General features: G+C 62.3%; 57 protein-coding genes (1 of these 57 cut by a window edge). 27 read left to right on the forward strand and 30 right to left on the reverse strand.

Annotated features, from left to right (window positions below):
- On the reverse strand, nt 1-1,226 hold the 5' portion of the coding sequence (locus BWP39_RS24635) for a M20 aminoacylase family protein (RefSeq protein WP_096726151.1). The gene continues 1 nt to the left of window position 1, outside the view; only the first 1,226 of its 1,227 coding nucleotides appear in the window; its start codon is at nt 1,224-1,226; its stop codon straddles the left edge of the window (only 2 of its three bases are visible, at nt 1-2).
- Between the two features lie 152 nt (nt 1,227-1,378).
- Between BWP39_RS24635 and BWP39_RS24640 the strand changes: the two genes are divergently transcribed.
- The 3 genes from BWP39_RS24640 to BWP39_RS24650 all read left to right on the forward strand — a co-directional run bounded on the left by BWP39_RS24640 (nt 1,379) and on the right by BWP39_RS24650 (nt 5,821).
- Nucleotides 1,379-2,290, forward strand: a complete 912-nt coding sequence (locus BWP39_RS24640) for a LysR family transcriptional regulator (protein ID WP_096724885.1) — start codon at nt 1,379-1,381, stop codon at nt 2,288-2,290.
- Nucleotides 2,291-2,575: 285 nt separating this feature from the next.
- Nucleotides 2,576-2,791 (forward strand): hypothetical protein, encoded by a 216-nt coding sequence (locus tag BWP39_RS24645; protein ID WP_096724886.1) that lies wholly within the window; start codon nt 2,576-2,578, stop codon nt 2,789-2,791.
- 330 nt (nt 2,792-3,121) lie between these two features.
- The gene (locus BWP39_RS24650; RefSeq protein WP_096724887.1) at nt 3,122-5,821 is read left to right on the forward strand and encodes a TonB-dependent receptor; all 2,700 of its coding nucleotides are present in this window, start codon (nt 3,122-3,124) and stop codon (nt 5,819-5,821) included.
- 118 nt (nt 5,822-5,939) lie between these two features.
- On the opposite strand, the gene phnN is transcribed toward BWP39_RS24650, so the two are convergent.
- Genes phnN through phnF form a run of 3 tightly spaced genes read right to left on the reverse strand, consistent with a single transcriptional unit; the run spans nt 5,940 to nt 8,011 of the window.
- Nucleotides 5,940-6,512 (reverse strand): phosphonate metabolism protein/1,5-bisphosphokinase (PRPP-forming) PhnN, encoded by a 573-nt coding sequence (gene phnN, locus BWP39_RS24655; RefSeq protein ID WP_096724888.1) that lies wholly within the window; start codon nt 6,510-6,512, stop codon nt 5,940-5,942.
- 12 nt (nt 6,513-6,524) lie between these two features.
- A complete protein-coding gene (locus BWP39_RS24660; RefSeq protein ID WP_096724889.1) occupies nt 6,525-7,256 on the reverse strand; it encodes a DUF1045 domain-containing protein in 732 nt (243 codons plus the stop codon).
- Entirely contained in the window at nt 7,253-8,011 is a 759-nt protein-coding gene (phnF, locus tag BWP39_RS24665; protein WP_096724890.1) for a phosphonate metabolism transcriptional regulator PhnF, read from the reverse strand. The genes BWP39_RS24660 and phnF overlap by 4 nt, the downstream gene beginning before the upstream one ends.
- 174 nt (nt 8,012-8,185) lie before the next feature.
- Between phnF and phnG the strand changes: the two genes are divergently transcribed.
- The 9 genes from phnG to BWP39_RS24710 all read left to right on the forward strand — a co-directional run bounded on the left by phnG (nt 8,186) and on the right by BWP39_RS24710 (nt 16,550).
- Nucleotides 8,186-8,683: a phosphonate C-P lyase system protein PhnG gene (phnG, locus tag BWP39_RS24670; RefSeq protein ID WP_096726152.1), complete on the forward strand. Its 498-nt coding sequence runs from the start codon at nt 8,186-8,188 to the stop codon at nt 8,681-8,683.
- The gene (gene phnH, locus BWP39_RS24675; protein WP_096724891.1) at nt 8,683-9,330 is read left to right on the forward strand and encodes a phosphonate C-P lyase system protein PhnH; all 648 of its coding nucleotides are present in this window, start codon (nt 8,683-8,685) and stop codon (nt 9,328-9,330) included. The genes phnG and phnH overlap by 1 nt, the downstream gene beginning before the upstream one ends.
- On the forward strand, nt 9,321-10,451 hold the full coding sequence (locus BWP39_RS24680) for a carbon-phosphorus lyase complex subunit PhnI (protein WP_096724892.1): 1,131 nt from the start codon (nt 9,321-9,323) through the stop codon (nt 10,449-10,451). Before phnH ends, BWP39_RS24680 begins: the two co-directional genes overlap by 10 nt.
- The gene (locus tag BWP39_RS24685) at nt 10,448-11,389 is read left to right on the forward strand and encodes an alpha-D-ribose 1-methylphosphonate 5-phosphate C-P-lyase PhnJ (RefSeq protein ID WP_096724893.1); all 942 of its coding nucleotides are present in this window, start codon (nt 10,448-10,450) and stop codon (nt 11,387-11,389) included. The genes BWP39_RS24680 and BWP39_RS24685 overlap by 4 nt, the downstream gene beginning before the upstream one ends.
- On the forward strand, nt 11,386-12,156 hold the full coding sequence (gene phnK / locus BWP39_RS24690; protein ID WP_096724894.1) for a phosphonate C-P lyase system protein PhnK: 771 nt from the start codon (nt 11,386-11,388) through the stop codon (nt 12,154-12,156). Before BWP39_RS24685 ends, phnK begins: the two co-directional genes overlap by 4 nt.
- Nucleotides 12,157-12,177: 21 nt before the next feature.
- Nucleotides 12,178-12,945 (forward strand): phosphonate C-P lyase system protein PhnL, encoded by a 768-nt coding sequence (gene phnL, locus BWP39_RS24695; protein WP_096724895.1) that lies wholly within the window; start codon nt 12,178-12,180, stop codon nt 12,943-12,945.
- Between the two features lie 36 nt (nt 12,946-12,981).
- Nucleotides 12,982-14,115 (forward strand): alpha-D-ribose 1-methylphosphonate 5-triphosphate diphosphatase, encoded by a 1,134-nt coding sequence (locus BWP39_RS24700; protein WP_096724896.1) that lies wholly within the window; start codon nt 12,982-12,984, stop codon nt 14,113-14,115.
- Between the two features lie 293 nt (nt 14,116-14,408).
- A complete protein-coding gene (locus BWP39_RS24705) occupies nt 14,409-15,191 on the forward strand; it encodes an ABC transporter substrate-binding protein (RefSeq protein WP_096724897.1) in 783 nt (260 codons plus the stop codon).
- A 243-nt stretch (nt 15,192-15,434) separates the two neighbouring features.
- Nucleotides 15,435-16,550, forward strand: a complete 1,116-nt coding sequence (locus BWP39_RS24710) for a M14 family metallopeptidase (protein ID WP_096724898.1) — start codon at nt 15,435-15,437, stop codon at nt 16,548-16,550.
- Between the two features lie 8 nt (nt 16,551-16,558).
- On the opposite strand, the gene BWP39_RS24715 is transcribed toward BWP39_RS24710, so the two are convergent.
- The gene (locus BWP39_RS24715; RefSeq protein WP_096724899.1) at nt 16,559-17,380 is read right to left on the reverse strand and encodes a MetQ/NlpA family ABC transporter substrate-binding protein; all 822 of its coding nucleotides are present in this window, start codon (nt 17,378-17,380) and stop codon (nt 16,559-16,561) included.
- A 294-nt stretch (nt 17,381-17,674) separates the two neighbouring features.
- Between BWP39_RS24715 and BWP39_RS24720 the strand changes: the two genes are divergently transcribed.
- The 3 genes from BWP39_RS24720 (at nt 17,675) to BWP39_RS24730 (ending at nt 19,957) form a co-directional block, all read left to right on the forward strand.
- Nucleotides 17,675-18,841 carry a porin gene (locus BWP39_RS24720; protein ID WP_096724900.1) on the forward strand — a complete coding sequence of 389 codons (1,167 nt, stop codon included), beginning with the start codon at nt 17,675-17,677 and terminating at the stop codon, nt 18,839-18,841.
- A 209-nt stretch (nt 18,842-19,050) separates the two neighbouring features.
- Nucleotides 19,051-19,455 (forward strand): DUF6232 family protein, encoded by a 405-nt coding sequence (locus BWP39_RS24725; RefSeq protein WP_096724901.1) that lies wholly within the window; start codon nt 19,051-19,053, stop codon nt 19,453-19,455.
- Nucleotides 19,456-19,669: 214 nt separating this feature from the next.
- Nucleotides 19,670-19,957, forward strand: a complete 288-nt coding sequence (locus BWP39_RS24730; protein WP_207557081.1) for a hypothetical protein — start codon at nt 19,670-19,672, stop codon at nt 19,955-19,957.
- Nucleotides 19,958-20,011: 54 nt separating this feature from the next.
- Here the strand turns inward: BWP39_RS24730 and BWP39_RS24735 are convergent, their stop codons facing one another.
- Entirely contained in the window at nt 20,012-22,465 is a 2,454-nt protein-coding gene (locus BWP39_RS24735) for a glycogen/starch/alpha-glucan phosphorylase (protein WP_096724902.1), read from the reverse strand.
- A 340-nt stretch (nt 22,466-22,805) separates the two neighbouring features.
- On the opposite strand from BWP39_RS24735, the gene BWP39_RS24740 reads away from it, so the two are divergent.
- Nucleotides 22,806-23,033: a hypothetical protein gene (locus BWP39_RS24740; RefSeq protein WP_096726153.1), complete on the forward strand. Its 228-nt coding sequence runs from the start codon at nt 22,806-22,808 to the stop codon at nt 23,031-23,033.
- Between the two features lie 264 nt (nt 23,034-23,297).
- Here BWP39_RS24740 and BWP39_RS31575 read toward each other — a convergent pair whose 3' ends face one another.
- Complete coding sequence (locus BWP39_RS31575) at nt 23,298-23,921, reverse strand: hypothetical protein (protein ID WP_133116927.1); 624 nt, start codon at nt 23,919-23,921, stop codon at nt 23,298-23,300.
- Nucleotides 23,922-24,180: 259 nt separating this feature from the next.
- Between BWP39_RS31575 and BWP39_RS24745 the strand changes: the two genes are divergently transcribed.
- A complete protein-coding gene (locus tag BWP39_RS24745; RefSeq protein ID WP_096724903.1) occupies nt 24,181-25,167 on the forward strand; it encodes a helix-turn-helix domain-containing protein in 987 nt (328 codons plus the stop codon).
- Between the two features lie 455 nt (nt 25,168-25,622).
- Nucleotides 25,623-26,990: an MFS transporter gene (locus BWP39_RS24750; RefSeq protein ID WP_096724904.1), complete on the forward strand. Its 1,368-nt coding sequence runs from the start codon at nt 25,623-25,625 to the stop codon at nt 26,988-26,990.
- 45 nt (nt 26,991-27,035) lie between these two features.
- On the opposite strand, the gene ltaE is transcribed toward BWP39_RS24750, so the two are convergent.
- A complete protein-coding gene (gene ltaE, locus BWP39_RS24755; RefSeq protein ID WP_096724905.1) occupies nt 27,036-28,040 on the reverse strand; it encodes a low-specificity L-threonine aldolase in 1,005 nt (334 codons plus the stop codon).
- A 312-nt stretch (nt 28,041-28,352) separates the two neighbouring features.
- Complete coding sequence (locus BWP39_RS24760; RefSeq protein WP_096724906.1) at nt 28,353-29,102, reverse strand: peptidoglycan DD-metalloendopeptidase family protein; 750 nt, start codon at nt 29,100-29,102, stop codon at nt 28,353-28,355.
- 491 nt (nt 29,103-29,593) lie between these two features.
- Here BWP39_RS24760 and BWP39_RS24765 point away from each other — a divergent pair, with 491 nt between their 5' ends.
- A complete protein-coding gene (locus BWP39_RS24765; RefSeq protein WP_096724907.1) occupies nt 29,594-29,914 on the forward strand; it encodes a hypothetical protein in 321 nt (106 codons plus the stop codon).
- Nucleotides 29,915-30,037: 123 nt separating this feature from the next.
- Entirely contained in the window at nt 30,038-30,775 is a 738-nt protein-coding gene (locus tag BWP39_RS24770) for a DUF2968 domain-containing protein (protein ID WP_096724908.1), read from the forward strand.
- A gap of 379 nt (nt 30,776-31,154) precedes the next feature.
- Here BWP39_RS24770 and BWP39_RS24775 read toward each other — a convergent pair whose 3' ends face one another.
- From BWP39_RS24775 to BWP39_RS24810, 8 genes are all read right to left on the reverse strand, one after another.
- A complete protein-coding gene (locus BWP39_RS24775; RefSeq protein WP_096724909.1) occupies nt 31,155-31,484 on the reverse strand; it encodes a DUF4148 domain-containing protein in 330 nt (109 codons plus the stop codon).
- Nucleotides 31,485-31,745: 261 nt separating this feature from the next.
- Complete coding sequence (gene gndA, locus BWP39_RS24780; RefSeq protein WP_096724910.1) at nt 31,746-33,155, reverse strand: NADP-dependent phosphogluconate dehydrogenase; 1,410 nt, start codon at nt 33,153-33,155, stop codon at nt 31,746-31,748.
- 208 nt (nt 33,156-33,363) lie between these two features.
- Complete coding sequence (locus BWP39_RS24785) at nt 33,364-33,978, reverse strand: DUF938 domain-containing protein (protein WP_096724911.1); 615 nt, start codon at nt 33,976-33,978, stop codon at nt 33,364-33,366.
- 9 nt (nt 33,979-33,987) lie between these two features.
- Complete coding sequence (locus BWP39_RS24790; RefSeq protein ID WP_096724912.1) at nt 33,988-34,593, reverse strand: pyridoxamine 5'-phosphate oxidase family protein; 606 nt, start codon at nt 34,591-34,593, stop codon at nt 33,988-33,990.
- Between the two features lie 130 nt (nt 34,594-34,723).
- A complete protein-coding gene (locus BWP39_RS24795) occupies nt 34,724-35,581 on the reverse strand; it encodes an NAD-dependent protein deacetylase (protein WP_096724913.1) in 858 nt (285 codons plus the stop codon).
- Between the two features lie 52 nt (nt 35,582-35,633).
- Complete coding sequence (locus BWP39_RS24800; protein ID WP_207557082.1) at nt 35,634-35,876, reverse strand: oxidoreductase-like domain-containing protein; 243 nt, start codon at nt 35,874-35,876, stop codon at nt 35,634-35,636.
- 66 nt (nt 35,877-35,942) lie between these two features.
- Nucleotides 35,943-36,728, reverse strand: a complete 786-nt coding sequence (locus BWP39_RS24805; protein ID WP_096724914.1) for an SDR family oxidoreductase — start codon at nt 36,726-36,728, stop codon at nt 35,943-35,945.
- 195 nt (nt 36,729-36,923) lie between these two features.
- The gene (locus BWP39_RS24810) at nt 36,924-37,865 is read right to left on the reverse strand and encodes an aromatic alcohol reductase (protein WP_096724915.1); all 942 of its coding nucleotides are present in this window, start codon (nt 37,863-37,865) and stop codon (nt 36,924-36,926) included.
- Nucleotides 37,866-38,159: 294 nt separating this feature from the next.
- On the opposite strand from BWP39_RS24810, the gene BWP39_RS24815 reads away from it, so the two are divergent.
- A complete protein-coding gene (locus BWP39_RS24815) occupies nt 38,160-39,062 on the forward strand; it encodes a LysR family transcriptional regulator (protein WP_096724916.1) in 903 nt (300 codons plus the stop codon).
- Nucleotides 39,063-39,080: 18 nt separating this feature from the next.
- Here the strand turns inward: BWP39_RS24815 and BWP39_RS24820 are convergent, their stop codons facing one another.
- Nucleotides 39,081-39,524, reverse strand: coding sequence for a hypothetical protein (locus BWP39_RS24820; protein ID WP_096724917.1), 444 nt, complete (start codon nt 39,522-39,524; stop codon nt 39,081-39,083).
- Here BWP39_RS24820 and BWP39_RS31580 point away from each other — a divergent pair.
- The gene (locus BWP39_RS31580) at nt 39,523-39,927 is read left to right on the forward strand and encodes a hypothetical protein (RefSeq protein ID WP_133116928.1); all 405 of its coding nucleotides are present in this window, start codon (nt 39,523-39,525) and stop codon (nt 39,925-39,927) included. The genes BWP39_RS24820 and BWP39_RS31580 overlap by 2 nt on opposite strands.
- A 115-nt stretch (nt 39,928-40,042) precedes the next feature.
- Here BWP39_RS31580 and BWP39_RS24830 read toward each other — a convergent pair whose 3' ends face one another.
- The 4 genes from BWP39_RS24830 to BWP39_RS24845 all read right to left on the reverse strand — a co-directional run bounded on the left by BWP39_RS24830 (nt 40,043) and on the right by BWP39_RS24845 (nt 43,206).
- Nucleotides 40,043-40,459: a MarR family winged helix-turn-helix transcriptional regulator gene (locus tag BWP39_RS24830; protein WP_096724919.1), complete on the reverse strand. Its 417-nt coding sequence runs from the start codon at nt 40,457-40,459 to the stop codon at nt 40,043-40,045.
- A gap of 109 nt (nt 40,460-40,568) precedes the next feature.
- Entirely contained in the window at nt 40,569-41,978 is a 1,410-nt protein-coding gene (locus tag BWP39_RS24835; RefSeq protein ID WP_096724920.1) for a DUF2252 domain-containing protein, read from the reverse strand.
- Nucleotides 41,979-42,237: 259 nt separating this feature from the next.
- Entirely contained in the window at nt 42,238-42,693 is a 456-nt protein-coding gene (locus tag BWP39_RS24840) for a copper chaperone PCu(A)C (RefSeq protein WP_096726155.1), read from the reverse strand.
- A 129-nt stretch (nt 42,694-42,822) separates the two neighbouring features.
- A complete protein-coding gene (locus BWP39_RS24845; RefSeq protein WP_096724921.1) occupies nt 42,823-43,206 on the reverse strand; it encodes a DUF2946 domain-containing protein in 384 nt (127 codons plus the stop codon).
- Nucleotides 43,207-43,474: 268 nt separating this feature from the next.
- Between BWP39_RS24845 and BWP39_RS24850 the strand changes: the two genes are divergently transcribed.
- From BWP39_RS24850 to BWP39_RS24860, 3 genes are all read left to right on the forward strand, one after another.
- On the forward strand, nt 43,475-44,032 hold the full coding sequence (locus BWP39_RS24850; RefSeq protein WP_207557083.1) for a hypothetical protein: 558 nt from the start codon (nt 43,475-43,477) through the stop codon (nt 44,030-44,032).
- A 93-nt stretch (nt 44,033-44,125) separates the two neighbouring features.
- A complete protein-coding gene (locus tag BWP39_RS24855; protein WP_096724923.1) occupies nt 44,126-44,746 on the forward strand; it encodes a LysE family translocator in 621 nt (206 codons plus the stop codon).
- Between the two features lie 212 nt (nt 44,747-44,958).
- Entirely contained in the window at nt 44,959-45,936 is a 978-nt protein-coding gene (locus BWP39_RS24860) for a 2-dehydropantoate 2-reductase (protein ID WP_096724924.1), read from the forward strand.
- A gap of 97 nt (nt 45,937-46,033) precedes the next feature.
- Here the strand turns inward: BWP39_RS24860 and BWP39_RS24865 are convergent, their stop codons facing one another.
- From BWP39_RS24865 to oxlT, 3 genes are read right to left on the reverse strand one after another with little or no spacing between them, the layout of a single operon-like run.
- Nucleotides 46,034-47,485: an aldehyde dehydrogenase family protein gene (locus tag BWP39_RS24865; protein WP_096724925.1), complete on the reverse strand. Its 1,452-nt coding sequence runs from the start codon at nt 47,483-47,485 to the stop codon at nt 46,034-46,036.
- 50 nt (nt 47,486-47,535) lie between these two features.
- On the reverse strand, nt 47,536-48,501 hold the full coding sequence (locus tag BWP39_RS24870; RefSeq protein WP_096724926.1) for a LysR family transcriptional regulator: 966 nt from the start codon (nt 48,499-48,501) through the stop codon (nt 47,536-47,538).
- A 33-nt stretch (nt 48,502-48,534) separates the two neighbouring features.
- The gene (gene oxlT, locus BWP39_RS24875; RefSeq protein WP_096724927.1) at nt 48,535-49,878 is read right to left on the reverse strand and encodes an oxalate/formate MFS antiporter; all 1,344 of its coding nucleotides are present in this window, start codon (nt 49,876-49,878) and stop codon (nt 48,535-48,537) included.
- Nucleotides 49,879-50,087: 209 nt separating this feature from the next.
- Between oxlT and BWP39_RS24880 the strand changes: the two genes are divergently transcribed.
- Both BWP39_RS24880 and BWP39_RS24885 read left to right on the forward strand, forming a co-directional pair.
- On the forward strand, nt 50,088-51,035 hold the full coding sequence (locus tag BWP39_RS24880; protein ID WP_096726156.1) for a LysR family transcriptional regulator: 948 nt from the start codon (nt 50,088-50,090) through the stop codon (nt 51,033-51,035).
- A gap of 96 nt (nt 51,036-51,131) precedes the next feature.
- On the forward strand, nt 51,132-51,434 hold the full coding sequence (locus BWP39_RS24885; protein ID WP_096724928.1) for a hypothetical protein: 303 nt from the start codon (nt 51,132-51,134) through the stop codon (nt 51,432-51,434).
- 135 nt (nt 51,435-51,569) lie between these two features.
- On the opposite strand, the gene BWP39_RS24890 is transcribed toward BWP39_RS24885, so the two are convergent.
- The 5 genes from BWP39_RS24890 to BWP39_RS24910 all read right to left on the reverse strand — a co-directional run bounded on the left by BWP39_RS24890 (nt 51,570) and on the right by BWP39_RS24910 (nt 55,701).
- Entirely contained in the window at nt 51,570-52,169 is a 600-nt protein-coding gene (locus tag BWP39_RS24890; protein WP_157915179.1) for an NAD(P)(+) transhydrogenase (Re/Si-specific) subunit beta, read from the reverse strand.
- A gap of 12 nt (nt 52,170-52,181) precedes the next feature.
- Nucleotides 52,182-52,994 (reverse strand): fumarylacetoacetate hydrolase family protein, encoded by an 813-nt coding sequence (locus BWP39_RS24895; RefSeq protein ID WP_096724930.1) that lies wholly within the window; start codon nt 52,992-52,994, stop codon nt 52,182-52,184.
- Nucleotides 52,995-53,019: 25 nt separating this feature from the next.
- Nucleotides 53,020-54,267: a formyl-CoA transferase gene (gene frc / locus BWP39_RS24900; protein WP_096724931.1), complete on the reverse strand. Its 1,248-nt coding sequence runs from the start codon at nt 54,265-54,267 to the stop codon at nt 53,020-53,022.
- Between the two features lie 509 nt (nt 54,268-54,776).
- Entirely contained in the window at nt 54,777-55,496 is a 720-nt protein-coding gene (locus BWP39_RS24905; protein WP_096724932.1) for a GntR family transcriptional regulator, read from the reverse strand.
- On the reverse strand, nt 55,474-55,701 hold the full coding sequence (locus tag BWP39_RS24910) for a hypothetical protein (protein ID WP_096724933.1): 228 nt from the start codon (nt 55,699-55,701) through the stop codon (nt 55,474-55,476). The genes BWP39_RS24905 and BWP39_RS24910 overlap by 23 nt, the downstream gene beginning before the upstream one ends.
- Between the last annotated feature and the right edge of the window lie 65 nt (nt 55,702-55,766).

Consider the following 55,766-nt stretch of genomic DNA (forward strand, 5'->3'; position numbering starts at 1 on the left):
CAGTGACTCAGATAACGCTCGACGAGTCGCGTCCAGAATGCCGCGCCGATCGGCAGGTTGTGATCGTTGAAGTCGTAGTGCGGGTTGTGCACCATGCAGCCGTCTTCGCCCACGCCGTTGCCGATGCGCAGGAACGTGCCCGGCCGTTTCTGCAGCATGAACGCGAAATCTTCACTGCCCATCAGGATGTCGGTCTGCGCGACGACCTTGTCGTCGCCGACCAGTTCGCGTGCGACGTCGATCGCGAACTGCGTCTCCTCATCCGAATTGACGACGACCGGATAGCCTTCGATGTAATCGACCACCGCTTCGCCGCCATAGCTCTGCGCCTGGCTCTGGGCGATCTCGACGATGCGCTTTTTCAGCAGCGCGCGCACTTCGGGGCTGAACGACCGCACGCTCAGTTCAAGCTTTGCGGTACTCGCGATCACGTTGTTCGCCGTGCCCGCATGCAGCGAGCCGACCGTCACCACCGACGGTTGCGACGGATCGACGTTGCGTGCCACGACGGTCTGCAGCGCCATGACGATGCTCGATGCGATCACCACCGGGTCCACCGTCAGATGCGGCCGCGCCGCGTGGCCGCCCACGCCCTTGACCGTGATGAACACCTTGTCGCCCGCGGACATGAACGGTCCCTTGCGGAACAGCAGCATGCCCGGCTCGGCACCCGGATGGTTGTGCAGGCCGAACACGGCATCGCATGGAAAACGTTCGAAGAGACCATCATCGATCATCTTCTTCGCGCCGCTATCCACGCCGCTTTCTTCGGCGGGCTGGAAGTACAGATGCACGATGCCCGAGAAACGGCGCGTCGCGGCGAGATGTTGTGCGGCGCCGAGCAGCATCGTCGTGTGGCCGTCGTGGCCGCATGCGTGCATCTTGCCGTGCGTCTCGCTCGCATACGGCAGGCCGGTTTCCTCGATGATCGGCAGCGCGTCCATGTCGGCGCGAATGCCGATGCGACGTGTGCCGTCGCCCACCTTCAGCGTACCGACCAGACCGGTGCGGCCCACGCCGCGCGTCACCTGCCAGCCCCACTGTTCGAGTTTCTCCGCGACGAACTTCGCGGTCTCCACTTCCTCGTAGGCGAGTTCCGGATGACGGTGGATGTGATGGCGGATCTCGCGCAGCCCTTCTGCGGCGGGCGCCAGATCGGCGATTTCGGTCAAACCGGCCGCAGAACCTGCGGTAACCGGGGCAGCGGCGTGGGGTGCTTCGCTCATCAGGAACTCCATGGATAGGTTCGGATATCTCGCGTGCCGCGGCCAGCGTAAGGGCCCGGCAAACTCGCCAGCACTATATCGGCGCCGTTTTGTTCGAATAAGATGCTGTTTTTTTCACCGTGATTAACGGTGTTTATCTCGGGGAATACCCTATGAAATTCCAGCACCTGCAGGCGTTCGTCGCGGCCGCCCACCATCGCAGTCTGCGCGCCGCCGCGCGGGAGTTGGGTATCACGCAGCCGGCCGTGACGCATACGATCCGCGAACTGGAAACCACGCTGAACGCGGAACTGATGATCCGCAGCGTGCGCGGCATCGAACTGACCGCATGCGGGCTCGCACTGCTGCCGCGCGCCGAACAGCTGCTCGGCGACATGCAGCGCACTGTCGAAGCGGTCGAGCAGGTGAAGGGTGAACTGGCCGGGAAGGTCAGTCTCGGCACGACACCGTCGATCGCACTGACGATGTTGCCGCAAGCGGTATCGACGTTTCGTCGCGCGATGCCGCTCGTGAGCCTGCATCTGGAGGAAGTGACCTTGCCCGAGGCGCTCGCGAAACTGCGCAACGGCACGCTCGATATCGCGACGACTCACCACGTACAGGCGCTCGATGCGGACCTTGTGCAGACGCCGTTGTTCTCGACGCAGTTCGTGGTGGCGATGCGGACCGGCCATCCGCTTGCTAACGCGCGACGGCTACACGAACTGCTCGATAGCGAATGGATCGTTACCGTCGGTACGGACGACGTGCCGCACAGCGTAGTGCACGCGATGTTCGATGGGCACGGGTTACCCGTGCCGAAGCGTGTGTTGCGTGCGCCGTCGTCGTTCGCCGTGACGCTCGGGCTCATATCGCAGACCGACGTGATTGCCTGCTTCACGCGACCGCTCGCGGCGGCGGTCGCGCCGCTCGGCGTGCGTGTTGTGGAGATCGAAGAGGCGTTGCCGGGTTATGACATCAGCGTGCTGTCACGCCGTGACTTACTGCCTACGCCGGCGGCATTGCAATTCGTGTCGTGTCTGCAGGATGCGGCGCGCGAGCGGATCGGCGGGTTGACCCGCTAAGAACATCAATTCACCGCTACAGAGAAAAACGACTTGCGAAGTCGTTTGGTGATTCGCTAGAAGCGCGATGCCGCTCGATGTGATTCCAGAGCCGCTTCGCGTGATTCAGCATCAGCACGTCAATCCACGCCGTAACCGCATGCGCGCTCAGAGAGGCGCTGTTGATAGACCCCATACCGCTGGTAAGACACGGTAAGGATCCCGATCCTTCCATCTCCTCACATAGAGCCCCGCACGACGTGCGAAGCTTCAATCACCACGCCGTATCGCTCTCTCGCTCATGCGATGGCCCTCCGTAGCCTGGGTGTTGTCGAACGGCAGGCGCTTTCACTGTTGCGTAGCGCAGACGGTTTACCGGGCAAAAAGTTTTTGATGTTGATCAAACAAATTTTGATCAATGTATTGTTGCCGCGTGATGACGAGTCACTCTTAGTAGCAAGCATCCTGGTCATGGACCTAACCGGCGTTGCCCGCTGGAACTCATGGCCTGGTGTTGCTTGACGCGCAATCCAACTTCTCTCGAATGATGCACAAGGTGCCGGCTACGCTTGCGCCGGCCTCGTCACATGTAGTTGAGCTAAAGAGTCATTACAAAAAACATTATTTGGTAATTGATAGAAACGAACCTTAGTAGTCTGTAATAAAAATAAATATTAAACAGAACTGTCGATTCTTTGAGCGTGTACTGGCTTGTACCAGAACACTCGCCAGAACAACGCTTGCCGGGACACGGCGTCGCGATGTTGCGACGCCGTGAATCGCGGAGAGAGGTCCAAAAAATATCTCTCCGCATAACAACGTATGACCTTACTGACAAGTGTGAGGAGCGAGATGAAAAAACGGGCATTGGCAATCACCATTAGAAAGACAATCTGGGCCGAACTGGCACTATCGACAGCGATCGCTGTTCCAGCATTCGCGCAAAGTCAACCTGTTGCGCCTGTCGCTGCGGCTTCGGGCACGGCTGCAGTTGCCGCACCTGCTGCGGCTTCGGACACAGCGGCAACCTCGACGAGCACGAGCAGCGACAAGAACGTCCAGCAGATGAAAACGTTCGAAGTGACAGGCTCGCTGATCCGTCAGGCGGACAAGACCGGCTTCAACCAGGTTCAGGTGATTTCGAACAAGGATATCCAGAACTCGGGGGAGCAGAGCGTGGCCAATTACATGCGCTCGATCTCGGCCAACTCCGCTGATAGTTGGGGGGAAGCGACCTCCAACAGCTTTGCCGCCGGCGGTTCCGGTATCGCACTGCGCGGTCTGAGCGAAAAGTACACGCTGGTGCTTGTCGACGGTCAGCGCGTTGCGCCGTTTGCATTCGCCGTCAACGGCTCGGACCAGTTCTTCGACCTGAATACACTCCCGCTCAGTTCGATCGATCGCATCGAAGTCGTCAAAACGGGGGCGGTGTCGCAATACGGCTCGGACGCGATTGCGGGTGTCGTGAACATCATCACGAAGCATGATTATCAGGGTCTGGAAGTCGACGGCAGCTATGGCGGCGCCACCCAGGGCGGCGCCGGTACCACCAAGTTCAGTGTCCTCGGGGGCTTCGGCAACCTGACGTCCGATCGCTACAACATCACTGCGACCGCCAGTTACTACAAAGACAACGGCTTTACGCTTGCCGATCGCGACACGACTGCGAACCAGAACTTCAGCAACTCGCCGTATGGCGGCAGTGTGCAGACACCGACGTATCTCCTGAACCCCAACACGGGTGTCGCATCGGTGCCAGGCAATTGCGCCGGCGGCTCGGTCGTGCCGTCGTCCAGCAGCCTGATCGCATCGCAAACCGGAGCGATAAACTCCGGTAACGTTTGCCTGAAGAATACGGCTCAAGACTATTCGATTCAGCCGATGACCGAGCGTTTTAACGTCAAGGTTCACGGGGACTTCAAGATCAACGACCAGACGACGGCATATGCCGACTTATGGGAAAGTAACAACACGACGACCACGAACGATGGGCCCACACTCGTCGGTAACGGCCTCGTGTACAACCCGGTCACCAAGACCGTCAGCCCGTATTCGGCCATCGTTCCGGCCAGCAATCCGTACAACACGACGGGCGCCGCGCAAGAGCTTTTTGGCTACCTGCCGACGACGTATAACTCAGTGACCCATTCGAACTTCTATCGTGTGGGAACAGGGGTGAAGGGGACTTTTTCGGTGGGCCAGGAAGACTGGGACTGGAATTTGGGGTACACCCACTCGCAGAGCACGGTCAGCAACACGCTCAACGGTGTGGTCAATCCGACCGCTCTGACCAGCGCGCTCCAGAACGGTACGTATGACTTTGCGAATCCGTCGCTGACACCGAACGGTCTGAACGGTGTGTTGACTACAGCAAGCAACCTCGGCATTTCCAAGCTTGATGCTATCGACGGCACCCTGTCGACACCGAACCTGTTCCACATTCCGACCGGTGATGTCGGCCTGGGTCTGGGTACGCAGTTCCTGCACGAAAGCGAACTGATCGAAGAAGGCGGCAACACGATGAGCGGCGACGTGCTGAACCCCAACCTCCAGCAGGTTTCGGGCGAGCGCAACGTTGCTGCCGTGTACTATCAGATCGATATTCCGCTGATCAACAAGATGCTAACGTTCAGCCAGTCGGGCCGCTATGATCACTACAGCGACTTCGGTGGCGCATTCTCGCCGCGTTTCGCGTTGCGGTTCCAGCCGATCCAGCAGTTGACTACGTACGCTTCGTATAACCGTGGTTTCCGCGCACCGGAATTCCTCGAAAATACGAACTCGTCCAACATCGGCATCATGCCGGTTGGTCCGAATGGTCAGGACGAAAACGTCATCACCGAAGGAAACCCGAGTCTGCAGCCGGAACGTACCAAGAACTACAACATCGGCTTCGAACTGTCGCCGACCCGTACGACCGACGTGGGTGTCGACTGGTACAGGATTCACGTCGACAACGCGATCGGTACTGTGATCAATCCTTCGGCCACGGTCTACAACCCGGATGGTTCGATCGCGTACATGGTCAACCAGTACGAAAACCTGGGGTCGTTCGATACGGATGGCTTCGAAACGACGTTCTCGCAGTCGATACCGACCAGGATCGGTACGTTCAGGTTCTCGGCTGACTGGGCCTATGTGTGGCACTTTACGATGAACGGGATCGGCGGCGTGACGTCGGTCGACGGCGCGGGTAATGATCTGACGCTCGCACAGCCGTTTGGCGGTTCGTTCCCGCGCTGGAAGGGCAACACGGACCTGTCGTGGTCGTACCACAAGTGGACCGCCGATCTGGCATGGCAGTACACGGGTCCGTACTCCGATGCGCTGGGTCTCGACTACTCCACCGCGTCGTATAGCCAGTTCAACCTGAACGTGACGTACGCGGGCTTCAAGCACTGGACGATCTACGGCGGCATCAACAACATCTTCAACAAGGCGCCTCCGTACGATCCGCTGTGGCTCAACCAGACCGACCTGACCGGTTACGATCAGTCGCTGTACACGTACACGGGCCGTTACCTGCAAATCGGCGCAAGGTACAAGTTCTAACGCGCAGCAGCTTCCCCTCTCGCGGTCGCTCCGGTTTGCATGGTCCTGAGCGGCCGCTTTTTTGCGCTTTTTCCTTTTATGTATCGCGGCGCGGGCGAGTTGACCTGAGGTGGAAAGTTCAGCCGGTGCGCTGCACGCGCTCGCTTTCGAGCGCACCGCACAGCACATTCACGAACGCGTCGCCCGCTTCTTCGAGTGCGCCGGAGTTATCGATGGTCGTCACGCGTACGTTGTCCGGTACCGCGAACGGTGCCTGACGCGCGAGGCGCGCCGCGACTTCGTCCGTTGTTTCGCGCGCACGTGCACCGAGTCGTGCGGCAAGAATATGCGGCTCGGCAATCACGTGAACCAGCTGCGTGTGCGGATAACGCGCCAGCGCATGCGGCACATGCTGCCGTGATCCATTGATGACGACCGCGCAGCCGCGCGCCAGCCATGCGTCGAGTTCGACGCCGATGCCGTAGCGCAATGTGTGGCTCGACCACTCGAGCGCGAAGAGACCCAGTGCGGAACGCACGTCGAATTCGTCGGCGGACAACGCAATGTGATTCTCGCCGCTACCGGCGGCCCGCGTGATGTAGCGATGCGCGAACAATATCGATTCGCCTGCAAGACGGCTGCGCGCAAAACCGAGCAGCGCATCCTTGCCCGCACCCGAAGGCCCCATCACATAGATCAAACGACCTTGCATCGATGCTCCGTATTACCTGTCGCGAGTATGAGAAAACGTCAGCCGCTGCCAGAGCACGAATGGCTCGCCAGCCGCGGGCTCGACAAACAGCGCCGCGCCTTCCACGGGTAGCGGCCCCAGATGCGGCGCCCGTCCATGCCACCACGCGAGCAATGCATCGCGCTCACTGGCTAGATCGAGCGAATTCGACAACGTCATATGAAAGCGGAATTCGTCGAACACATACGGATAGCCCCACTCGATCAGCAACGCGCGCTGACGTTCGGTCAATGGGGCTTCGAGGCGGCGCGCGAGATCGGCGGGGGTCGATGCAGCACGTAGCGCAGCGAGCGCGTGCAAGGCGGTGGCGGCGAGGTCGCGCATCTGTTCCTCGGCCGTGGATGTCGCCGGTCGCAACGCCACGAAATCGCCGAGCCGGGCCGCCTCGACAGGCAAGGCAAAACCGCTGCATGTTTGCGCCCAATGACGCGCGCTCGCGAGCACGTCGTGCTGCGTCACACCGTCGGCAAGGCGAAACGGCGCGACGAGCGTACCGTGCCAGCCGTAGCGCCGCGGCGCCTGCGTCAGATCGGCTAGCGGCCGCTGCAGCCCCTCAGGTTGTGGCGCCGCGCACGACACGCCGCTTTCCGCATCGCGCCCCAGCCAGTCGCACCCCGCGTGCCACCAGGCGGAATCACGAGGCGGCGCGTAGTAAAGCGCGAAACGCGCGGTGGCTGGCCAGTCCACATCGACCGCTGCACTCATACGTCGTGTTCCACCATCAGTTGCACGCGGTCCGCGGCAAAGTGCGTAAAGCCATACTTGATCGCGACACCATTGAGGTCGACGTCGACGTTCTCGACCCACAGCACCGGCTGCTGGCGATTGATGTTGAGACGCCGCGCCACCTCTGCGTCGGGCAACACACTACCGATACGGCTCCACTTGCGCAGATAATCCGCGATGCCGTATTCCGCCATCGCCTTCGTCATGCCGCCGGCGCGTTCGAGTACGGCCGGCAGATTCGCGAAGCGCGCAGCCGGAAACCAGTTGCGCGCGTACGTGAGCGGCACACCATCCATTTCGCTGAGCGCCTCGATCCGGTACACAAGTGCCCCGGCGCGCAACCCGAGCGCCTTCGCAACACCCGGTTCTGCTTTCACCCGTACCGCCGACAACATCGTGCCGCCCGCTGCGTGATGCTGCCGGCGCAGGTTCTCGGTGAAGCGGGTACGCCGGCCGATCGAGTAATCGATCGCGCCGGGCTGCACGAAGGTGCCACGCCCCTGCTCGACCGTCACGAGTCCGAGCGCTGCAAGACCGAGCATCGCGCGTCGCACCGTGTGGCGGTTCACGTCGAAACGCTTCGCGAGTTCGCCTTCGCTCGGCAGACGGCCATCTTCGCCAAAACCACTGGCCGCGATCTCGGCCGCGAGTATCTGTTCGATCTGCCGCCACACGGCAACGCCGCCGCCTCGTTCCACCGTCGTGCCCGGCGTTGCGCCGTCATTCGATGTCATGGTGCTGTCATTCCTTTCGGTTCCAATATCACTGGATGCATTGTAGTGCGCAAGCCGTGATGGAATTATGAAATGTCCATCACGCGAGACAGGGTGCATTTTACCTCTAAACGTCTAGACGTTTAGATGAATAAATGGTCAAATGGCGGTACGCTGGATCGACAGGACATCTTCATGAGCGTTGCCTCCCCCTCTTCCGTTTCACCACCTGCATCGGGCGCCGCCCGGCGCGCATGGATGGCGGTGTTCGCCCGCACGCCGCGCGCCGCACTCGAAGCTGCGTTCGAACGCGCGCTGGAAGGTACCCCGGCACCTGCATTCGACTGGCTGCGGCCGCCGGAAATCGGCCTTGCGATGGTGCGCGGGCGCATCGGCGGTAGTGGCGATCCGTTCAATCTCGGCGAGGCCACCGTGACGCGCGCCACGCTGCGTCTGCGCGAACCGGAAGGCCATGCGCCGGTCGGCGTTGCGTGTCATCTCGGTCGTGACCGACGGCGCGCCGAACTGGCTGCGCTGGCCGATGCACTGCTGCAACTGCCCGAACATCATGCGCGGTTGCACGCGCAACTGGTCGCTCCGCTCGCCGCACAACTGGTGGCGGCACGCGCGGCAAAACAGGAAGACGTCGCGTCGACGCGCGTCGAATTTTTCACGATGGTTCGAGGCGACTGATGAACGCTACATCAACCGATGCGCACATTGCACTCTCCACACTGACACCAGGGTTTGCCGATCCGGTGCATGACACGCAAGCGGTATTTCGCACGCTGCTCGATGTGTTGTCGCGTCCCGGCACCGTCGGCACGATCGACCATGTGCTGCCTGCAGCCCGTGCGTCGGGCAGTTCGCACACGCGCGCCGATCTTGCCGCCTTCGCCGCCCTGCTCACACTGTGCGATTACTCGACACCTGTCTGGCTCGCGCAGCCGGATGCGGCGCTCGGTTCTGCACTGCGCTTTCATACCGGCGCCCCGCTTGTCGACGAACCGCACGAAGCGGCGTTCGCCTACGTGCACGATGCGGACGCGCTGCCAGCGCTCGCCAGCTTTGCGCTCGGCGAACCAGAAACACCGGAGCAATCTGTCACGCTGCTGGTGCGTGTCGATGCATTGAGAGGCGGCTCACCCGTGGTGTTGAGCGGCCCCGGCATCAAGACGACCGCGACCATTGCGCCACTCGGTTTACCCGAACGCTTCTGGCAAGAACGCGCGGCGCTTGCCCCGCTCTTTCCGTGCGGTATCGATTGCTATCTGGTGTGCGGCGATGCTGTAATCGGCCTGGCGCGCACGACCCGTGTGGAGGTCAGCCCATGTATGTAGCCGTCAAAGGTGGCGAGCGCGCGATCGAGGCATCGTGGCGTTTGCTCGACAAGGAGCGCCGCGGCGACACGCAGTTTGCCGCGCTGACTGTCACGCAGATCCGCGAACAGTTGCGGCTCGCGGTCGCGCGCGTGATGACCGAGGGCTCGGTGTACGACGAAGAGCTGGCCGCGCTCGCGATCAAGCAGGCCGCCGGCGATCTCGTCGAAGCAATCTTCCTGCTGCGCGCGTATCGCACGACGTTGCCGCGTTTCGGCTATACATGTGCGGTCGAAACGGAGCACATGCAGATTGCACGGCGCATCTCCGCGACCTTCAAGGATGTACCCGGCGGCCAGTTGCTCGGTGCAACCTACGATTACACGCAACGGCTGCTCGATTTCGCATTGCTTGCGGACAGCGACGCGGCATCATCCGACCCGGCAATCGCACCACGCACTTCCGCCCACGCACCATCCGAACCGATGCCGCGCGTCGTCACACTACTCGACCGCGAAGGACTGATCGAACAGGAAACACCGTCGCCCGATGCTCCCGAACCCGGCGATCTATCGCGCGAACCGCTCGCGTTTCCGGCGAGCCGCGCCACGCGCCTGCAAAATCTCGCGCGCGGCGACGAAGGTTTTCTGCTCGCGATGGGTTACGCGACGCAACGCGGCTACGCGCATTCGCACCCGTTCGCGGGCGAAATCCGCTTCGGCACGATCGCAGTCGAAATGGAACTCGACGAACTCGGCGAAGCGGTCGAGATCGGCGAGATCGATGTCACCGAATGCCAGATGATCAATCAGTTCGCCGGTAGTTCGAGTGTGCCGCCCGCGTTCACGCAGGGCTACGGTCTCGCGTTCGGGCATTCTGAGCGCAAGGCAATGGCGATGGCACTCGTCGATCGCGCGCTGCGTGCCGACGAACTCGGCGAAACGCTCGCGTCCCCCACGCAGGACATCGAATTCATGCTTTCGCACAGCGATAACGTCGAAGCGTCGGGTTTTGTGCAGCATCTGAAGCTGCCGCATTACGTGGACTTTCAATCCGAACTCGAACTCGTGCGGCGTCTGCGGGCGCAGCATGAGGCGGACGACAAGCGCGACGAATCGATCAACGAGGACCAAGCCGCATGAACGCGACCGACACCCCGTCTACTGCACACGCTCTCGCTACACCGGCAGCAAGCGACTACGACCGTGCCGCCGAGGGCTACAACTTCGCCTACCTCGACGAACAGACCAAGCGGATGATCCGCCGCGCGCTGCTGAAAGCCGTCGCGGTGCCTGGCTATCAGGTGCCGTTTGCAGCACGCGAAATGCCGCTACCGTTCGGCTGGGGCACCGGCGGCATTCAGGTGACCGCCGCGATCATCGGCCGCACCGACACACTGAAGGTGATCGACCAGGGTTCCGACGAAACGACCAACGCGGTCAACATCCGCCGCTTCTTTGCGCGCACAACGGGCGTCGCGACGACACAGCGCACGGTGGACGCCACCATCGTGCAGACCCGTCACCGGATCCCCGAAGCGCCGCTCACCGACAAGCAGATTCTCGTCTACCAGGTGCCGATGCCCGAGCCGTTGTACAAGCTCGAACCACGCGCCACCGAATGCAAGAAACTGCATGCGCTCGCCGACTACGGTCTGATCAGCGTGAAGCTCTACGAGGACATCGTGCGCCACGGCAGCATCGCGACGACCTACGACTACCCGGTGATCGTCAATGGCCGCTACCTCGCATCGCCATCGCCGATTCCGAAGTTCGACAACCCGAAGATGCATATGAACCCCGCATTGCAACTGTTCGGCGCGGGCCGCGAACGTCGCATCCACGCGATTCCGCCGTACACGCCGGTGCGCAGCCTCGACTTCGACGACCACCCGTTCGAGATACAGCACTGGGACCATGCGTGCGCGCTGTGTGGATCGAAGGAAAGCTTTCTCGACGAGATGATCGTCGACGATGCGGGCACGCGCATGTTCGTCTGCTCCGATAGCGACTACTGCCATCAGCGGCGCGATGCGGAAGCCCCCAACTCCGATGAAGTTCACCACGGAGACACCGCATGAAACCGCTGCTGAGCGCCCGTGGCATCACCAAACAGTTTGGCGGCCGCAACGGTTGCACTAACGTCAGCTTCGATCTGTATCCTGGCGAAGTGTTGTGTATCGTCGGTGAATCGGGTTCGGGCAAGACGACCTTGCTCAACACGCTCGCGCTGCGCACTGAAGCCGACCGCGGCACGCTGCACTACGCGGCCTCGCATGGCGACACGCTCGATCTGTTCGCACTGTCCGAGCCGCGCCGCCGTCTGTTGATGCGCACCGAGTGGGGCTTCGTCCAGCAGAATCCGCGCGACGGATTGCGCGTCGGCGTGTCGGCCGGTGCGAACATCGGCGAGCCGTTGATGGCGGTCGGCGCGCGCCACTACGGCCGGATTCGCGACACCGCAACGCAGTGGATGCAGCGTGTCGAACTCGACGCGACGCGCATCGACGAACTGCCCGCCGCGTTTTCGGGCGGCATGCAACAGCGTCTGCAGATCGCGCGCAACCTGGTGACCGGTCCACGTCTCGTGTTCATGGACGAACCCACGGCCGGGCTCGACGTGTCGGTGCAGGCGCGCCTGCTCGATCTGCTGCGCACGCTGACAGCGACGCTGCATCTGTCGGTGCTGATCGTCACGCACGATATCGGTGTGGCCCGCCTGCTCGCGCACCGGTTGATGGTGATGCAAGGCGGCGAGGTAGTCGAAGCCGGTCTCACCGACCAGGTACTCGACGACCCGCAGCATCCCTATACGCAAACGCTGGTGTCGTCGGTTCTGCCGGTCTGACGTCCGCACTCGAGACAAACCATGTCCTCCATCGAATTTCGCAACCCCACGCGCGCATTCGCTGACAACGCCGCGTTGATGCTGCGCGCCGTCGATCTCGGCAAGACCTTCACGCTGCACGGCCAGGGCGGCGTGCGCATCGATGCGCTAGCGGGTGTATCGCTCGATGTCGAACGCGGCGAATGCGTGGTACTGGTCGGACCATCCGGTGCCGGCAAGAGCACGCTGTTGCGCTGCCTGTACGGCAACTATCTGGCGAGCCGCGGCACGATTGCGATTCGCGACGACTCGCAGGCAGCGCAGCACATCACGATCACCACCGCGGAACCGCACGACGTGCTGCACTTACGGCGCAGCGTAGTCGGCTACGTGAGCCAGTTTCTGCGCGTGATTCCGCGCGTGCCGACGCTCACGCTCGTCGCCGAACCGCTGGTGTCGCGCGGTGTCGAACCCGCCGAAGCCGAGGCGCGCGCCAGCGCATTGCTGGCGCGATTGAATGTGCCGCAGCGACTGTGGCTGCTTGCGCCCGCAACGTTCTCTGGTGGCGAACAGCAGCGCGTGAATATCGCGCGCGGACTGATCGCGGGACATCCGCTGTTGCTGCTCGACGAACCGACTGCATCGCTCGATGCGGAAAACCGCGCTATCGTGGCCGAACTGATCGTTGAAGCGCGTGAACGCGGCGCGGCGATCGTCGGCATTTTCCACGACGAGGACACGCGTGCGCAGGTCGCGACGCGCCGCCTCGAACTGCAGCCGCCGCTGCGCGACGCGGCCGCGCTGCACTGAATACGCTGCATACACTGAACACCACGGAGCCTGTCGATGTTGATCAAGAACGCTCGCATCGTGACGCGAGATGAAGTATTCACCGGCACGGTACGGATCGAGAACGGCACGATCCGCGACCTCGAACGCGGCACGACGTCCGCCCCTGAAGCTGAAGACTGGAACGGCGACTATCTGCTGCCTGGTCTGATCGAGCTGCATACGGACAATCTCGAGAAGCACCTCGCGCCCCGTCCGGGCGTGCAATGGAACACCGACGCCGCGTTCGTGATCCACGACGCGCAGGTCGCCGCGGCCGGTATCACGACGGTGTTCGACGCACTCGTGATTGGCTCGCGCCCAGGTGCCGAAATCCGCGGACGCGATGTGCAGACTCAATGTGCGCAGGCGCTGAGCCGCTTTTCCGGACGCGACCTGCTGCGAGCCGAACACTTCCTGCATCTGCGCTGCGAGATTGCGACTGCCGATGTCGTCGAGGTATTCGAATCGCTGTGCGACCATCCGCTGCTGCGCCTCGCCTCGGTGATGGATCACACGCCGGGCCAGCGCCAGTGGCACAACCGCGACCAGTGGCGCCGCTTCCAGGAACGCGACGGTAAATGGACCGACGAGCAGGCCGCAACGTTGCTCGGCGAACTCGCGAACGACCAGCAACGCTTCGCCGATGCACACCGCCGCGAAATCGTCGCGCGCTGCGCGGCGCTTGGCCTGCCGGTGGCAAGCCATGACGACACCCTCGTCGAGCACGTCGAACAGGCGGCCGCCGAAGGCATCGTGCTCGCCGAATTCCCCACCACGCGCATCGCGGCCGAAGCCGCGCACGCACACGGCATCGCGACGATCATGGGCGCACCGAACATCGTGCGCGGCGGCTCGCACTCGGGCAACGTGTCCGCACTCGAACTCGCGAAGTCGGAACTGCTCGACATCCTGTCGTCTGATTACGTGCCGTCGAGCCTGCTCACCGCAGCCTTCGAACTCGTCGACAAGGCCGGCTGGACCTTGCCGCGCGCCATCGCGACGGTATCCGCGGAACCGGCTCGCACGGCCGGTCTGCACGACCGCGGCATGATCGCACCTGGCCTGCGCGCGGATTTCGTGCGGGTCACGATGCTCGATACGCTGCCGGTGCCGCGCGCGACTTACCGTGCGGGCGCACGCATCGTCTGACGCAACATTCGGGCGAACTGGCAGCGCCCACACCGCACGCAGTGCCTGTGGCCAGGTTACGTTCAGCTTACGGAAAACCGGCTTTCGTTGCGGCGCACCACGCAATTAGAGCCCGATTCCCCCACCATCCGGTGTTTCACCGACTCCAGGCGCATTTTGAACTGGTAAGCTTGGCGCGCGCTGCCGGCCGCCGGTCGGCGGCCTTAAACCAAGCCCGGTCCTCGCGCCGGGCAATGTCGCGCAGCGGCACAAGCGCATGCGCGACCACCTGACCACTCCGAGGAGTAAAAACAGTGAAAAAACTGCTAGCGGCTTTGACGGTTGCCCTGCTCGCCACCGTCTCGATCGGCGCACACGCGAAAGACTGGACCACGATCCGCTTCGGCGTCGACGCCAGCTACCCGCCGTTTGAATCGAAGGGCTCGGACGGCAAGCTCGTCGGTTTCGATATCGATCTCGGCAACGAAATCTGCAAGCGCCTGGCGGCAAAGTGCGTGTGGGTGGAAAACGACTTTGACGGCATGATCCCCGCGCTGAAGGCGAAGAAGTTCGACGGCGTGCTGTCGTCGATGTCGATCACGCCGCAACGCGCCGAACAGATCGGCTTCTCGGCGAAGCTGTTCAACACGCCGACGCGCCTCGTCGCCAAGAAAGGTTCGGGCATCCTGCCGACCGCCGATTCGCTGAAGGGCAAGTCGGTTGGTGTCGAACAGGGCACGATCCAGGAAACGTTTGCGAAGGCTTACTGGGAACCGAAGGGCACGAAGGTCGTGCCGTATCAGAACCAGGATCAGGTCTATGCCGACTTGCTGTCGGGCCGTCTTGACGCCACGCTGCAAGACGCCGTGCAAGCCGACATCGGCTTCCTGAAGACGCCGCGCGGTGCTGGCTTCGAATTCGTCGGCAAGGATCTCGACGATCCGAAGACGCTTGGCACGGGCGCCGGCGTTGGCCTGCGCAAGGAAGACACGGATCTGAAGGCGAAGATGGACAAGGCAATCGCCGACATGATCAAGGACGGTACGTACAAGAAGCTCGAACAGAAGTACTTCACGTTCGACGTGTACGGCAGCTGATCCTTTGACCGGCGCGGTCCTCCGCGCCGTGCAGGCAAACCGGACGGGCTCCGCTACACGCGGGGCCCGTTTCGTTTTGGCGCCGTGATCCGGCGATGTGCAGATCGGTCGCACGCCGTCCATCGGCGGGATCGGCTAAGATCGTTCCGTTCCGCATGCGCGGAACGGCCACCGTGCCGCTGCTTTCCATTTCTGTAACCGCTCATTTGTGCGGCCCGCTGTCAGCGCCGCGCACCCGATACCATGCAAACCCAGAACCATCCGCTGATTTCCCCGACGCTCGGCACCGCACGCCAACTGACGAGCTTCCACTACGGTCCCGGCGGCGGACAGAAGATCTACATCCAGTCGTCGCTGCACGCCGACGAACTGCCTGGCATGCTGGTCTCCTGGGCGCTACGCCGCAAACTCGCCGCGCTCGAAAGCGCCGGCAAACTGCAAGGCGAAGTGATCGTCGTGCCCGTCGCCAATTCGATCGGCCTGAACCAGCATTTCCTCGGGCATATGATGGGTCGCTTCGAATCGAACTCCGCGACGAACTTCAACCGCAACTTCTACGATCTGTCCGCACTGGTGCTGCCGGTCATCGAAGAACGGCTATCCGCCGACATCGACCGCAACCGCACCGCCATCCGTGCCGCGATGCGCGAAGCGCTCGACGCGCAGAAGCCCGTCAACGAACTCGAATCGCAACGCCTCGCGCTGCAGCGCCTGTCGTACGACGCCGACGTCGTGCTCGACCTGCACTGTGACTGGGACGCGGCGATGCACATCTACACCAACCCGGACCTGTGGCCCGAAGTCGAGCCGCTCGCGCGCTACGTCGAGGCGAAGGCGTCGCTGCTGGCGCTGAACTCGGTGGGCAATCCGTTCGATGAGATCCACAGCTTCTGCTGGTCCGATCTGCGCAACCGCTTCGGCAACCGCTTCCCGATTCCGAACGGTTCGATCTCCGTGACCGTGGAACTGCGCGGCCAGGCCGACGTTTCGTACGAGTTCGCCGAACACGATGCGCAGGCGATCATCGAATACCTGACGCATCGCGGGGTCGTCGCCGGAACAGCCGCGCCGCAGCCTGCGCTCGAATTCGCCGCGACGCCGCTTGCGGGCACCGAGCCGATCGTTGCGCCGGTCAGCGGCGTGGTGGTGTTTCGCAGCGAAGTGGGCCGCTGGGTCGAGGCCGGCCAGCCGATCGCCGATATCGTCGATCCGCTCACCGACACCGTCGTCACGCTGCCGTGTACGGTGGCCGGCGTGCTGTACGCGCGGCATCTGTCGCGCTTCGCCACGGCCGGCATGGAAGTGGCCCGCGTTGCGGGAGCCAAGGCGTTTCGCACTGGCTCGCTGCTGTCGCAGTAACTGCAGCGTCAGAACGCCGGCACGATCGCGCCTTTGAACTCCGAATCGATGTAGCGGCGCACCTCATCCGATTCATACGCCGCGACGAGCTTCTTCACCCAGGGCTTGCCGCGGTCTGCGGCGCGCACGGCGATCAGGTTCGCGTACGGGCCCTTCAGGTCCTCGATGGCGATGGCGTCGCGGGTCGGCTGCAGGCCGGCCTTCACGGCATAGTCGGTATTGATCGATGCGGCGTCGAGGTCGTCGAGTGCACGCGGCAACTGCGCGGCATCGAGTTCCACCAGCCGGATCTTCTTCGGATTCTCTGCGACGTCGAGCGGTGTCGCGTTCACGCCGTTCGTACCGGCGCCCGCCTTCAGCTTGATCACACCGTACTTCTGCAGCAGCAATAGCGCTCGGTTGCCGTTCGACGGATCGTTCTGGATGCCCACCTTCGCGCCCTCAGGCAAATCCTTCAGCGACTTGATTTTCTTCGAATAGAAGCCCATCGGCGACGTATAGGTCAGACCGACATTGACGATCTTGTAACCGCGCTGGCGGATCTGGCTGTCGAGAAACGGCTGATGCTGGAAACCGTTCGCATCGAGATCGCCGGCGTCGAGCGCGGCGTTCGGCTGGACGTAGTCGTTGAACTCGATGACCTTCACGTTCAGCCCTTCGCGCGCCGCGACCTTCGTCACGACCGACCAGATCTGCGCGTCCGGACCGCTCATCGTGCCGACTTTCAGGGTTGGGTCGGCGGCATGCGCGGCTGTAACCGCAAAAGAGGCGGTAAGCACCGTGCCCGCGGCGGTAAGAAAAAGACGTCCAAGGATGGTTCTGCGCTGCATGCGGCCCCCGTTATGGCTCGATATGAATGGACGCGCATCGTCGCATGCACCGCGAGCGGGCATAACCAATCGTTTCTGCTACGCATATGGGCACCAGGCTACCAAGCATATGCAGCGGGCGCTTGCGATATTTCCCCGGTTTTCGCCAGACCGATGTCGCGCCCAAACGACACATGGCGCATATAACTTACCTGTCACATTCCTTTCGCTTGTTTTCCCTTACATTTCGGCCAGTCGCCCGACCGGCCACAGAGCCTGGCGTCGCGATCGCATCCTTTCAATCGGAGAAACGCCTTGAACAAGAAAGTATTGACCACCGCTATCCTCGCTACCCTCGCGGGAACCGCGCACGCACAAAGCAGCGTGACGCTCTACGGGCTGATCGACGCGGGTATCAGCTACGTGAACAACGCCAAGGCTGGCAACAGCCACGACAAGCTCGTCAAGTTCGACGACGGCGTCGCCCAGGGCAGCCGTTGGGGCCTGCGCGGCACCGAAGACCTCGGTGGCGGCCTGAAAGCGATCTTCGTGCTCGAAAACGGCTTCAACAGCGGCAACGGCACGCTGGGCCAGGGCGGCGCAATGTTCGGCCGCCAGGCTTACGTCGGGCTGTCGAAGGACGGCGTCGGCTCGCTGACGTTCGGTCGCCAGTACTCGTTCTCGACCGACTACCTCGGCGGCAACTACTCGACCGGCGGTCAGACGGTCGCCGGTAACTACGGTTACCACATCAACGACGTCGACCAGCTCACGTCGAGCCGGATCAACAATGCGGTCAAGTACAGCAGCGCCAACTTCTCGGGCTTCACGTTCGGCGCGTTGTACGGTTTCTCGAACCAGGCAGGCGCTTTCGCCGGCGCACCGGCAAGCGGTACGTCGACGAGCCCGGTTGCAGGTTCGTCGCGCGCATACAGCGTCGGCGCGAACTACGCGAACGGCCCGTTCAGCATCGGCGCTGCGTTCACCGATATCCGCTACCCGAGCCAGTCGGCACCGGCGTTCACGACCGCGATCTCCAACGTCAGCACCGGCACGATTCGCGATCTGCGCACGTACGGCGTCGGCGGCCGTTATCTGATCGGACCGGCAACGCTGTGGGCGTTGTGGACGAACACGCGTCTCGAAGCACTGACGGGCGCGGCAACGTCGTTCAACGCATATGAAGCGGGCGGCAAGTACGCATTCACGCCGGCACTGACGGCAGGTCTCGGCTACACGTACATGCGTCTGTCGAATGCGAACCACGGCCACTTCAACCAGGTCGATGCAAGCGTCGATTACGCGCTCAGCAAGCGCACCGACGTTTACCTGCTCGGTGTCTATCAAGGCGCGTCTGGCAGCAACAAGGGCGTGGACCTGCAGGCGCAGATCGGTTCGAGCCCGACGTCGTACTTCGGTACGTCGGGTAACGGCGCGGACAATCAGGTCGCCGTGCGCGTCGGTATTCGCCACAAGTTCTGATCGTTGCGATGTGCTCATGACGGCAGCGGGCTACGCGCCTGCTGCCGCTGTCGTGAACCGGAAAACGCCCTGCGGGGCGTTTTTTGCGTTTACACGCGCTGCCGGCTTGCATGGTGCCCGGCGCATGGCACTGCGTCGTAGGGCCTCTTCCAGCGCGGGTGCCGCTTCTGTTACGCTGCGGCCTTTACACCGTCTGCATATCCGAATCGATGGAAATTCCGTTCAACGAACGCGGGGTCTCGGTGACGCGCAATGCGCTGTCCGCCGCCGGCCAGGTTTTTCAGCTGCGCGACATCCAGGATGTGCGTGTCGTCACCATCCCCAAGAACAAGGTCGTTCCGATCAGTATTTCCGTGCTGGGTTTGATCGGCGCGATTGTCGGCGGCGTGCTCGGCTCGGGCGGCGGTCTGGTGTGCGGCATCATGGTGACCGTGGTCGGCGGGCTCGCGTGGACGACTCAGGATGTCACGCACCGGTTGATGGTCGACAGCAATGGGCAAACGCGCGAAGTGCTGTCGAGCCTCGAACGCGCATTCGTCGAAAAGGTCGAGCAAACCGTGCGTGCAGCGATGTCCGAGAACGCCGCAGCGCCAAAAGTGCAAAAAGCGTTGTAATACCCACGCGGGAACATCGGGTATGCCGGGTATGCGGGCCGCCGCGTTAACACAATGTTAATACCCCGCCCGTGAGCTTTTGCAGTGGCTTGATACGCGCGGCTATAGAGTGAAGTCATCTCAACAACGCGCCGCCATCCTCGATGCCGACGCTCCCATGATGCTCCACCAGTCAGTCCTCGCTCGAGAGAGCGCCGTCCCGCGCACCTTGCGCATGCCCGATGCACAACCCACCCAGGTTTCTTTCGTCACACTCGACGTCACGGTGCCCGGCACATCGTCGGCAGATGCGCGGCGGGCGTTGCACGCTGCACTCGGCGACGATCTGCGGCTCTTTATCGTGACGATCGACAAACGCAACGAGTACACCACCTTTCGCGTCGAAGTGACCTCGCACACGCTTGACGAGGTGATCGTCGCCCTCACGCGCACGCTGTCGCAGGCGACGCTCGGCCGTGCCGCGGCTTCGGTCGAGCGGCGCCCGGCATTGCACGACGACTGACGTTCCGTACGTGTTAGTCACGCATGAACCCGCGATAAGCCGCCCGCAGCCCACTCAGCTCATGTCGAGCGGCTTCACGTGCCAGATACCGCGCGCGTACTCGCCGATCGTGCGATCCGCGGAGAATTGCCCCATACCCGCCACGTTGGCAATCGCGCTCCGTGTCCACGCATGCGGATCGCGAAAGCGCGCATCGACGTCGTTCTGGGCCTGCGCAAACGCTGCGAAATCGGCCAGCACCATGTACTGATCACCCCAGTCGACGAGCGTGTGGAAGATGTCCGCGAAACGCAGCGGGTCGTCGGGAGAAAAGAAACCGGTGCGGATCTGGTCGAGCGCGACGCGCAGTTCGGGGTTTTCCTCGTACAGCTGGCGCGGACGGTAGCCCGCCGAGCGCAGTGCATCCACTTCATCCGCGGTATGGCCGAAGATGAACATGTTCTCGCGCCCCACCGCATCGCAGATTTCGATGTTCGCACCGTCAAGCGTGCCGATGGTCAGCGCGCCGTTCAGCGCGAGCTTCATGTTGCCGGTGCCCGACGCTTCGGTACCCGCCGTCGAAATCTGTTCGGACAGATCGGCGGCCGGAATGATCAGCTCCGCGACGCTCACGCCATAGTTCGGCACGAACACCACTTTCAGCCGGTCGCCGACGAGCGGATCGTGATTGACCTTCGCGCTCACGTCGCCGATCAGGCGGATGATCGTCTTCGCCATCCGGTACGCTGACGCCGCCTTGCCCGCGAACATTACGACGCGCGGCACCCAGTCCTTCTCCGGTTCTGCACGAATCTGGTTGTAGCGGACGATCACGTGCAGCACGTTCAACAATTGCCGCTTGTACTCGTGAATCCGCTTAACTTGCAGATCGAACAGCGCATCGGGATCGACGGTTACCTTGAGTTGCTGCGCGAGGCGTTGCGTAAGCCGGATCTTGTTCTGCCGCTTGGCTTCGCGGAACGCTTCGGCAAACGAGGCATCGTCGGCCAGATCGCGCAGCTTCGCGAGTTCGAACAGATCGCTGCGCCAGTGCGTGCCGATCCGTTCGTCGATCAGCGCGGAGAGCGGCCGGCTCGCCTGCGCGAGCCAGCGTCGCGGCGTGATGCCGTTCGTCACGTTCGTGAAGCGCTCGGGGAACAGACGCGCGAAGTCGGCGAAGATGTCGCGTGTCATCAGTTGCGAATGCAGCTTCGACACACCGTTCACCTTGTGACTCGCGACAATCGCAAGATGCGCCATGCGCACGCGGCGCTGACCATACTCATCGATCAGCGAGATGCGGCGGATCATTTCCGTGTCGTGGCCCGACTGCTCGCCGACGCGCTTGAGGAACTGCGCATTGATCTCGAAGATGATTTCGAGGTGGCGCGGCAGCAGCCGCGCGAGCATCTCGACGTCCCATGTTTCGAGCGCTTCGGGCATCAGCGTGTGGTTCGTGTACGAGAACATCTGCTCAATGGACTGCCACGCCCGCTCCCACGGCACGTGATGCACATCGACGAGAAGCCGCATCAGTTCGGGAATCGCGAGCACCGGGTGCGTGTCGTTCAGATGCACGGCCACTTTTTCGTGGAAGCGGCCGAACGTGCTGTGCGTGCGCATGTAGCGGCGTATCAGATCCTGCATCGTCGCCGACACGAAGAAGTATTCCTGGCGCAACCGCAGTTCGCGACCGGCCGGTGTCGAGTCGTCGGGATACAGCAGACGTGACACGTTTTCCGACATGTTCTTCGCATCGACGGCGCGGCGGTAGTCGCCCCGATTGAACGCTGACAGATCGAGTTCTTCGGTGGCGCGCGCGGACCATAGCCGCAGCGTGTTCGTTGCGCTCGTCGCGTAGCCGGGAATCACCGTGTCGTAGGCCATCGCGTTGACGTGTTCGGTATCGATCCACTCGACATGTTCGTCGCGCTGCACCGTGCGCCCACCGAAGTGCACGAGATACTGGATCTCCGGCCGCGGAAATTCCCACGGGTTGCCGGCGCGCAGCCAGTAGTCCGGCGTCTCGACCTGTTCGCCCTTGACGATCTGTTGACGAAACATCCCGTACTCATAGCGGATGCCGTAACCGAAACCCGGAATACCAAGCGTCGCCATCGCATCGAGAAAGCACGCAGCAAGCCGTCCCAGACCGCCGTTACCGAGCGCGGCGTCGGGCTCGAGTTCGGTCAGCACGTCCATATCGACGCCGAGACTGGCGAGCGCCTCTTTCATCTGGTCGTGAATACCGAGCGCGAGCAATGCATTCGTGAACGTGCGGCCGATCAGGAATTCCATCGACAGGTAGTACACGCGCTTCACGTCCTGCTCGTATTGCAGGCGCGTGGTCTTCATCCAGCGTGCGACGAGCCGGTCGCGCACCGCAAGGGCCGCTGCATGCAACCAGTCGTGCGGGTGCGCCGTGACAGCGTCCTTACCGACGCCGTACATCATGCGATTGGAAATGGAGCGCCGTAGCGCGTCGACGGTACTGTTGAGCTGGTCGAACTCCAGGTCCACGGTTGTCATCGAAGCCTCCGGGTTGTGCGATGCGACGTGATGTGGCTGTCGACCGCTGATAAATACGCAGGGTAGGACATCTGCTGGCCTCCCGTCCTGAACGCACATACGACACTTGCTGTGCGCCTGTCGGCAATGCAATCGCCCCGCCACTGTACCGCACGATGTCGGTGCGGCCGGGTTCGATCGCGGGTCACCGGTTCCTGATGGACGCGCGGCGACGGTGCAAGGTTCCATGCGTCATCGCGTGAACTACTATGAGAGAGGAACAAGGCAGAGCCGCGACAGCATCCTGTGGCCTGCGCTTTCCCGATGGGCTATCCGCTTCGTCGCGCCGATGGAGGTCGACATGAACGCACAAACCATGCTCGGAATGATGCATGCCCAGGAACTGCTGATGGTGTCGATGATTCGCGCGCTGCCGCCCGAGACCCGGCGCCGCATCTCCGACGAGTTCCAGGATCAGGTGGAACTGGCCGAAGCGCCGCATCTGGGCGCAGGTCACGATCGTGAAACCGCCGAGGCATTCAAGGCGCACATCCGCAAACTGTCAATTTTGCTCGCGACCTGCAGTTGAATCTGGCGGGTTGGCACGGGCCGTACGCGCCATGTCCAGATTACGGACATGGTGCGGTTCGTGACAATCAGGTTACCAGGCGCTCTTCATATTTTTTTAATAACGTCGAAAATCCGCTTTTGCAGGAGCTGTGTGACAAAGTCCCTCGCGAACCAGCGTGGAAAGAAATTAATATAGAGACGCGCTCACGCGTATTGCTGCGCAAGCGCGTCCCTCATCAACAATCCTGAAGGTTTAATTTCGAGGAAATTCCCGGAGCGTGGTTTACTGGGAAATACCTACGACCGTTGTCTGGGCGAACTTGATCAGATTAGCGATCGGTACGGTAGCAGGGCCGCCTTTCGGATTACCCAGCGCGACCCAGAATGTGTACGTGACAGGGGCGATCCACGAGACATTCACCGTGTAATTGTTACCCGGATGTTCGCAATCCACCATATGAGCATTTTGCTCGCCGGCAGCGCTCACCCAAAGGCAGGCATATTCGCCAATCGGTGCCGCGCGAGATTCATCCCACGTCCAGTGTAGTGAGGTACTCCCCGTGCCATTTTTCGGAACACTGACCTGTTGGGGAGAGGCCGATACACTGCCGACCGGCGGGGGACAGTTAAAGAGGCAGAAAGGACCGCCACCCGGGTTCCAGTTGGGCGTTACGCCGCCGTAAGAACCCTTAAAATCCTGCCGTGGATAGGACTCAAGCGCCTGATTAAGCTCGGCTTGCTGTGCCGGATCCAGCTTGAAGTTTCCTTCGGTATTGTTCGCACCTGAAATGCTACTCGCGGCAACATCGCCCCCTTGAGATATCTCGGCCGCGATCGACGAACTGCTGGTTATATTAATACCGCATATCAACATCGAAACAATGAAGGCTGCACGCAGCGATTTCATAAACGATCCTTTTGGTTAAATTTTTTCACCTGAAACTGATCATCCGATCTGATTGTAATCGGACGGAATCTAGTGTACTGATCTTGTAATAAACAGAAAGTGGATATACGTCTATATTTGACAGGACCAGCGTTTATGCTGAATCGCATAAAATAATGTGCCAAATGTGATTTAAAACAATCCGCGTTTTATTCGCTCGGACAATCGCAGCCGGAGTATGTGATAGTTCAAAGCGGGGTAATGCACAATTGAGCCAATAATGAACGAGACTCTCATCGACATCGAACGATTTTCAACGATGGATGTACCAGAGCACGAGCGCTTCAATTTCTGGTCGGACGGTGGACACTGTAGTTATTCGCTGGAAAATCACGCGGGCGTGTCGTTCGACTGGAACTATGCGGGGGCGACAGTCGGTTCGCTCAGCGTGGGCGAACATACCTGGCTTCACGGCATGCATCGCCCCGCATTTACCGCGACACGCGACAGTGCGCGCATCCGGAAGGACGGACTGGATGTCTATCAGCTCACCTTCCACCTGAGCGGTGAACTATCGTTGCAAAGTGCGGCCGGATCCGGTCTCAAGCAAGCTGACGAGCTTTATCTGCTCGATTCCAGTCAGCCGTTCGACGCGAGAATTGTGGCAGGCGATATGCTGTGGCTCGCCATTCCTCGCACAGACCTGCCTTCTGAAGTAGAGAAGTTGCACGGGCGCTCGTTAGTCACGGGCACAGGTCGACTGCTCGCCGACCATATCAGGTCACTGGTTCGTAACCTGCCGCTCCTGACAACCGCCGAAATTCCGGATGTCGCTCAAGCGACCATGCGCCTGGTCAATGCCTGCGTATCTGCAACCCCCGCCGCCTTGATCGAGGCGCGACAGGAAATCGGCACGCTCCTCAGACAGCGGGTCCAATGCTATATCGATGCACACCTCTCATCGTCCGAACTGGCGCCTGGTCGAATTTGCAAAGAGATCGGTATTTCCCGGGCCAAGCTGTATCAACTCTTCGAACACACGGGCGGGATCATGCGTCAGATCCAGCGCAAACGTCTCGAACGCGTGCGAGCCATCCTCGCGAATCCCGACAGGTCGCGGGAATCGATCGCGTCCATTGCCGAGCGTCATGGGTTCGTCGACGTCAAGTATTTCAATCGGGTCTTTAAGGCCGCGTTCGGTCATACGCCAGGCGAGACGCTCGAGGCTCAATTTGATCGGGAAAATGGCTGGACGACGCGGGGATAGCACCCGTTGCGGCGTTGAGCATCGAGTTCTGAAGTTGATTGTTGCGTACCACCATTTGCACCGTCCCACGTATAGCGTCGCTGTGGCATGCTCCGCCGCCTTCTTCTGCAAGCGGGTTTAACTACCCGCCCGTGAAGGTCCGCTGCGCGATGTGTTTGTGGGCGCTTGCCGAGGCAGACAGTTAGTTGCATCTTCAGATCGCATTGCGGACAACACATCGCGCCGCTGCCTGCAGGATTTCTCCGGCTCTGCAACAATCGCGAGGTTCGCCGTGAAGCGGCCCGCGTTGTCAGCGCATCGAAAGCATACGGCCCGAGATATCCCTGCATCTCCTTGCGATTGCCCGGCCCGCTGCGCTTTCGCAACCCCGATACACCCGCTACGCAACCCCGACGAGTCCCACCTTGTCCGACCCCACCACCGCCTCCGGCAATCCCCGCACCTTCGACGAACCGATGTCCGCGAGCAGTCGTCGCGCGATGGCCGCAATCATGCTCGCCGTCGCCCTCGCGACACTCGATACCGCGATCGCCAATACGGCGCTGCCCACCATCGCCGGCGATCTGCATGCGGCGCCGGCCGCGTCGGTCTGGATCATCAACGCGTATCAACTCGCGATGGTCGCGACGCTGTTGCCGCTTGCGGCACTCGGCGACATCGTCGGACACCGGCGCATTTATATCGCCGGCATCGCACTCTTCACGCTGGCATCGCTCGCGTGTTCGCTTGCGGACACCCTGCCGCTACTCGCCGCCGCGCGCGTGCTGCAAGGACTCGGCGCGAGCGCGATCATGAGCGTCAACACGGCGCTGATCCGTTTTCTCTATCCGCCGCATCGGCTCGGCCGCGGCGTGGGTCTGAATGCGTTGATCGTCGGAGTATCGTTTGCTGTGGGTCCGACTGTGGCATCGCTGATTCTGTCGGTGGCGACATGGCCGTGGCTCTTCGCAGTCAACGTGCCGCTCGGTGTGCTCGCACTCGCCTTCGCGCTGCCCGCGCTGCCGCACACGACGCGCGGCACGCATCATTTCGATCGCGTCGCGGCGCTGCTCAACGTGATCACGTTTGCCGCGTTGATCTTCGCGCTCGGCGAAGCGGCCCAGCGTGCCCCGGCGCATGTCGTGCTGATCGCGGCAGCGGTCGCGATCGTCTTCGGCTTGTTGCTGATGCGTCGCGAAGCCGGTCATCCCGCGCCGATGCTGCCCGTCGATCTGTTCAAGCTGCCTGTGTTCGCGCTATCGGCGGTGACTGCGGTCTGTTCGTTTGCGACGCAAGGTCTCGCGTTCGTCTCGCTGCCGTTCTATTTCGAAGATGTCCTGCATCGCAGCCAGGTGGAAACCGGCTTCCTGATGACGCCGTGGCCAGTCGTCGTGGCGCTGGCCGCGCCCATCGCCGGGCGGCTGTCGGATCGCTATCCGCCGGGTTTGCTCGGTGCAATCGGACTCGCGGTGCTGTGTGGCGGGATGGTGTCGCTGGCATCGCTGCCGCCGCATCCGCATGTGCTCGACATCGCAATACGGATGTCGATCTGCGGCGCGGGTTTTGGTTTCTTCCAGTCGCCGAACCTGAAAGCGTTGATGGCGAGTGCGCCGCCAGAACGTAGCGGCGGCGCTAGCGGCATCATCGCGACAGCGCGTCTGCTTGGGCAAACCACCGGTGCTGCGCTGGTCGCATTGAGCTTCAGCATCGCAGGACGGCATGGTCCGACGCTGGCACTTTCCGCGGGCGCGGTTTTCGCCGGGGCGGCGAGCATCGCGAGCGGCTTGCGGCTGTTTGCGCCGTCGCATCGCGCGGGCACAGTGCCAAAGACATCGCGCAGCTAATTGCGCTGCGCGAACCCCACGTGAAGTACTAAACGTGAAGAAGCATCAGCGCGCGAAGTAGCCTCTGACAGCAGCGACGAACGTATCGATGTCGGCACGCGACACATCCTTATGCGTGACGAAACGCGACGTGTACAGCATCGTCACAAGGATGCCGCGCTCCTTGAGCCACGCCTGGAGCGGTACGCAGTCTTGCTGCGGCAGTTGCACGAACACCATGTTGGTCGCGTGCGACTGCACCTTCACCTGATCGATCTGCGCGAGCCCTGCGGCAAGATGCGCGGCGTTCTCGTGATCTTCCGCAAGCCGTTCGATATTGTGTTCGAGCGCATACAGACACGCCGCGGCCAGCACACCGGCCTGGCGCATTCCACCGCCCAGCACCTTGCGCCAGCGATGCGCACTCTCGAGCAGCGCCTTGCTGCCGACCAGCACCGAGCCCACCGGCGCGCCGAGCCCCTTCGAAAAACAGATCGACACTGAATCGAACGGTGCGCACAACGCGGACACCGGCCGGCCCGATGCGACCGCGGCATTGCAGACCCGCGCCCCGTCGAGGTGCGCGGACAACCCGTGCTGACGCGCGAGCTGCACAGCCTCGTCGACATAACCCGCCAGCAACACCTTCCCACCGATCGTATTTTCGAGGGCGAGCAACCGTGTGCGTGCGAAGTGGTCGTCGATCGGTTTGATCGCGGCGGTGATCTTGTCGAGCGGCAGCGAACCGTCGAGCGCGTTTTCGATCGGCTGCGGCTGGATGCTGCCAAGCACCGCCGCGCCGCCGCCTTCGTATTTGTACGTGTGCGCGGCCTGCCCGCAGATGTACTCGTCGCCGCGCGCGCAATGCGCGATCAGCGCCGCCAGATTGCTCTGCGTGCCGCTCGGGAAGAACAGGCCCGCTTCCTTGCCCGCGCGTTCCGCAACCGCCGCCTGCAGGCGCAGCACGGTCGGATCATCGCCGAGCACGTCGTCGCCGACTTCGGCGGTGGCCATCGCGGCGAGCATCGATTGAGAGGGGCGAGTAACGGTATCGCTGCGCAGGTCGATCATCAGGTGTTCCTGTGGGAGTGGGCGCGCGGCGTGCGCGCATCGTCATGTATCGCGATGCGAGCAGGCCGCTAGGAAGTCGAAAAGAGGCACAAGGGGAAAGTGTATGCGATACGCAAATGCGGCGCCCGACGCTGCGGCGGCGTCGGTGCATGACTTGATGGGCGACGGCGCACTACCGCCGACAGACAGACTCGTTTGCGCCAGTCGTCCACTAGCCACCCGCTAAGCACGCGGCACGTCGATCGGCCACACTGTCCGACCACCGACGGACGGGCTCGTCACCGCCCGTCCACCGCACATCCCGAACATCCGTTAGCCGCCCGCCTTCGGCAGCCACGCCAGCGGATCGACCGGATGACCATCGCGCCGCACTTCGAACTGGATCGACGCGACGCCGCGTGCATCGACGCCAACCTCGCCGATCGGCTGTCCTTGCGTGACCACGTCGCCTTCCTTCACGAGCAGCTGGCTGTTCTGTCCATACGCGGTGATCACGGTCGCATCGTGCTTGATGATGACGAGCGGCCCGTACGCCGGAATCCCGGTGCCCGCATACACCACGCGGCCGCCGGCCGCAGCCTTCACCTGATCACCTGGCTTGCCGCCGATCACGATGCCATTGTTCTTGCCGGCTACGAACGACCGCAGGATCGGGCCGCGCAACGGCCATGAGAGGTGCACGGTCGACGCCTCGGCGGTACCCGAACCCGCCGCTGACCCGGGCGTCGCACCCGGCGCTGCGTACGGCGTGCCATATGCGCCTGGCGCCGGCGGCGCAACCCGCAGCACCTGGCCGACGATCAGCACTGCGTTCGTGGGCAACACGTTCCAGCTGGCGATGTCCTGCGGCCGCTGGCCGAACGCGGAGGCCACGCTCGCCACGGTATCGCCGGAATTGACGCGGTAGTAGCCGGCGGGCACCGCCGCCGTGCTCGACGATGTCGGGCCGCCTGTGGCACCGGGTTCGCTGGGCCAGGGAGTGAGCGTACAGCCGCCGACGGCGGCCGCAATTGAAAGGGCAATCAGGAACTGCGTGCGTGTCTGCAGCGGTTTTCCAGTCATCTTGTGATCCTCGACACGTGGGTCAATCGACGTTCAATCGTCAGTTTTCCAGGGTGTGAAGCAAAAACCGATATGTGTTGCCGTCGTCGTTCGATCGGCATCCGCTCGATGCGTTCCGGGTCAAGCGAACCGAAACGGATCCCGCCGATACCGCCCACCACGACGATTGCGGGTCGTGCACGCCGCGTACTGAAACCCATGCGGCATACGACCTGCCCGGCGCACTGCGGCGTGCCACAAGGGCCTCCCGCCCCTGCAGCCGCCGCCGGCAGCGCGAAAACCAGGCCCTCACCTGGTTGCGCGCTCCCCATTATAGGGCTGCTTTCTTTACAAACCGCGGTGCGAACCGCGCTGGAAGCCGCTCTGCGGGCAACCGGCCAATTTTATCGGAGCATTGATTCCACGAAACGCTCGCCTATACTGGTCCTTGCTGCCATACGTCCAGCAGGCGAGCCTGTCGCCGCGATGTCCCGTCCTTGAGGAGTACGACGATGAACAAAGCTACGTTTCTGGCCGTGCAGCTGAATGTCGAGGACGTCACCGCGTCGCCGGGCCTCGTCGAACTGTTGAATGCCCACCTCGTTTTTTCCGCGGATGTCGCCGAGGCGGCCGATGCGCTGGTCCAGCTGGCCAGTGTGACCCGACTCACGGGCGGCACCGAGGCGACCGTCGAAATATCCGCTCTGGCGATCGAAAAACTCCGCGACGCGCTCGATACGCTGAGCAGCTACGACGAATCGTGGCTGTTCGCGCTCGAACCGAGCCGCGCGCTGTTCAACGACCTCTCGAATCGCCGCCGCACCCTGCACTGATTCGCGCGACAACGAAGACGCGGGCCGCTGCCCGCTGCGCCACGCACCGCATACCGGCTCGATGCCGGGCTTGAACGCCGCCAGGCCAAGAATTTCGAGGGCACGTCACTTAGAGGAACTGCGATGAAAAATCTCCTGAACCGGCGTAGCGGATTGCTCGCCAACGGCACAGCTCACCTGGTCCCGGTCACGCGGGAAGACGCGCCAGTCGCTGCCGATGAAGAGGCCACCGGAGCCACCCGAGCGACCGTGCATCTGCCCGCGACAAGCGAGACCGTCCGGCCCGTGACGACGCTGCGGCCGGTTCCGGTGGTGCCGTCGCAGGTAAATGGCCGCGCGGTGCTGATGGCCGACAGTGCCGAAGTCGAATGGCTCGCTTCCGAAGAAGCGCTCCAGCCGTTCAGGGTGTTTCGCAGCTTCGACTATTCGGTCAGCCTGCTGTTTCATGCGAAAGAGCTGACCTACTACATCGCGCTGTACCAGGACAATTCGCTGTGGCGCGCATTGAAGACCGTCGAACTCGAGACCGCCGAGTCGGTGTTCCATCACTTCGAAGAGCAGGCCGCGCGCCTCGCGGATGGGGAAACGCGGCGGGCCCAGCTCGAAGCGCAGAACGAACAGCTCGCGCGCGCGATCGCGCAGTCGGAGCAGCAGGCGGAGCGGCTGCGCAACGATCTGCAGCGCGGCAGTGCGCAGGAGCAGACCGTGTCGAACCGGCAGCATCAGATACGCAAGGAAGTCGCGCAGCTCGAAGCGCAGCGGGTTGCCGCGCAGGCACAACTGAACAAGGCGCATCGGCAGATCCATCAGCTCAATCTGACGAATAACGAGGTGTTGCCGCATTTGCCCTCTAACCGCTGAGCCACGCTTCCCGGCTATCGCACACGGATATCGGGTATAGCGCAATCAGGCACGCCAGACGCAAAAACGGCGCCGCCCGGTGAGTCCCGGGCGGCGCCGTTTTCGCGTTTGCTGCTTCGTCTCGTCGGCGCTGACCAGTGCATGGCTGCCAGCGCGGGCGTTACGTTTGCTGCCCGATTTCTTTGCTTGCTGCTTCGTCTCGTCGGCGTTGGCCGTTGCATGGCTGCCAGCGCGGGCGTTACGTTTGCTGCTTAATTTCGTGCCTGCTGCTTCGTTTCGTCGGCGCTGGCCATTGCATGGCTGCCAGCGCGGACGTTACGTTTGTTGCCTGAGCGCGGCGCTCGACTGTGATGCGTAAGCGCGCTGCTCAGTGGTCAATTTAGTGACCGAAGTACACCGACGACGGACCAGTAGCCGGAGCCGGAATCACCGAGCGGACACCCGCTTGCGACGAACCGTTGCTCGCAGCACCGTAGCCGCTCGTGTCAGCTTGCGCGACGGCGCTTTGTTCGTCGACGCGGCGTTGTGCTGCCTGGATGTTGTTCGGGTAGTCGGTCTGGTCGCCGACAGGGTTGTAACCTGCCTTTTCCAGTTGGACCAGTTGGGCGCGCACTTCTGCACGGGTCAGCGGTTGGTTCGATTGAGCGAACGATGCAACCGGAGCGGCAAGAAGGGTGGCCACGACGAGAGCGGGGAACAGGGATTTCATGATTAACCTCCAGACTTTAGTTAGTTCGCTTCGACTCGTGTCTTAAGCGATTGATTGCAGTCTAGGCAAATCGAACGCTAGGGAAAACCCCAGATTCATTGATTCTCTGTTCCCCGATTTGCAACAATACGGACGGAATTCGCTATCGGTTGGATAGCTGGCTGCAATAATGCCAGCCGATCAAGCCACCCAATGCGAAACGGCCGGGCGGCGCGTCATGCGCCGCCCGGCCGTCCGGACCTCAGCCGCAAAACCGGTCGCTCAGGACCAGTTTGCGTGGAAGCTACCCGGCTTGTCGGTACGCTCGAACGTATGCGCGCCGAAGAAGTCGCGCTGCGCCTGCACGAGGTTGGCCGGCAAACGTGCGGAACGATAGCCGTCGAAGTACGCCACCGCCGACGAGAACGTCGGCACCGGCACGCCCGCCGCAATCGCCGCGCTCACCACATCGCGCAATGCCGCCTGATAGTTCGAGGCGATATCGCGGAAGTACGGATCGAGCAGCAGGTTCGCGAGTGCCGGGTCTTTTGCATAGGCATCGGTGATCTTTTGCAGGAAGCGCGCCCGGATAATGCAGCCCGCGCGGAAGATCTTCGCGATCGTGCCGAACTGCAAGTCCCACTTGTACTCTTCCGAAGCCGCGCGCAACTGCGCGAAACCTTGTGCGTAAGAGATCACCTTGCTGAAGTACAGCGCGCGGCGCACCGCTTCGATAAACGCCGCCCGGTCACCGCTGAACGGTTTGGTGGCCGGCCCTTCGATCACCTTGCTCGCCGCGACGCGCTCGACCTTTAGCGACGACAGCACGCGCGCGAACACGGATTCGGTAATGAGCGGCAGCGGCACACCGAGATCGAGTGCGTTCTGGCTCGTCCACTTGCCGGTGCCCTTTTGCGCGGCGCGATCGAGGATCACGTCGACAAGATCCTGACCGGTTTCATCGTCCTTCTTCGCGAAGATCTTCGAGGTGATCTCGATCAGATAGCTGTCGAGTTCGCCCTTGTTCCACTCGGTATAGACGGCGCCGAGTTCAGCATTCGACAGACCGACCACCTGCTTGAGCACCGCGTAGCTTTCGGCGATCAGCTGCATGTCGCCGTACTCGATGCCGTTGTGGACCATCTTCACGAAGTGCCCCGCACCGTCCGGCCCCATGTAGGCGACGCATGGCTCGCCGTCCGGCGCTTTCGCTGCGATTTCGGTGAGGATCGGGGCGACCAGATCGTAGGCGTCGCGTTGACCGCCCGGCATGATCGACGGGCCTTTGAGCGCGCCTTCTTCGCCGCCCGACACACCGGTACCGATGAAATGCAGACCGGCTTTGGCCAGTTCCTGGTTGCGGCGGATCGTATCGGTGAAATGCGTGTTGCCGCCGTCGATCAGGATGTCGCCTTTCTCGAGCAATGGCTTGAGCGACGCGATGGTCGCATCGGTCGGCTCGCCGGCCTTCACCATCAACAGGATGCGGCGCGGTTTTTCGAGCGACTCGACAAATTCTTCCAGCGTGTACGCCGGCACCAGCTTGCGATCGGGAAACTCAGCGACCAGTTCTTCGGTCTTCTCGCGGCTGCGGTTGAAGACGGAAACCGCGTGCCCACGGCTCTCGATGTTGAGCGCCAGATTGCGGCCCATGACCGCCAGCCCCACCACGCCGATTGCCTGCTTGCCCATGTGAACTCTCCAGATTCCAGAAAACGGGATGCCCCGTCGCGCATTGCGGTCGCGGGGCGTCGAGGATGAAAGGATAAAAGAAATGACCGGCCGGTGCTTGCTTCCCGGCAGGATCACAAGGCTTTCTGCGGCGAAAGGTCGGGGGTGCTTCGGGCTGAATGACGGCCTGCATCGCGCCGCGGCGGCGCTGGGCCGGTTGCGGACAGGTTCAGCTGCGACGCAATACCAGGCTGAAATTGTTGGCCGGCATCGCCAGCGGTTCGTCGCAGGTGAAGCCTGCTGCAGCGCCGAGCGCCACGACCGCTTCCATGTCGCGCACGCCCCATGCGGGGTCGCGGCTGCGTAGCTGGTGGTCGAACGCTTCGTTGCTGGGCGCCGTGTGCGCGCCGTTGCGCCGGTACGGACCGTACAGATACACGATCGCGTCACGCCCAAGCAGGCGCGAAGCACCGTCGAACAGCGCCTCGGCGGCGCTCCACGGCGAAATATGCAGCATGTTGATACAGACGATCGCGTCCGCACGCTCGATACCCCACGGCACGCGGCGCACATCGAGATCGAGCGGCGGCCGCACGTTTGGCGCACCGGTATGCGCGATCCACGCGGTAATCGACGCACGTGCTGCCGCATCCGCATCGCTCGGCTGCCAGTCGACCTCGGGCAGCGCGGCGGCGAAATGCATCGCGTGTTCGCCGGTGCCGCTCGCGATTTCAAGCACGTGCGCGGTCGGCCTCAACACGTCGCGCAGTACCGCGAGAATCGGTTCGCGGTTGCGTTGTGCCGAAGGAGAGTGTTGTCGTGCGTCCAGGGGCGAGGCAGTCATCGATCACGGTCAGTAATGGGTTGCGCGTACGCGTTCGGGCAGATCGCGGTCGTAGGCGGCGGCGTCGAACGCCGGGTCGCTGAGTCTTCCAAGGATGGCTCCGGTGCTAGGCAGTCGCGAACGCTCCACGTAGTGCGACGGGTCCCACAACTTCGAGCGCACCAGCGCCTTCGAACACTGAAAGTACACGGCGTCGACATCGACCAGCAGCACCGTGCGCGGCAGCTTGCCATCGATTGCAAACGATTCGAGCCACTCAGGATCGTCGGTGATGCGCCCGCGGCCATTCACGCGCAGTGTTTCGCCGACGCCCGGCACCACGAACAGCAGCGCGAGATGCGGCTCGCTGACGATATTACGCAGACTGTCGATGCGGTTGTTGCCAAGGCGATCGGGAAGCGCCAGCGTCCGTTCGTCGACAATGCGCACGAAACCCGGTGCGTCGCCGCGCGGCGAGCAGTCGAGTCCTTCCGGGCCTGCGGTCGCGAGCACGACGAACGGCGCATGGTCGATAAACGCGCGGTAGTCTTCGTTGACGAACGGAATCTCCTTACGCAGGGCGCGTTCGTGAGGCTGGCCGTAGATGGCTTCGAGTTGCTCGAGCGTCGTCAGCATGGGCGGCTCCTGATGCGGGTCGTGAAAGCGCTGGGAAGCATGTGGGCACACGGGTGCGTCATTATCGACGATCCAGTGTGTGAATCTGCCGAACATCGTGCTCGTGTGTCGTGCACAAACTCGCTCGCGCTCACGTCGTAGCAAGCCGCGCGGCAAGCGCCGTCAACGTCGGCGCACACTGCGCCTCGACCTTCAACGCAAGCAGCGGATCGGCACGCGTATGCCCGAGGTTCAGCGCGGCAATCGGCTTGCCCATCTTCTGCGCCCACACGCAGAAGCGATAACCGGAATACACCATCAGCGACGAGCCGACCACCAGCATCGCGTCGGCGGCTTCGAGCGCCGCGCTCGCCGCCTCGACGCGTTCGCGCGGCACGTTCTCGCCGAAGAACACTACCGACGGTTTCAGCAAACCACCGCAGACCGGGCACGGCGGAATCCGGAATCCGTCGAGATCGTGCCACTCGAGATGCGCATCGCCGTCGGCGGCTGGCTCGGCAATCGCATCGAGCAAGCCGGGGTTATCGGAGACGAGCGTGTGCTGGATTGCCGCGCGGTCATGCTGCGCCCCGCAATCGAGACACATCACCCCGTTTATCCCGCCGTGCAGTTCGATCACCGCGTGGCTGCCCGCACGCTGATGCAGGCCGTCGACATTCTGCGTGACGAGCGTCGGCACATACCGCGCCGCTTCGAGCTGTGCGAGTGCGCGATGCGCATCGTTCGGTTGCGCGTCGGCGACGACCGGCCAGCCGACTGTGCTGCGCGCCCAGTAGCGCTGACGCGCGGCGACGGAGCCGAGGAACTCCTGCAGCGTGATCGGCGGTGAGCGTTTCCATGCGCCGTTCTCGTCGCGATAGCCAGGGATGCCGGAGTCGGTGCTGATACCGGCGCCAGTCAACACGAACAAACGCGGATGGCGCTGCACGAAGTCGTACAGATCGGCCAGCATCGGTGCATCGACGAGCGCGAATTGCGATTCGGTCATGGTCTGGAACCGGCAGAAACCGGTGGAAGGGAGGGCAGCGCGTGCATGCTCATCATCGTGCTGCCTTCGCCTGGCGCGCCTGCCATGCGGCAAGTGCCACGCGATAACGCTCGACGGCTTCGTCGTACAGATCGAAGACGCAGGGCTCGCAACCGCTGCGGCAACAGTCGTCCGGTTCGGGACGTCTGGGTGGCTGGGGCGGTGGATCGTCCGCGGACGAATGGTCGGGTGATGGTTTCGGCACGGCGACAAAAACGGCAACGAAGGCGGCGATGAGTGCAGCGGCAACGTACACAGGAAGCCTGCAGTATAAGTCGGGCGGCTACAGCGTGCCTCGCACCGCCACGACCCAGCCCGAACCTCAGCCGCGCCCGACAAACGGCATCTTGCTCGCCATGATCGTCATGAACTGCACATTCGCGGACAGCGGCAGCTCCGCCATATGCAGTACCGCGTCGGCGACATGTTCGACGTCCATCAGCGGTTCGATGGCGATCTCGCCGTTTGCCTGCGGCACACCGCGCGCCATGCGCGCCGCCATCTCGGTGGCTGCATTCCCGATGTCGATCTGACCACACACAATGTCGTACGGCCGGCCATCGAGTGAAACCGATTTCGTGAGCCCGGTGATCGCGTGCTTGGTCGCCGTGTAGGCAATGCTGTACGGGCGAGGTGCGTGCGCCGAAATCGAGCCGTTGTTGATGATCCGGCCACCTTGCGGCGACTGCTTCTTCATCAACCCAAACGCTGCGCGCGTGCACAGGAAGACGCCCGTCAGATTGGTATCGACGACGGCACGCCATTCATCGACAGGAATCTCGTCGATCTCGACCGGCGGGCCGCTACGGCCCGCGTTGTTGAACAGCACATCGAGCCGCCCGTAGCGCTGCCGGATCGTATCGAACAGCGCAGTGACGCTCGCGTCGTCGGTCACGTCGCATGCGACCGCGAGTGCATCCTCGCCACGCTGCCGCGCCGCGTCGGCAACCTCGTCGAGCAGCGCCTGACGGCGGCCGGCCAGTACAACCGTATAACCATGCGCAAGCAGTTTGCGCGCGCACGACAGGCCGATGCCGCTGCTGGCACCGGTCACGAGTGCAATCTTCTTCGTGTTCTTCGCGTTCTTCGAATCGGCAACCTCGGTCACAACATGTCTCCTTGCAGACGTAAGCCATCCGCGTCCCGCGATGCGTGCGACGGTCGATCCGGTCGAGCGGGCGGCCGTTGGGGTTGGCGAACAGCGATTTCGATCCGCCGACAGCGGATCGTTCAGCCGGATTTCGACTGCTTTGCTTTCGCACCATACAACAGCGGCTCGTTCATCACAATTGCCGCCAACCGGCTAACCCGAAACGCCGTGACCTGGTTGCAGATTTTCACGAACCCAATCTTCGAGCCCGCACACGGCAATTCCACGTTGCGCGTTGAAAGTCTGTTTCTTGTCCCACGACACACCGCGCCCTTCGGCGAATACGACCCGGTACTTTCTTATCGCGTCATGCGGGTCCTCGGCAAGCTGGCGCTTCAGTTCCGGCACGCTCCATTCCGTGCGACGGAGGTTCAGACCTAGCAGCGTGTCGACCGTGTCCGCCAGTTGACGATAAGTCACCGTATCGCCCGCGACGCGCACGACCTGGTTCACGATTGCCGGCTCCGCGAGCACGATGGCGGACGTCAAAGCGCCGATGTCCTCTGCGGTCGTCACTGTTACCGCGTTGTCCCAGCTTCCCAGTGCATGCACGACGTTCCCCGCCAGATCCACGACACCAAACGATGGCTCGAACAGAAAGCTCGTAAACATTCCTGTCGAGACGATAATCCATTGCGTCTGCTGTTGCGAGCGGAGCAGATCGCGCACGTCGAGTTGTTCGTCGAACAGGTCCTGCGCGCTTCCTCTGCCGATAACGTCATAGTCCACACCGAATTGCCACGGTACGTAGCGTTTGACTCCCGCATCCAGCACCGCCCGCGTAATCTTGCGTTGTGTATCCCGTCCGCCCGCAAACCCGGTACATGAAATGACGGTGTCGAAACTAGAGAAGACATCGGCGAGTGCAGCCACGGATTGCGTCGCCAGATCACCGGGAATGAGCTTGACGCCCAGCGCCCGCAACGCGGCGACATCTTTCTGTTTGACGGGATCGCTGGAATTGATCGTTGACGGACGAAGCAGCACAGCGACAGACATGCCTGCGTCTAGATCAGGGTGTCGGACGAGATTACGCAGCACGGCCATGCCGAGTTCTCCTGCGCCTAAAACGAGAATTGCATGATGATGCGACATGTGTGCGCCTCTTCGAGGGAAGAAGATCGTTGAGAGAACGTGCACTCCCATCCGGTAGCGATAGCAGTGGAAAGAAGACCCGATGAACGAGCGGGAGTGTAGTGGCGCACACGAGCCGCATTGTTCGCCATGACGGAATACAGATCGCGTGAGCGTCGAACTGCTTCGCTTGATCAGGTTGTCGTACAGACTGGCGGCGACGGGTCTCTGCCGCGTACGGGCGGTAAGATGACGCTCTCGCCGGGCAGGAACCCGGCGCCCCGTCTACCAACGAATCCGCCGCGCGTGCCCCTCATGGACAAACTTCAAGCAATGACGATCTTCGTGCGTGTCGTTGAAGCACAGAGCTTCAGCAAGGCTGCGGAGACCCTGTCGATGCCGCGTTCGTCGGTGACGACGACGATCAAGAATCTGGAGAAGCATCTCGGTACGCCGTTGCTCAGACGAAGCACGCGAACGCTCAGCCTGACCGACACAGGCACGCGCTACCTGGCATCGTGTCGAGCCATTCTGTCCGACATCGCCGAGGCGGAAAGTGGCTTGTCGACGGACGCGAAAAATCCGCGCGGGCGTGTACGAGTGGATATGCCAGGTGTAATCGGTCGCGCGATCGTGTTGCCGCGACTGCTCGAATTCGAAGCACGTTTTCCCGACATCGAACTGGTGCTCGGTCTCAGCGATCGTCCCGCGGACCTGATCTACGACGGCATCGATTGCGTCATTCGCAGTGGCGAACTGATGGACTCGACGCTGGTTGCGCGCCGGCTCGGTCAGTTGAACTGGCTCACCTGTGCGTCGCCGCGCTACCTCAAGCAGCACGGCGAACCCGATTCTGTGAGCGCCTTGCACGCTCACCACATCGTCAATTACCTCGCGAATGCGACAGGCCGTCCGCTCGATTGGCGCTTTAACGTCGAGGGCGAGGATCTCACCATGGCAATGCCAAGCCGGTTTTCGGTCAACGAAACCGAAGCCTATCTGCAATGCGGTGTGGAGGGTTTGGGACTGATCCAGTTGTCGGAGTTCGCCGCCCGCCCCTACCTTCAAAGCGGGCGCTTGAAGGAAGTCCTGGCAGATGCACGGTGCTCACCGGTGCCGGTTTCCATCGTCTATCCGCACGGCCGAAACGCGAGTGCGGCGGTCAAGGTGTTTATCGACTGGATCGTCGAGATCACGGCGGCCGATCTGTTTCGGTAAGCCGAGGTAAGACGGGTTTCAGGACGGTCCCCGGTATCTGACGCAGACTGGATCGATGCGGCTCACACGCAGCCTGACGCGCTCGCCACGACGCGGCATGTTCCCGAGATCGATCAGCTTGCGCACGCGTACAACGATAGACCCGCCCGGTGCATCGAATCGTATCTTCATGGACATGACTGGCATCCGGTTTATCTGGAGACCCGACTGTCTCAGGCTTTCTATGACACCCACGGCATCGTATGCGTCGCGCAGCAAGATGTACCGCAGCACGGTGTGGAGAAACCACAGCACTAATGCAGTGGCGACGGCGTACTCGAAGATCGAAGCCGCGACGTAGCTGATGGCGGACGCGAGGGAGTCGACAGTCGCTGGATCGGGTTCGAACGTCCGCACGATCGCGTCGTATAACCACTGGAATGTCGGACCGCCCGTGCTGCGATCGTAGACCGACAGCAGCATGAAACCCACCCAGAGGATGCCGGAAAGCTTCCAGACGATTCCGGATACTGCGCGAAGCGTCGTCAATGCCCGATTACACAAGACGAGAGTTGTTTTCAGATCGTGCCTCACGCAGCGTGATAACCCGGCGGTCGATGTTTACCGGCCCTTGTTCATCGCTCGATTATATGAAATCGTTTCAACGGGAACAAAGCGTAACTGCCTGGATAAACGCATCCTGTTGCGCGGGGTTCTGAAAAAAAGCTTCAAGACTCACGTGCTCATCATTCGCTACCTGCTGAAAGCAAAGCGTGTTGTTCGCACGAACGCTCGCCGGGGCAATGGCAACAGCCGTGATCAACAACGCGATAGCCACCAGCACAATCGCGGCACCGGCCAGCCATCGAAGGCCTTCTTCCGATAGCCGCGGATGCCTTTGTGAGTCCCGTACAGCCATTGGACTTTGGGTCGCTGTCTCTCTCATTACGGATTCCCATTATGGTTAGCATGACAACCATTTAGGTTAAAAAAACGTCTGCTCAGGACAGTGCATCTCTGATGCTGTGCATGCTGGCGACAGCAGATTCGAACAATTCTGGCCCGACTTTCGCTCGCACTGCTTTCGCAATCTCCGCGCTCACATGATTAATAGGGCCGTCTAGCGCCTTGCCTGCGCGAGTCGGATAGACATACCACTCCCTGCCATCCGACTCACCCTGTCGGCGTTCGACCAACTTCTTCTCGGAGAGGCTATCGATAAGCCGCGTCGCGGTGGGACGGGCAATGGTCAATATGTCAGAAACCTCGCTACTCAGGCAGCCGGGCGATGCGAGCACGACGCGCAGCACAAATCCCTGCGCCGGCGTCAATCCGAAGCGGGCATAAGCGGCTGTCCACTCCCGCTCGACAAGGCGCGCAAGTGCCGCAGAATTAAAGTAGAGACAATGATCAAACATGGGCGCATTAGATCGCGATATGGTTAGCAACGCAACTATTATTTTACGAGCACTCTGGATCTGATCCAGGTCAACGTTTCAGATGCAAGCGGAGTTCGTAGCGCGCGCACTAAACCCTGAAATCAGCTGTCATATCCTCATCGGTACGCGCCTCGAGTTCCCCGCTACGACACGCCTTCACGAACCGGTCATAGTCCCGCTCAACCTGGTCCGCGTAGTCACACGCATAGTCGGTCAGCGCTTCGGCAAACGGGTCGTTGCGTCCCATGTAGGCGCTCAGCTCAATCGCCTGCCCACTCGCTTTCGCATGCGCACGCGCGAGAATCCAGCCGCACAGCCGCGCATAACCCTGCAGCAAACTGCTATCGAACAGTTCGATCGAAGCCGACAGCTTCATGTCACGCAACTGCCGGAAGTAGAAGTGTCGTCCCGCAGGACCCGTGGCCCAACCGAGGAAGATATCGCTCGCCGCCTGCAGCAAACGCTGGCCGTACACGACACGCTCACCTTCGTGCCGCGGTGCAGCCGCCGCGAAATACTGCGCGACAACAGACCGGCGCGCTTCCTTCATCTGTAGAAACAGCGGCTTGTCGTGATGATCGACGCCAAGCAGCACGAGACAACGCGTCCCCACACTGCCAACCCCGACCACCTTAAACACGAGGTCCTGCAGCGTGAACTGGTCGAGCAGTTCGCGACGCTCGTGCGACAGTGTCTTCTGATAGTCGCCATACAACCGCGCAATCAGCTTCTGCCAGCTGCCGACCTTGAGCCAGTCGTCCCCCGCATCGAACAGCGTATTGGCCCCGTGCACATGAAAAAGTCCCGGCGGCGCGTCGCGGATCTGCCACGTGTCGCCGTCGCGCTCGGCCATCTTGTCGAGCATGCTTTCATGCGTGCGGCCCGCCGCTTTCTCCATGCCACGGCGAATCGTGCGTCGACCTTCCGGTGTCAACGCCGATTCGATCATCCGGTCGAAGGTGATCTTTTCATACCAGAGTTCGAGTGCGCCGCACTCCGCGTATTGCGCCATACGATCGCGGTATTCGTTGACCGCGGTCATCACCAGCTCGGCGGCCGTGCCGCGGCTGAAGCGCATGTGTCGCGCGGAGACCACGAGGCTCGCGGCAAGCCGCTTGAGATCCCATTCGAAGGGGCCCAGCGAGACTTCGTCGAAGTCGTTCAGATCGGCGACAAGCTGTCGTTCCGGTGTCGCGAAGCCCCCGAAATTCAGCAGATGCGCGTCACCGCAAATCGGCATCACGAGGCCGGTATGCGTCACCTTGCTGAGATCGTGAGCCTGCAGGATCGCACTGCCGCGAAAGAAGGCGAACGGCGAAGCGGCCATGCGCCCATAGCGCAGTGGGACCAACCGTTCGACGCGGCCCTCGCTGCTCAAACGCAGCAGGTCGAGCGGGTCGCGATGCAGATCGCCGGTGGCACGATGGCTCGAGCGTTTCGAGTGTTCGCGCGCGGCGCGCCCGGCTGCCTGTCGGTTCGCGATGGTACTGGCCTTCATGCTCTGCTCCGTGTTTGAGTCGTCATGAACCGCCTGTGCCGGCGCTTGCGCGGCGCGCCACGAGCCTCCGCGGCACCGCGCTGAATCGTTTTCAGCCGTGGCCCGGCCGGGCAATTGTCCTGGCGGCACCCGCCATGGCAGCCCGTATTAAATCCTGCACTGCACGCCCGCGCAAGTGCGTCGCGGTGTGCCCTGCGAACCCGCATAAAGCGTCGCGGCCGGCATCCTTCGCACGAGCCGCGACGCTACCCGACTAACCTTACTGCGCAGGTTGCCCGAGTGTGGCCGGCGACTTGATCGCACAGTTCGCGGTCACCTTCGACCCATCGTCGAAGCTCAACGTAAGCGGCAACGTCGAACCGATCTTCAGCGCATGCGCTGGTTGTTCGAGCATCACGTGATACCCCTTCGGTGCAAAGCTGATCGACCCATGCGCCGGCACGGGCACCGAATCGACACCGACCATCGTCGACGTGCTGCCGTTGCTTTCCGTACGATGCATCATCGCCATGCCGAACGCCGGCGTCGAGACGTCGGTCAGCGTGTGCGGCGCATCGCTGTCGTTGACCACCACGAAGTAACCCGCCGAAGGCACCGCCGCCGGCATGGCGCGGATCCAGCACTGTTCGGCGTGCACGCCAGCCGCGTGTGCGTTGGCCACGATGCATGCGGCGCCGATGGCCGCACCCCATTGAATGATTCTGTTCGATGTCATGTTCGACTGCTCCGTCACTATGCGCGATACGAAACGGCGTGTGGCATTCGTGTGCACGACCGCCGGTTCGCAAGATTTCGATAAGGGCTGGGCACCACGCGCATGATGCACGGGGTTGCCCGAAACTCGTCATGAAAACCGTGCAATGGCAGGCGGAGCGCGTGGCTGGGCCGGCGTGCGTACCGTTTGCGCACGCGTGACCGCACTCACGCGGACGACAAGATCGGTCGAGAAGGTCGTAGTCTGTGCAGGGGCGGCAACGGCGCCAGGCACGACAGGCAGATGAGAAAGCAGGCTGCAATACCCGCACGCCTGCCAGTGAAACCCCGTCGAATCGGGCGCACTGTGCCCGGTGCCGTCCGCAGGCGTCTGTGCCGAGCAGTAATAGCGCAACGCCGTATCGAGCCGGCCATGCGCTTCGAGCGCCTGCGAAACGGTCGGCGCGAGCGTCGCCAGCAGCATGGCGAATAACGCAAGGAAACTGCCGATCCTCTGAAGACGGCGATGCGGCATGCGGAGAGCGGGTATGAAACACCGGGAAACGCGACCGCGGGATTATGCCACGCGCACAATGTGCCGCCGCGTGATGCTGCGCGATCTACCACACCGTCATCCGGCCCGCATGGACTGACCGGCAACGGGCACGGTACCATCCGCCTCAAACACGCGTCATGTCCCGGCTCTGCTATCGGGCGCGCTCGAAATCTCGTGTGTGGTGTGCGAATCGCAGCAAGACGCGCAACGCGCACATTGTTTTCCCAGTTCGAACCGGCCCGCTACCGTGAAACTGTTTTGCTCCACCCCCTGCCGCATTCTCTGCGCGGTCTCGATGCTGTCGCTGCTGCCGGCCTGCTCGCTGTTCGGCTTCTGGCATCATCGTTCGCACACCGTGCCCGTCACCGGCTCGCTGCATATCGCGCCCGAGCAGGACTTCGTCTACCTGCCGGCGCAGACCACCCATCAGTCGCCTCACCGGATCGAGAACACCGCTGTCAGCGGCATTCTGCTGAAGCAGGAGGTCCGCGCCGCGGTGCGCGATGCGGTCGCCGCGCAACTGCAGCTCGCCGGCTTCGACACGACCGGGCCGAGCAAGGTATTGAGCGGGCAGATCGAGAAATGCTCGGTTGACGATGAGCGGTCGCCCGCGCGATGGACACTGCGCATTCGCTATATCGTCACCGATACGCAAACCGGCCGCGTAGTCTTCTCGTCGGTGAAGACCGTGCGGCACGAGGCGCCGAAATTCACCAGCAACCCGATTGCACTCGAAGACACGGTAAGAGAAAGCGTGAATGCGCTGATCGACGACTCCGCCTTCGCGCAGGCGCTCATCAACTAGCGCTGCGCGGCTACTCGCGACGATCGGCAACCATTGGCTACAATCGCGCTCGGTTCCACCGTTTCCCGCTCAATCCTTTCGCCGCGAGTCACCATGTCCGTTACCGCCTGGTTGTTCTTTCTGCCCGCGTGCTTTGCGATCAACATGGCGCCGGGCCCCAACAACCTGCTGTCGATCAACGTCGCGGCACGGCACGGTTTCATGACCGCGTTCGTGGCGGGCACGGGCCGTCTCGTCTCGTTCGCGTTGATGCTGGTGCTGGCCGCGACGGGCCTCGCGGTCGTCCTGCACGCGTCCGAAGTATTCTTCCTCGCGATCAAGCTGACGGGCGCCGCCTATCTGGTGTGGCTCGCCATTCAGTTGTGGCGCTCCGATGCGAGCCCGATGGACACACCGAAGCAGGACGATGCGTCGCTGTGGCGCATCGCGCGTCAGGAGTGTCTGGTGGCGGCCGGCAATCCGAAGGCGATCCTGGTGTTCACCGCCTTTCTGCCGCAATTCGTCGATATCGCAAAGCCGATGCTGCCGCAGTTCACCGTGCTCGGTGCGACCTTCCTCGTCCTTGAATGTGTCGCGATCGCACTGTATTCGTGGGCTGGTATGCACCTCGGCAAGTGGCTCACGCGCAGCAAGGTGCGGCGCTGGTTCAACCGCTGCTGCGGCACGTTTCTCGGTGTGATCGGCATCAGTTTCCTGCTGGTGCGGCGCGCGTAATGCACACGCTAACGCGGCTTTTAACGCGCTTTTACGGGCATCGCAGCATCGTCAAAATCATAGATCGTCCATAAACGATCGATAATGGTTTTCGCGAGAAACTTTAACTGTCGTCAATCGTAGGCGCCCCCTATTCTGCAACCATGGCCCGCCCCGGTCGCGAGACACGTACGGGCAGGCGAGCGATTTTTAATCGTCAGGGGGCGGCAATCATGAAGATCTGTATCTTCGGAGCAGGAGCGATCGGCGGCATGCTGGGCGTGCAACTCGCGCGTGCGGGAGCCGATGTGAGTTTCGTCGCGCGCGGTGCACATCTCGCCGCGATGCGGGAACATGGCGCGCGGCTGCAGATCGACGGTGAAGAAGTCAGCGCGCGAGTGCGCTGTACATCCGATCCGGCTGAGCTGGGTGTGCAGGACTATGTGATCGTCACACTGAAGGCCCATTCGCTGCCGGGCGTCGTCGATACGATGCAACCGCTGCTCGGCAAACATACCGCGATCGTCACGGGTGTTAACGGCATCCCCTACTGGTACTTCTATCAGCACGGCGGCAAGTTCGCGGGGACGCGTCTGACCAGCATCGATCCGGACGGCGCGCAATGGACAAAGCTCGGTCCTGAACGCGCGATCGGTTGCGTGCTGTACCCGGCGGCCGAAATCGTCGAGCCGGGTCTGATCAAGCATGTGTACGGCAAGAAATTTCCAATCGGCGAACCCAATAACGAACGGACGCCGCGCATCCAGGCGCTGCACGAGATCATGCAGGCGGCCGGTTTCGATGCACCGATCCGCGACAACATCCGCGACGAGATCTGGCTCAAGCTATGGGGCAACCTGTGCTTCAACCCGATCAGCGCACTCACGCATGCCACGCTCGATGTGCTCACCAGCGATCCGGGCACACGCGCCGTATCGCGCACGATGATGACCGAAGCGAAGCGGATCGCCGATCGCTTCGATGTGCATTTTCGCGTGGACATGGAGAAACGTATCGACGGCGCGGGTTCAGTCGGCGCGCACAAGACATCGACGCTCGTCGATCTCGAGAACCGGCGGCCAATGGAGATCGATCCGCTGCTGACCGTTGTGCAGGAAATGGGCCAACTGGTTGGCGAACCGACACCGGCTATCGATGTCGTGCTCGCATTGATCAAGCTGCGCGAGCGCGTTGCGCTGCAGGGCGGTTGATCGCTGCGCGGTATTCATTGCGATTTCGTCTGGAGCGTGACTGCTGGGCATCGAAGCTTCATTCGATGCCCGGCCTGCTTTCACGACACCATGTACGTCACTGATCGAGCGCGAGCCACACCGTTTTCGGTTCGGTGAAATTGTCGATCGCGACATCGCCGTGCTCGCGCCCGAATCCCGAATCGCCAGAGCCGCCCCACGGCAGACGCACGTCGGTGTAGCCATAGGTATTGATCCACACCGTGCCCGCACGCAGTTCGCGCGCGACACGATGCACGCGGCCAATGTCGGCGCTCCACACACCCGCTGCGAGACTGTAGAGCGTGCCGTTAGCGATCCGCACCGCGTCGGCTTCGTCGTCGAAACGGATCACACTCGCTACCGGCCCGAAGATCTCTTCCTGAGAGATACGCATCTCGTGTTCGACGTTGGCGAACACGGTCGGCTGCACGAAGTAACCCTGCTTGCCGATGCGCGCGCCGCCCGCCACCAGCGACGCCCCTTCACTACGGCCGATGTCGACGTAGTCGAGCACCGTCTTCATCTGCGCCGCCGACACGAGCGGCCCCATCGACGTTTCGCGCCGCGACGGATCGCCGACCTTGATCGCATTCGCACGCATGGCAAGCCGCTCGACGACCTCATCGTAGACGTCGCGCTGCGCAAGAATGCGCGAGCCTGCCGAACACACCTGGCCGGTATTGAAGAAGATGCCCGACGCGGCCGCACGCACCGCGTTGTCGAGGTTCGCATCGGCAAAAATCACGTTCGCCGACTTGCCGCCCAGTTCCAGGGTGACGCGCTTGAAGTTGCCGGCGGCTCCCTGCAGGATGCCGCGCCCAACCGAAGGCGAACCGGTGAACGTCACTTTGTCGACACCCGGGTGCGCCACGAGCGCATCGCCGACCACGCGCCCCTTGCCCGTCACGATGTTCAATACGCCCGGCGGCACACCGGCTTCGAGCGCCAGTTCACCGACGCGCAGCGCGCTAAGCGGTGTGATCTCCGCGGGCTTGACGATCAGCGTGCAACCGCAGGCAAGCGCCGGGGCAATCTTCCACATGCCGATCATCAACGGGAAATTCCACGGCACGATGGCCGCAACTACGCCGACTGGTTCGCGCACCGTGTACGTCAGCGCATCGGGGCGTACCGGCACGACCTGCCCCGTGATCTTGTCGCACCAGCCCGCGTAGTACGTAAGCGTATCGATCGCGGCGGGCAGGTCCTGGCGCAGCACACCGGCAATTGGCTTACCGGCGTCGCGGCTTTCCAGCTCGGCCAGTTCGTCCTGATGCGTGCGCATCAGGTCTGCGAGGCGATGGAGAATGCGGCCGCGCTCGGCGGCGCGCATGCCGTTCCACACCTTTAGCGCGGCGCGTGCAGCGAGTACTGCGGTATCGACATCGGCGGCGCTGCCCTGCGCGACTAGCGCGATGGTCTGTTCAGTCGCTGGGTCGATATCGACCGAATATTCCCCGGTGCCAGGCGGCAGCCGTTTGCCGTCGATCAGCAGATCGTGGCGCTTGAGATCGGTTTGCATGTTCATCGTCGTGCCCGGTCATTGAAATTCTGAACGGCAGGCCTGTGAAACGTGCCTCAGGCCGTGCGCAGCGTTGCATCGTCGAGCGGGTTGTCCGCGCTCGTGTGATCGATGTCGGGGTCGGCGCGTCTTACCGGCTCGCTGCAGGCGGCAAACTGCGACCACACGGCCTCGGCATTCGGCCGCAGCGAGCGGTTGCGACGCCGCACCAGCATGGCGGTCAGCGTCGCCTCGGGAAGCAGCGGCCGCGCAACGAGCGTCTGCGCGATCGCTGCGTGCGCGTCGACCGGCAGCACACCGACGCCGAGACCCCGTTCGACCATGCGCAACGCCGCGGCCGCGTGGGCCAGTTCCTGCACGGCACGCGGGCGCACGCCATGGGTCCGCAATGCGCTGTCCACCGCGACGCGAACGCCGGACCCGGCATCCAGCGTGATGAGCGGCAGATGATTCAGCGCTTCCCATTCGATCGATACGCGACGTGCCAACGGATGCGCGACAGGCAACACCGCGCGCAACGGCGTCGCGAACAGCGGCTGCACATGCAGCGTGTCGGGCCCCGGCAAGGTCATCGCGGAGATCACGCCGAAATCGGTCTCACCCTGCTCGACGCTTTCGATCACGGCGTCCTGCGACCAGTCCTTCACGGCCACGACCAGTTCCGGAAACGCGGCTGCGCAACGCGCGAGCGCATCCGGCAACCAGCTCGACGACAGCACCGGGCAGCACGCGATCACGACCACACCGGTATGCCCTTCGTGCGCGGCGCGCTCTTCACGCAGGGTCAGCTCGATCTCGTCGAGTAGCCGGCCGATGCGTCGTTCGAGGCTCGCGCCGGCGCTCGTCAGTTCGACCTGGCGGGTGGTTCGATCGAAGAGCCGCAGGTCGATGGCTTCTTCGAGTTCGCGCACGCAGCGGCTCACCGCCGACTGCGTCAAATCGAATTCGCGCGCCGCGCGGGTAAAACTCCGCTGACGCGCGACAGCGATGAAAACCCGCAACTGCTGCAGCGATACGTTCATCGGATGACCTGTCGGGACTACGGCCGCCATTGATTATTCACCGGTCTGCTCCGGCCAGTGGCTCAGGCGCGAAGGGTTCCCGGCGGCACTGACGACCGCGCCGACAACAGGCGGGTCGCTCGCTTCGATCAGCCGTGTGCGCATCGGCGCCAGGACGAATTTCGCGGCGACGCCCGCGGCGATCGTGATGACCGCCGATGCGATAAACACCGCACTCCATCCGCCGGTCGCTGACAGCACCGACGCGATCGGCACGAGCAGCGCTGCCGTGCCCTTCGCGGTGTACAGCGTGCCCGCGTTCGCTGCCGCATATTTGCTACCGAAAGTGTCCGCACAGGTCGCGGGGAAAATCGAGAAGATCTCGCCCCAGAACAGGAAGATCAGCGCGGCGAATGTCATGAACGCGTACGGGTTCGTGCCGAACTGCATCATGCCGAGCAGCGCGAGCCCTTCGCCGATGAAGATCATGAACATCGTGTTCTCGCGACCGATCTTGTCGGAGATGAACCCGCACAGCGGCCGCGTGAAACCGTTGCAGATGTTGTCGATGGACAGCGTCATCGTGAGGAGCGGCAACGTCATGCCGAAGAGGCTCATCGGAATGCGGGCAAGGCCCCAGTCCTTCGCGATCGGGCCGATCTGCGCGGTCGCCATCAGGCCGCCTGCGGCGACACCGACAAACGATAGATAGAGCACCCAGAACACCGGTGTCTTGATCATCTGCCCGGGCGTGTAGTCGATCTTCGTCACCGCGAAGCGCTTCTTCACGGCCGACACCTTGCGCACTATGGGCTTTTTCAGCAGCAAGGCCAGCACGAAAATGCACACCCCTTGCAGAATGCCGAAGAAGAAGAACGTGTGTTCGTAACCGGAGCGCGTGATCATGTTGGCGATCGGAATGACGGTGACCGCGGCGCCTGCGCCGAAACCGGCCGCGGTCAGCCCCGCGGCGAGACCGCGCCGGTCGGGAAACCATTTCAACGCATTACCGACGCACGTGCCGTAGACCCCGCCCGCCCCAACCCCGGCAATCACCGAAGCGGTGTACAGCTCGGCCAGCGACGTCGCCCTGGAATACATCACCCATGCGATACCGGCACACAGCGCGCCGAATGCGACGACCGGGCGCGGGCCAAATTTGTCGACGAGCCAGCCTTCCACGGGCACGAGCCACGTTTCGGTAAGGATGAACAGGGAGAACGCGAGCTGAATGGAGGCTTCGCCCCAGTGGTGCCGCGTGTTCATCGGTGTGACGAAGAGCGTCCATGCGTACTGCAGATTCGCCACGAGCGCCATGCACAACATGCCGATGACCAGTTGCGACCACCGGTTCGATAGAAATGCTGCAGCCGGGACCGGCTGAGTGTTCGCGTCCATGCGTTGTCTCCGCTATGTATTCAGGGTTGCTGGCGTGATCGCCTTGTTTTTCGCATCCCAACTTATAGTTGTGCCCGCCATCGGCGGCCCCGCTCCTTCAACCGCGCTTGAACCGCTACAAATTCATCGATTCATCCTAGGGTCTATGCTGAATTAACGATAATTAAAGTTTGTTAGTATCAGGATTCACATCTGCTTATACATCGGGCATAACGATGAGAAACGCGACGTTGCGCCAGCTGAAGGTGTTCGAGACCGTGGCTCGTCATCTGAGCTTCTCGCGTGCCGCCGAAGAACTCCATCTCACGCAACCCGCCGTCTCCACCCAGGTGCGTCAGCTCGAAGAGCACGCAGGGCTGCCGCTCTTCGAGCAACTCGGCAAGAAGATCTACCTGACGCCCGCCGGGACCGAGATGCTGCATTACAGCCGCGCGATCATCCAGCAGTTCCACGAAGTGGACGAAGCGATGAGCCAGCTGAAGGGCATCTCCGGTGGCAAGCTGAATGTCGCGGTGATCAGCGCAGGCGACTATTTCTTTCCGCGTCTGCTCGCGGAATTCACGCGGCGCTACTCTGGTGTGGTGCTGAATCTCGCGGTGCACAACCGCGAAGAACTGCTGCATCAACTGGCAAGCAACCAGACCGACCTCGCGGTGATGGTGCGTCCGCCGCACGAAATGGATGCGATCAACGAATCGTTTGCGCCGCATCCGTATGTGATCGTCGCCGCGCCGAATCATCCGCTGGCGCACAAGCGCAACATCAAGATGAGCCAGCTCGCGAACGAAGCGTTCATCGTGCGCGAGCGCGGCTCGGACACGTGGAATTCGATGGAAGAAGGGTTTGCGGGCCGGCTCACCAACCTGAAGATCGCGATGGAGATCAAGAGCACCGAGACGATCAAGCAGGCGGTGATCGCCGGCATGGGCATCGCGTTTCTGTCCGCACATACTATCAGCCTCGAACTGCAGGTGGGACACCTGGTCGTGCTCGATGTCGAAGGCTTCCCGGTGATGCTCAACTGGTATGTCGTACACCGGAAAAACAAGCGGCTGCCGCCGGTCGCCGTTGCGTTCAAGCGCTTCCTGATGGAGGAAGGAGCGAAGCTGATCGAACAGATCACGAGCGTGAAGTCGCTGAGCGAGCATAAGCAATAGGTTATGAAATTCCAATAAAACTTTAACTATTGCAAATCCATCGCGGACCCTATGCTGGAGTCGAGTTCAATCACTCGTCCACAGAGGAGTCCGACCATGAATCACGCTTCGATGGTGTCTCATGTCACCACGCGTACCGCTCGCGTTAGCGCGGACAGTCCCGACGATGCGCATCTCAGCGCCTACAACGCCGCGTTCAGCGACCTCGGTCTGCGCTTTCGCTGGGACCTTGGTACGCTCGATGCGCTCAACGAATTCGCTAGCGAAACGGCGCGTATTACGGCTTATATCGAACGGTTTCATGCGCATCTTCATAAGGCGTATGACGCCGATTTCCTGGCGCAGCTGATTCTGCAGAAAAAGGCCCAGTACTACCGCGAGTTCGTCTCCGGCTTCTGAGCGTCTGCTTATCCGCTCGTCCGCTTGCCTGCGGCGCCCGCTGTTGCACCCTGTGCGGGCGTCGGTTTTTCTGCGCTTTTTCCTGCGCGATTTCTCCCGCTTCAATCAGCGCCGCATCGCGCGATAGCGTTGCCGCTAACGATCGCGACGCGTCGCTTCGCCCCGGCAGACACTGCGCTGGGTCGCGCTGTTTGCAGCGGCGTCCAGTTTCCACGGTTGCATACAGCCGTCGCCGGCGCGCGCATGGGCGTCGACGTCACGCCACTCGAAGCGCAGGCGCAACTGCGCGTGCTGACCGGCTGACGGGCATCGCAGATGAGCACGCGTCGCCAACGCGCGGGCCACTGCCACCCGATGCGCACCCAGCGCAGCGGCAAGCGCGCTCATCGCAAGCAGCGCGGCCAGCGCAGGCATCTGGGTCGGTGCGGTGGCGAATCCATAAGCGAGCCACACGCACAATGCGAGCGCGGCGAAATCGACAAGACCGTCACCGGGCCTGGCGATCGCGTGTGTATCAAACGTGCCGCGCAGTTTGCAAAAAGCAACGACCGAGGCCGCCAGCAACAGCGCGCCGATGAAGATTGCCGTACAGACCGCGGCGCGCTGCAGCGTAGGCGCCGGTGCTTGCGCGAAGTAGCGCGCAAAACCGGCCGCCATCGCAGCGAGCCCCGCCGAGCCGCCGAATAACGCCACGGTCCGCGACCGGCGCATCAGCGTGTCCGCGCTACGTGCCATGGTTCGGCGCATTCAGGCCGGCACCGCGGCCGCGTTTGCCGCGGCGACATCCTGCCCGCTCACGGCGAGCACATTGCTCAACGTCCCGATTCCTTCAATCGATACCGTCACCGTCGCCCCGTCCCTGATCGAGCCGACACCGAGCGACGTACCGCAGGCGATCACATCGCCCGGTTCGAGCGTCAGGTCCTGCGAGATCAGACTCACCTGCTCGGCGGGCGTGAACACCATGTCCGCGAGCGGATAGTTCTGCCGCTCGACGCCGTCGAGCGTCGTCACCACGCGCGCGTCGCGCCACGCGAAACCGGACACGATCGCGGGACCCATGCAGCAGAACGTATCGAAGCCCTTCGCGCGACACCACTGCGGAAAATGCGGGTTCTCGTTGAGGAGATCGGCGGCGGTGACGTCGTTGACGATCGTGTAGCCGAAGATCGCGGCCGCGGCTTCGTCAACGGTCGCATCGCGACAACGCCGCCCGATCACGATGCCCAACTCGCCCTCATAGGCGATCTTTCCGGCGTAGTGCGCGGGCCGACGAATCGCTTCGCCGGAACCGATCACCGAGCCTGGCGGCTTCAGCAGAAAGAGCGGGTGTGACGGCACCGGCTTGTCGAGCTTCGCGGCCAGCGCGTGAAAGTTGTTCCATAGCGCGACGACCTTGCCTGGGGCGCATGGCGCCAGCGGAGTCAGCGTGCGCAGCGATAGCACGGCACCGGTCGGCACCGGCTGATCGAGGCTGTCGTACTCGTGCAGATAACCATTCTCGACGCGACCGAACACGACACCGCCATCGCTCGACATGAAACGCATCCATGTATCCACAGCATTCTCCTTGCGGCGTGGCCGCTCAAATCGCACCGGCCGCGCGCAATGCGCCGATCTGTTCCGTCGAATAGCCGAGTTCGGCCATCACCTCATCCGTGTGTTCGCCGAGCAACGGTGAACGTTTCACGTCGGTTGGACTGTCGGACAGCTTGATCGGATTACCGACCGTCAGATATTTGCCGCGCACCGGATGATCGACCTCGACGATCGTGCCGGTCTTGCGCAGCGAAGGGTCTTCGGCGATCTCCTTCATCGACAGGATCGGACCGCACGGAATGTCGTACCGGTTGAGGATGTCCATCGCCTCGAACTTGGTCTTCGTCATCGTCCAGCGTTCGATCTCGGCGAAGATGTCCTTCAGATGCGGCAGACGCGCGGCAGGCGTCGCGTAGTCGGGATCGGTGGCCCATTCCTCCCTGCCGATCACGTTGCAGATCTTTGCCCACACCGGGGCTTGCGTGATGAAGTAGATGTAGGCATTCGGATCGGCTTCCCAGCCCTTGCACTTCAGGATCCAGCCGGGCTGACCGCCGCCCGAGGCATTGCCCGCGCGCGGCACCGCTTCGCCGAAGGTGCCGTTCGGATATTGCGGGTACTCCTTCATCACACCGGTGCGTTCGAGCCGCTGCTGATCGCGCAACTTCACGCGGCACAGGTTCAGCACACCGTCCTGCATCGCCGCGAGCACCTTCTGCCCACGCCCGGTCTGCACCCGCTGATACAGCGCGGTGACGATGCCGAGCGCGAGATGCAGGCCCGTACCGCTGTCGCCGATCTGCGCGCCGGTGACGACTGGCGGGCCGTCGTCGAAACCGGTCGTCGAGGCCGCACCGCCCGCGCATTGCGCAACGTTCTCGTAGACCTTGCAGTCCTCGTACGGACCGGGACCGAAGCCCTTCACCGAGGCCACGATCATGCGCGGGTTCAGTTCCTGAATGCGCTCCCAGGTGAAGCCCATCCGGTCGAGCGCGCCCGGCGCGAAGTTCTCGACCAGCACGTCGCATTTCTGGATCAGCGTTTCGAGCACCTGCTTGCCTTCGGGGTTCTTCGTATCGATCGTTACCGAACGCTTGTTGTGATTGAGCATCGTGAAGTACAGGCTGTCCGCGTCGGGGATGTCGCGCAACTGTTCGCGCGTGATATCGCCCGCACCGGCCCGCTCCACCTTGATCACGTCGGCGCCGAACCACGCCAGCAATTGCGTGCAGGTCGGGCCTGATTGCACATGCGTGAAATCGAGAATGCGCACACCGTCGAGTGCTTTGCTCATGTCGTCTCCTGGACAATCGGTTGAATCACGGTTGTTGACGGACGTCCCACCTCGGGGACGTCCCGTCGCACGGGCGTCTGGCCTGCCCGAGGTAATACGGAATGTGATATATCACTTGCGTTCAGGCTCGATCTCAGCAACCCGATGTGTCGTTGCAGCTGCCGTCTCTGCCCGTCCTGTCTGGGTTCTGGTGGTGAATCACTAACTGCCGACGACCTGCAACCAAGGGGAAATACCCGGCGTCTTTTCGTATTTGGCATAGTTGATATATCACATACCACATTTCAATCTGCGTCAAGTACAGGCTTTCCCGCATGGCGGGGCGCCGATTGGCTGGGTGAGAAAAGACTGGATACGAGCGAATGCCGAGGGAAGAACGACTGGAGGACTACGGCGTCGAAGCGACGAACGGTCGCGCCACGCAAAGAAAAAGGCCGACGGTAACTTGCCGTCGGCCTTCTGTTCTGATTCGCTGGGACATCCTGCACGGCGCACAGGCCGCTGGTTCTTCAGTCCAGGAAGTCGCAGTTCGCTTCGACGAACACCGCGAGATCGAGCGAATGCTGGCGCACGAGCCGCTCGGCCAGCTCCGTGTCGCGCTGCTCCAGCGCTTCGATGATGCGCAGATGATCGACGATCGAACGCGATGCGCGGTCGCTCTGCGAAATCGTCATGCGGCGGATCGCGCGGACGTGAATGAAGATATTCTTGATCGTGTCGAGAATGATCTGCGACTTCGACAACTCGACGATCGCCTGGTGGAACGCAATGTTCGCATCCGAGTATTCGGCGATATGTTCGGCGGGCGTCGCGTCGCGGAAATTGTCGAACATATGCCGCAGGCGGGCGATTTCCGCGTCGGTGGCATGTAGCGTGGCGAGACGCGCGGCCATGCTTTCGAGCGCGGCCCACATCTGGATCATCTCGACGATTTCGCGCTTGCTCTTGCGCACGATATAGATGCCGCGGCGCGGCACCATCCGCAGAAAACCTTCCTGCTCGAGCAGCGTCATCGCCTCTCGTACCGGCGTGCGGCTCACACCGAGCGTTTCGCTGAGCACGCGTTCGTCGAGGCGGATTTCATCGTGTGACTGATAGATGTCTGCGTCGGCGATGGCTTGCCGCAGCATCACGTAGGCCTGATCGCGCAGGCTGACGCTTGCGTTGATCGGCTGGAGCGAGAGTGTGAGCGGACTCGCCGCGGCTTCAGTTTGAAGTTCTGACGACATTCATCGCCTCTTGTTGAACATGCGCGCGATACGGTGCCACCGCTGCTGCCGGTGTCGCGGCCATTTCGCCAAGGCCGACGAAGCGGCCATGCTCTGCGGCCAGTTCGGCGACGGGCTGCGGAACCCACTTCGTCAACAGAATCGTGGCGGCAGCGCCCAACCCTACAACCGATACCCCAAGCAGCGAAAGAGAAAGCAGATCCATGTGCAGCCCCAGAAGATTGAGTGAACAGATATCTCAATGATATGGTGCATCGCCGCAAAAATCAA

Source organism: Paraburkholderia acidicola (assembly GCF_002362315.1).
GTDB lineage: Bacteria > Pseudomonadota > Gammaproteobacteria > Burkholderiales > Burkholderiaceae > Paraburkholderia > Paraburkholderia acidicola.

Bases quoted from the DNA above. Each gene is read 5' to 3' on its own strand.
- BWP39_RS24640 (WP_096724885.1), top strand. From the start codon at position 1,379: ATGAAATTCCAGCACCTGCAGGCGTTCGTCGCGGCCGCCCACCATCGC.
- BWP39_RS24645 (WP_096724886.1), top strand. From the start codon at position 2,576: ATGGCCCTCCGTAGCCTGGGTGTTGTCGAACGGCAGGCGCTTTCACTG.
- BWP39_RS24650 (WP_096724887.1), top strand. From the start codon at position 3,122: ATGAAAAAACGGGCATTGGCAATCACCATTAGAAAGACAATCTGGGCC.
- phnN (WP_096724888.1), bottom strand. From the start codon at position 6,512: ATGCAAGGTCGTTTGATCTATGTGATGGGGCCTTCGGGTGCGGGCAAG.
- BWP39_RS24660 (WP_096724889.1), bottom strand. From the start codon at position 7,256: ATGAGTGCAGCGGTCGATGTGGACTGGCCAGCCACCGCGCGTTTCGCG.
- phnF (WP_096724890.1), bottom strand. From the start codon at position 8,011: ATGACATCGAATGACGGCGCAACGCCGGGCACGACGGTGGAACGAGGC.
- phnG (WP_096726152.1), top strand. From the start codon at position 8,186: ATGAGCGTTGCCTCCCCCTCTTCCGTTTCACCACCTGCATCGGGCGCC.
- phnH (WP_096724891.1), top strand. From the start codon at position 8,683: ATGAACGCTACATCAACCGATGCGCACATTGCACTCTCCACACTGACA.
- BWP39_RS24680 (WP_096724892.1), top strand. From the start codon at position 9,321: ATGTATGTAGCCGTCAAAGGTGGCGAGCGCGCGATCGAGGCATCGTGG.
- BWP39_RS24685 (WP_096724893.1), top strand. From the start codon at position 10,448: ATGAACGCGACCGACACCCCGTCTACTGCACACGCTCTCGCTACACCG.
- phnK (WP_096724894.1), top strand. From the start codon at position 11,386: ATGAAACCGCTGCTGAGCGCCCGTGGCATCACCAAACAGTTTGGCGGC.
- phnL (WP_096724895.1), top strand. From the start codon at position 12,178: ATGTCCTCCATCGAATTTCGCAACCCCACGCGCGCATTCGCTGACAAC.
- BWP39_RS24700 (WP_096724896.1), top strand. From the start codon at position 12,982: ATGTTGATCAAGAACGCTCGCATCGTGACGCGAGATGAAGTATTCACC.
- BWP39_RS24710 (WP_096724898.1), top strand. From the start codon at position 15,435: ATGCAAACCCAGAACCATCCGCTGATTTCCCCGACGCTCGGCACCGCA.
- BWP39_RS24715 (WP_096724899.1), bottom strand. From the start codon at position 17,380: ATGCAGCGCAGAACCATCCTTGGACGTCTTTTTCTTACCGCCGCGGGC.
- BWP39_RS24725 (WP_096724901.1), top strand. From the start codon at position 19,051: ATGGAAATTCCGTTCAACGAACGCGGGGTCTCGGTGACGCGCAATGCG.
- BWP39_RS24730 (WP_207557081.1), top strand. From the start codon at position 19,670: ATGCCCGATGCACAACCCACCCAGGTTTCTTTCGTCACACTCGACGTC.
- BWP39_RS24735 (WP_096724902.1), bottom strand. From the start codon at position 22,465: ATGACAACCGTGGACCTGGAGTTCGACCAGCTCAACAGTACCGTCGAC.
- BWP39_RS24740 (WP_096726153.1), top strand. From the start codon at position 22,806: ATGAACGCACAAACCATGCTCGGAATGATGCATGCCCAGGAACTGCTG.
- BWP39_RS31575 (WP_133116927.1), bottom strand. From the start codon at position 23,921: ATGAAATCGCTGCGTGCAGCCTTCATTGTTTCGATGTTGATATGCGGT.
- BWP39_RS24745 (WP_096724903.1), top strand. From the start codon at position 24,181: ATGAACGAGACTCTCATCGACATCGAACGATTTTCAACGATGGATGTA.
- BWP39_RS24750 (WP_096724904.1), top strand. From the start codon at position 25,623: ATGTCCGCGAGCAGTCGTCGCGCGATGGCCGCAATCATGCTCGCCGTC.
- ltaE (WP_096724905.1), bottom strand. From the start codon at position 28,040: ATGATCGACCTGCGCAGCGATACCGTTACTCGCCCCTCTCAATCGATG.
- BWP39_RS24760 (WP_096724906.1), bottom strand. From the start codon at position 29,102: ATGACTGGAAAACCGCTGCAGACACGCACGCAGTTCCTGATTGCCCTT.
- BWP39_RS24765 (WP_096724907.1), top strand. From the start codon at position 29,594: ATGAACAAAGCTACGTTTCTGGCCGTGCAGCTGAATGTCGAGGACGTC.
- BWP39_RS24770 (WP_096724908.1), top strand. From the start codon at position 30,038: ATGAAAAATCTCCTGAACCGGCGTAGCGGATTGCTCGCCAACGGCACA.
- BWP39_RS24775 (WP_096724909.1), bottom strand. From the start codon at position 31,484: ATGAAATCCCTGTTCCCCGCTCTCGTCGTGGCCACCCTTCTTGCCGCT.
- gndA (WP_096724910.1), bottom strand. From the start codon at position 33,155: ATGGGCAAGCAGGCAATCGGCGTGGTGGGGCTGGCGGTCATGGGCCGC.
- BWP39_RS24785 (WP_096724911.1), bottom strand. From the start codon at position 33,978: ATGACTGCCTCGCCCCTGGACGCACGACAACACTCTCCTTCGGCACAA.
- BWP39_RS24790 (WP_096724912.1), bottom strand. From the start codon at position 34,593: ATGCTGACGACGCTCGAGCAACTCGAAGCCATCTACGGCCAGCCTCAC.
- BWP39_RS24795 (WP_096724913.1), bottom strand. From the start codon at position 35,581: ATGACCGAATCGCAATTCGCGCTCGTCGATGCACCGATGCTGGCCGAT.
- BWP39_RS24810 (WP_096724915.1), bottom strand. From the start codon at position 37,865: ATGTCGCATCATCATGCAATTCTCGTTTTAGGCGCAGGAGAACTCGGC.
- BWP39_RS24815 (WP_096724916.1), top strand. From the start codon at position 38,160: ATGGACAAACTTCAAGCAATGACGATCTTCGTGCGTGTCGTTGAAGCA.
- BWP39_RS31580 (WP_133116928.1), top strand. From the start codon at position 39,523: ATGAAACCCACCCAGAGGATGCCGGAAAGCTTCCAGACGATTCCGGAT.
- BWP39_RS24820 (WP_096724917.1), bottom strand. From the start codon at position 39,524: ATGCTGCTGTCGGTCTACGATCGCAGCACGGGCGGTCCGACATTCCAG.
- BWP39_RS24830 (WP_096724919.1), bottom strand. From the start codon at position 40,459: ATGTTTGATCATTGTCTCTACTTTAATTCTGCGGCACTTGCGCGCCTT.
- BWP39_RS24835 (WP_096724920.1), bottom strand. From the start codon at position 41,978: ATGAAGGCCAGTACCATCGCGAACCGACAGGCAGCCGGGCGCGCCGCG.
- BWP39_RS24840 (WP_096726155.1), bottom strand. From the start codon at position 42,693: ATGACATCGAACAGAATCATTCAATGGGGTGCGGCCATCGGCGCCGCA.
- BWP39_RS24845 (WP_096724921.1), bottom strand. From the start codon at position 43,206: ATGCCGCATCGCCGTCTTCAGAGGATCGGCAGTTTCCTTGCGTTATTC.
- BWP39_RS24855 (WP_096724923.1), top strand. From the start codon at position 44,126: ATGTCCGTTACCGCCTGGTTGTTCTTTCTGCCCGCGTGCTTTGCGATC.
- BWP39_RS24860 (WP_096724924.1), top strand. From the start codon at position 44,959: ATGAAGATCTGTATCTTCGGAGCAGGAGCGATCGGCGGCATGCTGGGC.
- BWP39_RS24865 (WP_096724925.1), bottom strand. From the start codon at position 47,485: ATGAACATGCAAACCGATCTCAAGCGCCACGATCTGCTGATCGACGGC.
- BWP39_RS24870 (WP_096724926.1), bottom strand. From the start codon at position 48,501: ATGAACGTATCGCTGCAGCAGTTGCGGGTTTTCATCGCTGTCGCGCGT.
- oxlT (WP_096724927.1), bottom strand. From the start codon at position 49,878: ATGGACGCGAACACTCAGCCGGTCCCGGCTGCAGCATTTCTATCGAAC.
- BWP39_RS24885 (WP_096724928.1), top strand. From the start codon at position 51,132: ATGAATCACGCTTCGATGGTGTCTCATGTCACCACGCGTACCGCTCGC.
- BWP39_RS24890 (WP_157915179.1), bottom strand. From the start codon at position 52,169: ATGGCACGTAGCGCGGACACGCTGATGCGCCGGTCGCGGACCGTGGCG.
- frc (WP_096724931.1), bottom strand. From the start codon at position 54,267: ATGAGCAAAGCACTCGACGGTGTGCGCATTCTCGATTTCACGCATGTG.
- BWP39_RS24905 (WP_096724932.1), bottom strand. From the start codon at position 55,496: ATGTCGTCAGAACTTCAAACTGAAGCCGCGGCGAGTCCGCTCACACTC.
- BWP39_RS24910 (WP_096724933.1), bottom strand. From the start codon at position 55,701: ATGGATCTGCTTTCTCTTTCGCTGCTTGGGGTATCGGTTGTAGGGTTG.